A 55,886-nucleotide genomic window follows, 5' to 3' on the forward strand; every position below is an offset into this window, starting at 1 on the left:
GCAGGCCGAGGACCAGCCCGAGGACGGAAGCGACGACGAGGTCATCTCCCCGGACGCGTCGGCCCGTGCGATGAGCGCCATCCACCAGGGGCTCAAGCGGGCCTGGATGTCCGAGGACGACGACACGCCGCACGGTGCGCACGGGCGGCCAAGCGACGCGGCAGGCCCCACTGCCCATGATCTGTGAGGACGTTACGCAATGAATGAGCAGGTACACACCGGACGCCGGCTGGACTGGCTCCTGGACGGCCTGGTGGACCGGATACCGGAGATCCGGTGCGCCATCGTGCTCTCCGGTGACGGTCTTCTGATCGGCAAGTCCAAGGACATGCTCCGCGACGACGCCGAACACCTGTCCGCGGTGGCCTCGGGTGTGCACAGCCTCGCCCGCGGCGCCGCGCTTCACTTCCACAGCGGGCGGGTGCAGCAGACGGTCATTCAGATGGACAAGGCGTTCCTCTTCGTCACGGCCGCCGGCAAGGGGGCCAGGCTGGCATCGCTCGCCTCGGAGGAAGTGGATGTGGGGATGATGGCGTACGAGATGGGCACGCTGGTCAAGCAGGTGGGCCAGTACCTGACGGCCGCACCGCGCGTGCAGTCCTCGTCCGGCGGCACCGTTCAGGATGCCTGAACCGCGCCGGCACGACGTCGAGGAGACCGGACGCTACTTACGGCCGTACGCCATCACGGGCGGACGCACCCAGCACAGCCAGTACGCGTTCACGCTGATCACTCTGGTCGTCGCACGGTCGGCACACGGTGCGGGGCCGGGTCACCTGGAACCGGAGGCGGCCCATATTCTCGACCTCTGCCGGGACCGTGCGCTGGCGATCGCGGAGATCGCCGCACTGCTGGACCTGCCGGTGAGCGTGGTGAAGGTGCTGTGCGGGGATCTGCTCGACGCCTCGCTGATCCTGGTGCAGTCGCCGCCCGGGCAGGAGAGCCGGCCGAGTGTGGAACTCATCGAAAGGGTGATGGATGGTATCCGTCAGCTCTGAACCGGTCATGCCGACCGCGTTGAAGATCCTCATCGCGGGCGGCTTCGGGGTGGGCAAGACCACCATGGTGGCCGCGGTGAGCGAGGTTCCCCCGCTGGAGACGGAGGAACGGATGACCGAGGCGAGCCTCGGCGTCGACGACCTGTCCGGCGTGGAGGGCAAGTCCTCGACGACGGTGGCGATGGACTTCGGCCGCATCACCATCGCTCCGGAGCTGGTGCTGTACCTGTTCGGCACGCCCGGCCAGGACCGGTTCTGGTTCATGTGGGACGACCTGGCCACGGGCGCGCTCGGCGCGGTGGTCCTCGCGGACACTCGTCGGCTGGAGGCCTCGTTCGCCTCGATCGACTTCTTCGAGGAGCGCGGCATCCCCTTCGCCGTGGGCGTCAACTGCTTCCACGGGCAGCGCGACTGCACGACCGAGCAGGTACGGGCGGCGCTGGACCTCGACCCTGCCACCCCGGTGGTGCTGTGCGACGTCCGCGACCGCACCTCCAGCAAGCAGGTTCTGCTCTGCGCACTGGAGGCGGCCCGCGCCCGGGCGGCAGCGGCGCGTAATGTGACCTACTCCATATGATGGCCCGGAAGTTCCGCCCGGCAGGCAGTCCCCCACCGGTTCCCTCGGCAGCCGGCTGATCACGGCGATCCCGCGGGCGGGCGGCCCCGCGGCCAGGACCTCCGAGAGTGCGCCGAGCCCGCGCACGCACCGCCGTCGTTTTCTCCCGGTGCCGATGGGTACGCGGCGGGCATGATCCCCACTCCGGAGGACGGCCCGGAGGCCGCCACCGTCACCGTCCGGCCGTACGGCAATCCGCTGCCGCTGGGGTTCTTCTCGTTCGGCATCGGGATGGTGCTGCTGGCGGGTGTCAGCCTCGGCCTGCTCACCGGCGATCAGGTGCGCCCTGTGGGCATCCTGCTCGCGGTCTTCGTCTTCCCGCTGGAGTTCCTCGCCGCCGTCATGGCCTTCCTGACCCGGGACACCGCCGCGGCCGCGGCGCTCGGACTGTTCGCCACGTCGTGGGCGGCGCTGGGGGTGCTGCACATCGTCGCGCCGGCGCAGCAGACCAGCATCGCCCTCGGTATGTATCTGAGCGCCTTCGCCCTCATGCTGCTGCCCCTGGCCGTGACCGCTTTCATGGGCAAGGCGCTGCTCGGTGCCGTCCTGAGCGTCTCCACGATGCGCGCCGCTCTGGCCGCGGCCTATCAGCTCGGCGCGCCGCACCAACTCGAACTCGCCGACGGGGCGGCCGCGTTGCTGCTGGTGGCGCTGGCGCTGTACGCCGGCACCGCGTTCTTGGCAGAGGACCTGCGCCGGCGTACGGTCCTGCCGATCCTGCGCCGTGGGGACGCCAGGCGGGCCATCGAGGAGGACCCGAAGGGTCGGCACACGGGCCGGGCGCGGGAGCCGGGCGTCCGCAAGCAGCTGTGACGTCTCGCGCACACCGCCGCATCGCGCCCGGCGCGTCAGGACTGCGTGACGGCGAGGGCGAGGAGTACGGCCGCGGCGAGGACGGCCACGGCGGCGATCACGGAGGCCACGCAACGCGCCCGCAGCTGGGAGTACCGTTCCTCGTACTCCTCGCGCAGGGCGCGGCAGCGGTCCGCGACGCGTTGCAGGTCCGCACGCGCCCGGACCAGGCAGTCGCGGACGTAGTGCTGTTCGATCTCCTCGCGCTGCGCGGTGGTCAGCCACTCCAGCGGCTCGGTGAAGGCGCGGGCCCGCTCCTCGGCCTCGGCGACCCGGGCCTGCCACAGCAGATAGCCCTCCACCTGGTTGACGACATGGGCGGACGAGATCGGCTCGTCGCCCGCGCGTCCCCTCGCGTCCGTCATGTCGGCAGGCCCAGGTTCTCCCGCTTGTCCGTGAGCGACACCTCGGGATGGCTCAGGTCGAACGCCGGGGACTCGCTGCGGATCATGGGCAGGGTGACGAAGTTGTGCCGCGGCGGCGGGCAGGAGGTCGCCCACTCCAGTGAGCGTCCGAAACCCCAGGGGTCGTCGATCTCGATCTTCCGGCCGTACTTGGCCGTCTTCCACACGTTGTAGAGGAACGGCACCATGGACAGGCCCAGCAGGAACGAGCCGATGGTGGAGATCATGTTCAGTGCGGTGAAGCCGTCGGCGGCCAGGTAGTCGGCGTACCGGCGCGGCATGCCCTCGGCGCCCAGCCAGTGCTGGATGAGGAAGGTGGTGTGGAAGCCGGCGAACAGCATCCAGAAGCTCATCTTGCCCAGCCGCTCGTCGAGCATCTTGCCGGTGAACTTCGGCCACCAGAAGTGGAAGCCGGCGAACATGGCGAAGACGACGGTGCCGAAGACCACGTAGTGGAAGTGCGCCACCACGAAGTAGCTGTCGGAGACGTGGAAGTCCAGCGGCGGGGAGGCCAGGATGACGCCGGTCAGACCGCCGAACAGGAAGGTCACGAGGAAGCCGGTCGCCCACAGCATCGGTGTCTCGAAGGACAGGCTGCCCTTCCACATGGTGCCGACCCAGTTGAAGAACTTCACCCCGGTCGGTACCGCGATCAGGAAGGTCATGAAGGAGAAGAACGGCAGCAGCACACCACCGGTGACGTACATGTGGTGGGCCCACACGGTCGCCGACAGGCCCGCGATCGAGATGGTCGCGCCCACCAGGCCCATGTAGCCGAAGATCGGCTTGCGGGCGAAGACCGGAATGATCTCCGTGACGATGCCGAAGAACGGCAGCGCGATGATGTACACCTCGGGATGGCCGAAGAACCAGAAGAGGTGCTGCCACAGCAGCGAGCCGCCGTTGGCCGGGTCGAAGACATGGGCGCCGAACTTGCGGTCGGCCTCCAGCGCGAGCAGGGCTCCCGCCAGGACGGGGAAGGCGAGCAGCACCAGGATGCTGGTGAGCAGCACGTTCCACACGAAGATCGGCATGCGGAACATGGTCATGCCTGGCGCGCGCATGCAGACGATCGTGGTGACGAAGTTGACCGAGCCCATGATGGTGCCGAAGCCGGACAGGGCCAGGCCCATGATCCACAGGTCGCCGCCGATGCCCGGTGAGTGCACGGCGTCGGTCAGCGGGGAGTAGGCGAACCATCCGAAGTCGGCCGCGCCGTTGGGGGTGAGGAAGCCGCCCACCGCGATCAGCGAGCCGAGCAGGTACAGCCAGTAGGCCAGCATGTTCAGCCGGGGGAAGGCCACGTCCGGCGCGCCGATCTGGAGCGGCATGATCCAGTTCGTGAAGCCCGCGAACAGCGGTGTCGCGAACATCAGCAGCATGACGGTGCCGTGCATCGTGAAGAACTGGTTGAACTGCTCGGTCGACATGATCTGCAGGCCCGGACGGGCCAGTTCGGCCCGCATCAGCAGCGCCAGGATGCCGCCGAACAGGAAGAACGCGAACGAGGTGGTCAGATACAGGGAACCGATCGTCTTGTGATCGGTCGTCGTCACCCATTTCACCACCACGGAACCGGCCCGCATCCGACGACGGGGACCGGCGGTTTCCGGTGTGATGTGCTGAACGTCTGTCATGCGGCCCGTGACACGCTTTCTCTGAAGACATGGATGCGTGAGTTCCGCGGAAGCGTCCGCAGGGCTCGGCACCATCCTCGTGGCTCGGGCATCCCAAGGGCCGCCTGCCGTCGCCGAGATGGCCCAACAGCGGGCCGATTGCACCCGGACGGCCTACAGGGCGCGTGGGTCAGACGGGTCGAGCCGGCTGATCGGGGCCGACCGCGTACGGCGGCAGTTGCGCCGGGCTCACCCGTTCCCCCAGCACCTCGGCCATGAACTGCACCAGCCACCGCTGGGAGGGGCTGCGGGAGGACTCGTGCCGGGCGTAGAGGGCGACCTCGATCGGCTCGGTCTCGAAGGGCAGCCGGACCAGCCGCACCCGGCGGGACGTGGTGAAGACCTCGCCGACGTACTCGGGGACGATCGCGATCAGGTCGGTCTGCTCCAGCAGGTAGGGGAGCATCGAGAAGCGGGTGGCGTCCACTACCACCCGGTCCAGGAGTTCGTGCGCGGCGAGGAGCGTCCGCGGAGCGACGTGCCCGCTGGGGCCGAAGACGGTGGCGTGGTGCTCGGCCGCGAGCTCCGCCATGGTGACCGCCTCGCCCCGGATCCGGGGGTGGTCCGCGGCCACCATGCCGACGTAGCGCTCGAGGAAGAGCGGGATCCGCACCGTCCGGTGGGAGGTCAGCACCGGGGTGGCCACGAAGGCGTCGAGGTCGCCGCGGCGCAGCTGCTGCTCGGCGTCGTCCACGTCGAGCGGCCGGACGATGAAGGACGCCCGGGGCGCGCGCTCACGGGCCGCCGCGAGGAGGCGGGGCAGCAGGGTGGCCTCGCCGAGGTCGGAGAGGGCCAGTGTGAAACGCCCCGGCATGGTGGCGGGGTCGAAGTCCTCGGCCTGGCGGATGGTGCCGTCGATCTCGGTGAGGGCCCGCCGCAGCGGCTCGTACAGCCGGCGGGCGCCGGCGGTGGGCGTCAGTCCGCGTCCCGTGCGCCGGAACAGCTCGTCGTCGAAGTGCCGGCGCAGCTTGCCCAGGCTGTAGCTGACCGTGGGCTGGGTGACGTGGAGGGTCTCGGCGGTGGCCGTGACACTGCCGGTCTCGTACAGCAGCACGAAGACGCGGGCGAGATTGAGGTCGAAGGTCCTCATATCGAGCAAGTCTATATCGCGGCGGCCAAACATTTATTGGTGCCCATGTCCGGGCGTTGCCTAGCGTGCGTTGCGTCACTTGAAAGGAACCTCTGTGTCATCCGTACGCCGCGTTTCCCACGAGTTCCTCAAGCGCCAGGGACTCACCACCGTCTTCGGCAATCCCGGCTCCAACGAGCTGCCTTTCCTGGCCGACCTGCCGGAGGGTTTCCGCTACGTCCTCGGCCTGCACGAGGGGGCGGTCGTCGGCATGGCCGACGGCTACGCCCAGGCGACCGGGCGGCCCGTGCTGGTCAACCTGCACGCGGCCTCGGGCTCCGGGAACGCGATGGGCGCGCTGACCAATGCCGTGGCATCGCGGACCCCGCTGGTCGTCGTGGCCGGCCAGCAGGTCCGCCCCGCCGTCGGCCCGGAGGCCAACCTGGCCAACGTCGACGCTCCGGCGCTGATGAAGCCGCTGGTCGGCTGGGCCGCGGAGCCGGCGTGCGCCGAGGACGTGCCGCGCGCGCTCGCGCAGGCCGTCTTCGAGGCCGGATTGCAGCGGCGGCCGACGTATCTGTCCGTCCCGTACGACGACTGGGCCGTCGAGGTCGACGACAACTGCCTGGCGGTGCTGGACCGGCGGGTCGAGCGGGCCTCCGTGCCGGACGGGGAGCAGGGCCGCCGGCTCGCCGAGCGGGTCGCCGCCGCCGAGCGGCCCGCGCTGGTGCTGGGCGGCGACATCGACTCGGCCGGGCTCTTCGACTGCGCCGTGCGGCTGGCCGAGCGCCTGGGCGGCCCGGTCTGGGCGGCGCCCTCGCTGTTCCGGCTGCCCTTCCCCAACCGGCATCCGCTGTTCCGCGGGGTGCTGCCCGCCGGGATCGCGCCGATCTGCGCCGCGCTGGAGGGGCACGACCTCGTGCTGGTGCTGGGCGCGCCGGTGTTCCGCTACCACGAGTACCTGCCGGGCCGGTACCTGCCGGAGGGCACCCGGCTGATCCAGGTGACAGAGGACGCCTCCGCGGCCGCGCGGGCGCCGATGGGCGAGGCGCTGGTCGCCGACCCGCGGGCGGTGATCGAACTGCTGCTCGAGCAGCTCGGCACCCTTACCGCGCCCACCGGCCCGTACCGGCCGGTGCCCGAGCCGCCCACCGCCGAGGGGCCGCTCCTGCACCCGGAGGAGGTGTTCGCGGCACTGCGCGATGAGATGCCCGAGGACACCGCGTACGTGGTCGAGTCGACCTCGACGAACTCCTCCTGGTGGCGCCAGATGGACCTGCGCCGGCCCGGCTCCTACTACTTCCCTGCCGCCGGCGGGCTCGGGTTCGGGCTGCCCGGCGCGGTGGGGGTCGCCCTGGCGCAGCCGGACCGGCCGGTCGTGGGCGTGATCGGGGACGGCTCGGCCAACTACGGCATCACCGCCCTGTGGACGGCCGCCCAGCACCGCGTCCCGCTGACGATCGTGCTGCTGCGCAACGGGACGTACGGGGCGCTGCGCTGGTTCGGCGACCTGCTCGGTGTGCCGGACGCCCCGGGCATGGACATCCCGGGCCTGGACTTCACCCGCATCGCGGAGGGCTACGGGGTCAGCGCGCGACAGGTCGGCGACGCCGAGGAGCTGCGGGCCGTCCTCGCCGAGCGCCCCGACAAGCCGCGGCTCGTCCAGGTGGACACGGCCCTCACCACTCCCTCCTGAGCACAACCCGCCCGACCCCGACCGCACCCGGGCAACCCGACGAACCGCATCGACGAAAGGGAAACCGATGGCACTCCTGGACAGCGACGTCTGGGCGAAGAAGTTCTTCAGCGACGGCTGGCGGAATGCCGCCGCCGAACAGCCGGTCGTCGAGCCGGCCACCGGCGACCAGCTCGGCACGGTGGGTCTGGCCACGGCCGAGGACGTCGGCCGCGCCGCCGCACGGGCGGCCGAGGCCCAGCGCGCGTGGGCGGCGACCTCCCCGCAGCAGCGGGCGGCCGTGCTGCGCCGGGCGGGCGAGCTGTTCACCGAGCACGCCGCCGAGGTGGAGCAGTGGCTGGTGCGCGAGGCGGGTTCGGTGCGGACCAAGGCGGGCTTCGAGGTGGGGCTCGCCGTGGGCGAGTGCTTCGAGTGCGCGGGGCTGCCGACGCATCCGCAGGGCGAGGTCCTGACCTCCGAGGAGGCCCGCTGGTCGCTCGCCAGGCGCCGTCCGGCCGGTGTGGTGAGCGTCATCGCGCCCTTCAACTTCCCGCTGATCCTCGGTCTGCGCTCGGTGGCGCCCGCGCTCGCCCTGGGCAACGCGGTCCTGCTCAAGCCGGATCCGCGCACCGCGGTGAGCGGTGGCGTCGTCATCGCGCGGATCTTCGAGGAGGCCGGGCTTCCGGCCGGTGTGCTGCACCTGCTGCCGGGTGACGGCGCGGTCGGCCAGGCGGTCGTCGAGGCCCCCGAAGTGCGGGTGGTCTCCTTCACTGGGTCCACGCCGGTCGGACGGGCGATCGGCGAGCGGGCGGGCCGGCTGCTCAAGCGGGCCCATCTGGAGCTGGGCGGCAACAACGCACTGGTGGTGCTCCCGGGCGCGGACGTGCACAAGGCCGCCTCGGCCGGCGCGTTCGGCTCGTATCTGCACCAGGGGCAGATCTGCATGACGACCGGCCGTCACATCGTCCACGAGTCGCTGCTGGCGGAGTACACCGCCGCGCTGGCCGCGAAGGCCGAGGCGCTGCCGGTGGGCGACCCGGCCCGTGAGGACGTGGCGCTCGGCCCGATCATCGACAGCCGTCAGCTGGAGCGGGTGCACGGCATCGTCACCGAGTCCGTGGCGGCGGGCGCGACCCTGGCCGCGGGGGGCGAGATCGCCGGTGCCTGCTACCGCGCGACCGTGCTGACCGGCCTGACGACCGACATGCCGGCCTGGCGCGAGGAGATCTTCGGCCCCGTCGCTCCGGTCATCGGCTTCTCGACGCTCGAGGAGGCCGCGCGGATCGTCAACGACTGCGAGTACGGGCTGTCGGTCGGGATCCTCGGGGACGTCGGTACGGCGATGAAGCTCGCCGACCGGATCGACTCCGGCAAGGTCCACATCAACGAGCAGACCGTCAGCGACGAGCCCAACGCGCCCTTCGGCGGCGTCAAGGCCTCCGGGACCGGGTCCCGGTTCGGCGGCGCGGCGGCCAACGTCGAGGCCTTCACCGAGACCCAGTGGGTCACGGTCCGGCCGGAGATCGCCGACTACCCCTTCTGACGCCTGTTCCGGCGCCCTCCGCTCCCGGCGCCGAGCCGGCACCCGCTCCACCTCACCGCCCGCATCCGTCCCCTGAGGGGTACCTCCCGATGACATCCACCGCCTCGTCCCTTGCCCCGGCGCAGACCGGCACCACCGGGCGCAGCATGTGGACGGTGGTCCTGTGCTGGATCACCGTCATGCTCGAGGGCTACGACCTCGTCGTCCTCGGCGCCATCATCCCGACGCTGCTCAAGACCCATCACCTGGGCATGACCGCCGGTGACGCGACCACGATCGCGACGCTCTCGCTCGTCGGCGTGGCCATAGGCGCCGTGTGCGTCGGCCCGCTCGCCGACCGGCTGGGGCGTCGGCTGCTGCTCATCGGCTCGGTGCTGCTGTTCTCGGTCTTCACCCTGCTGGTGCCGCTGGCCGGCTCGGTGACGGTGTTCGCCCTGCTGCGCCTGGTCGCCGGGCTCGGCCTCGGCGCCTGCATGCCGGTGTCGCTGACGATGATGGCCGAGCACATGCCGGCGAACCGGCGGGCGCGGGCCAGCACGCTGACGATGACCGGCTACCACACCGGCGCCGTGATCACCTCGCTGCTGGCGCTGCAGGTGACCGACAACTGGAAGATCCTGTTCTACGTCCTCGGCGTCGCCGGGATCGTCATCGCCGCCATCCAGTGGTTCCGGCTGCCGGAGTCGGAGGCCTTCGCCCGCGCCAAGCGCGGCCCCGGCGCGGAGCGGGTGCCGTTCACCGAGCTGCTCAAGCCGGCATACCTGCGCGCGGGCATCGGGGTCTGGGTCGCCTCCTTCATGGGGCTGCTGCTCGTCTACGGCCTCAACACCTGGCTGCCGAAGCTGATGAACGACGCCGGCTACCCCGTCCCGACGGCCGTCACCCAGCTGCTCGTGCTCAACGTCGGCGGTGTCGTCGGGCTGGTCCTCGGCGGCTTCGTCGCCGACCGGCGGGGCATCAAGGGCACCACGCTCGGCTGGTTCGCGGTCTCGGTGCTGATGCTGGCCTGTCTGAGCATCAAGATGGACAGCGACCTGCTGCTCAATGTCGTGGTCTTCTGCACGGGCGTGTTCGTCTTCTCCGCGCAGGTGCTCGTCTACGCCTACGTGACCGCGTTCTACCCGGCCGCCGTCCGCGGCACCGCCCTCGGCTCGGCCTCCGGGATCGGCCGGATCGGCTCGATCGTCGGCCCGTCGATCACCGGCGCCCTGGTCACCGCGGGAATCGGACACCCGTGGGGCTTCTACTTCTTCGCCGCGGTCGCGGTCCTCGGCTTCTTCGCCGTACTGACCCTGCCCCGTGGCCCCGGGACCCCCCAGGCGGCGCCCGCCGAGTGACGCCTCGCGGGGCCGTCGCGGCGCTGCCGGGCGCCGGGACGGCCCCGCAGGGCGTCGCGCTCCCCGAGACCGCTCGCCGAGACCCGGCACCGGCCACCCGCAACCCGCCGTGCCCATACGCAGTTGCTTCCCTGTACCCCCTGCAACGGAGGCTTCCCTTGCGTATGACAGACATCCAGCGCTGCGAGGTCCGGCCCGGGCTGCTCGTCGAATGGAGTCTCGATCCGGCGGCCGTGCAGGCCGCGACCGGTCTGCCGGACGACACCCGGCCACCGGCGTACATCCAGGAGTCGCACATCAGGACGGCCAGGTCCGTGCGGGAGGACGGCCTGTTCGTGCCGACCTGGCTGGGCACGGCGTTCGACATCCCGGGCAGAGTGGATCTTGACGTCCTTCAGGGCGCCCTGCGGGACTGGATGCTGCGGCACGAGACGCTGCGCAGCGGCTTCCGCTGGGTCGGCGACGACATGCGCCGGTTCACGCTGGACGCCGAGGACGTCTCCCTGCACCGCGAGACGATCGGCGAGTTCCGCGACGCGGACGTGCTGGTGCGATACCTGCAGGATCGCTTCGACGTGGCGGCGGACGCGCTGCGCTGGCCGAACTTCCTCTTCTCGGCCGTGGTCAGGGCCGACGGAACGAGCGTGTACATGGCCTTCGACCACAGCAACGTCGACGCCTACTCCGTCCAGCGCATTCCGGCCGAGATCCACGAGCTCTACGCCGCGGGCGTCGAGGGCCTCCGCCCGGAACGCGAACCGGCCGGCAGCTACGTCGACTTCTGCCGGACCGAGCGGACGAACGCGGACGAGATCGACGGCACGGACGCGATCGTCGAGCGCTGGCGGGAGTTCATCGGCCGGTGCGACGGCAGACTGCCGAACTTCCCCCTCGACCTCGGTCTGGAGCCCGGCGGGCGGCTGCCGCGGCAGAAGCTCGTGCGGGAGATGCTCGTCGGCGCCGAGGACGCGGCGGCGTTCGAGGCGTACTGCCGTTCCTTCGGCGGGAGCCTGGTCGGCATCCTGGCGGCCACGAGCCTCATCGTCCACGAGATCGGCGGTCAGCCGGTGTACCGCACGGTCGTGCCGTTCCACACCAGGAGGAACTCCCGGTGGATGGAATCGGTCGGCTGGTACGTCGGCGGCGCCCCGCTGGAGATCCACACCGCCCGGGCGCCCGACTTTTCGAGCCTGCTGCGGACGGTGAGCACCCAGCTGCGCGCCAACAGGTCGCTGGCCCGGATGCCGCTCGCCCGCGTGCTGCGCCTGCTGGGCTCGGACTTCCGTCCGACCTCGCCCGACCTGTACTCGATCGTCTCGTTCGTCGACGCCCGCGGCATCCCGGGCTCGGAGCGCTGGGCGGAGCTCAAGGCCTACGGCCTGATCAGGGTGTCGTACGGCGACCAGGTGTGCGCGTGGGTCACCCGGCTCCACGAGGGGCTGCAGTTCGCGAGCCGCTACCCGGACACCGAGATCGCGCACAAGAACCTGCGGTTGTACGTGGAGCAGCTGCGGGAGGTCGTCGTGTCGGTGGCCCGCTCTCAGGGCTCCTGCGAGTCCTCCGGCAGGGCCAGTTCCGCCCAGATCACCTTGCCCTGAGGGGTGTAGCGCGTGCCCCAGCGCTCGGTCATCTGGGACACCAGGAACAGGCCCCGGCCGCCCTCCTCGGTGGTCGCGGCGTAGCGCAGGTGCGGGGAGGTGCTGCTGCCGTCGGACACCTCGCAGATGAGGGTGCGGTCGTGGATCAGCCGCACATGGATGGGCTCGGAGCCGTAGCGCAGGGCGTTGGTGACGAGTTCGCTCAGGACGAGCTCCATGCTGAAGGCCAGTTCACCGAGGCCCCACTCGTCGAGTTTCGCGCTGGCCGCGTCGCGGATCCGCGCGACGGCGGCCGGGTCGGGCGGCACGTCCCAGTCGGCGATGCGGCCGGACGGCAGCGCCCGGGTACGGGCGATGAGCAGGGCGACGTCGTCCTTGGGCCGCGGCGGCAGCAGAGCCTCCAGCACGGCCTGGCAGCTCTGCTCCGGCGGCCGGTCGGGGTGACCGGCGAGGGCTTCGCGCAGCAGTTCCATCCCCTCGTCGAGGTCGCGGCGGCGGTCCTCGACCAGGCCGTCGGTGTACAGCACGAGCTGGGTGCCCTCCTCCAGTTCCAGCTCGGCCGTGCGGAACGGCATGCCGCCCAGGCCCAGCGGCGGCCCGAAGGGCAGGTCGGGGAAGGTGGCGCTGCCGTCCGGACTGACCAGCACGGGCGCGAGGTGTCCCGCGCGTGCCATGGCGCAACGGCGGGTCACGGGATCGTAGATCGCGTACAGGCAGGTGGCGCCGACGACGCCCGCGGCCACCTCCTCAGAGGCCTCGTCCTGGTCGATCCGGCCGACCAGGTCGTCCAGGTGGCTGAGCAGCTCGTCGGGTGGCAGGTCGAGCGTGGAGAAGTTGTGCACCGCGGTGCGCAGACGGCCCATCGTGGCCGCGGCGTGCAGGCCGTGGCCGACGACGTCTCCGACGACCAGTGCGACCCGGCCGCCGGGCAGGGGGATGACGTCGAACCAGTCGCCGCTGACGCCCGACTGGGCGGGCAGGTAGCGGTAACCGGCCTCGATGGCGCTCTGCTCGGGCAGGGCCCGCGGCAGCAGGCTGCGCTGGAGGGTGACCGCCATGGCGTGCTCGCGGGCGTAGCGGCGGGCGTTGTCGATGCTGACGGCGGCGCGGGCCACCAGCTCCTCCGCCAGGTTCAGCTCCTCCTCGTCGAACGGGCCGTGCTCCTTGGAGCGCCAGAAGTTGACCACGCCGAGCACGGCACCGCGGGCCAGGATCGGGGCCGTGATGAGCGAGTGGATGCCGTAGTCCACCATCCGTGCGGCGCGCTCCGGGTCCTGCATGTACCAGCCGTCGGCGGTCGACAGGTCGGTCACCAGCTCGGAGTGGCCGGTGTCGTAGCCGCGGGCCTGGGGGCTGGAGGGCGCGAAGTCGATCAGCCGGCCCTTCTCGTAGAGCGGATGGTCGTCCCGGACGCCGTGCACGGTGATCCGCCGGACGCCCGGCGCCGTGGTGCCCGGTTCCTCGCCCTCGAGTACGCCGTCGGCGAGGTCGACGGTGACGAAGTCGGCGAAGCGGGGGACGGCGATCTGCGCGAGTTCGTCGGCGGTGCGGGTCATGTCGAGGGAGGTGCCGATGCCCAGTCCGGCGTCGTACAGGAGTTTCAGCCGCTCCCGGGCGACCTCCGCCCGGCCGGAGAGGGCCTGCAGTTCGGTGGAGTCGCGCAGGGTCACGACCGTGCCCTTGGGGCCTCCGTCACGGTCCGTGGGCCGCTGGTTGACGGCCAGCAGCAGGCCACCGGCGAGGTGGACCTCGTCGGTGGCCTCCCGGCCGGAGGCGAGCAGGCCGACGGTGTCGGGGTCCAGGCCCGACAGCTTCGTCACGTGCCGGCCCTCCACGTCCGGGGGCAGGTTCAGCAGCCGTCTCGCCTCGTCGTTCGCCAGCAGCAGCCGTCCGTCGTCACCGACGATGAGCACACCTTCGCGCACGGAGTGCAGCACCGCGTCGTGGTGGTCGTACATGCGGTTCATCTCGTCCGGGGCGAGGCTGTGGGTCTGGCGGCGCAGCCGCCTGCCCACGAGCGCCGTCACGCCGGTGGCCGCGCCGAGCGCGACCGCCCCGGCGGTCAGGATGATCGGGATCTGCCGGTCCACCTGGCTGGTGACGTTCTTGACCTTCAGCCCTGCGGACACCAGCCCCACCACCCGGCCGGCGGGGTTCTCGACCGGGACGGTGGCCTGCATCTCCTCGCCGAGCGGTCCGTGGACGCTCTCGGTGTAGACCTTGCCCGCCAGGGACGGCCCGATCGTGCCCACGAAGCGCTGCCCGATGCGGTCGGGCAGGGGGTGGGTGTACCGGATGCCGTGCGTGTCCATGACCACGATGAAGTCGACGCCGGCGGACTTGCGCCCCGCCTCGGTCAGCGGCTGGAGAATCGCCGACGGGTGGGGGGCCTGCAGTGCGGCCACGACTCCCGGAGAATGCGCGAAGGTCTGGGCGACGGCTATGGAGCGGCGTTTGGCCTCGGCGCTGGTGTCCCGCTGGGACTGCAGGACGAGGGCGAAGACGGCGAAGGCCACAAGCAGCACCACGAGAGCCACCTGGAGCACGAACATCTGTCCGGCGACGCTTCGCGGACTCTTTCCCACCAGCGACCGCCGTGATATCCGTCGAAGACGGGCAAAACGGTCTGCCATCTGGCCTTTCTAGCACCCAGTCGCCCAAGTCGTCACGACTTGGGCCGATAATCCCGTCGTGACGGATGTCACGAAACCGGCTGGAGGAAGGGCGGCCGGACGGAGCGGTCCGCGAACGGACCGCCGCCGCTGAAGGCCGGAGCGGCGCGGCGTTCGCCGATACGGCCGTGGGTGGCGGCGTCGGGGGTGCCAGTCGGGCAGCGGCGGTTCCGCGGCGCCGGACGCGCCGTGGAGGCAGCGGAGAGTGCCGGCCGGTCCGGGCCGGTGCCCGGCCGTCCCGGCGGTCGTTCGGAGCACCGGGCGCGGGCCCGGACCGGCAGCCGGTGCGGCAGGACGCCGTGCGCGGTGCGCTCCGGATCGAAGGCGGCGCACAGGAGGTCCGCGGTGATGGTCGTGGCGATATAGCGGGGCTCGGCGGCGGTGCGGGTGCGGTGGTTCAGGTCGCGGGCCGGCCGCGCAGCAGGGCGTCCAGGCGGTCCAGGATCCACTCCCAGGTCTCCTGCGAGTCGGGGGCGCTGTGACTGAAGCCTCCGGCCAGCTCCAGGCTGACGTAGCCGTGGAACACGGAGCCCAGCAGCCGGACGGCATGGGTCTGTTCCGGTTCCGTCAGGTCGTAGCCGCGCAGGACGGCCCGCATCATCTGCGCGTGCCGCACACCGGCGCTCGCGGCCGCGGTCTCCGGGTCGAGGCGGAGCCGGGCGGCGGCGTAGCGGCCGGGGTGTTCCCGTGCGTAGTCGCGGTAGACGTCGGCGAACGCGGCCAGGGCGTCCCTGCCGGCCCGCCCGGCCAGGGCGTCGGCGGCCCGGTCGGCGAGCTCCTCCAGCGCCAGCAGGGCGATTCGGGTCTTGAGGTCCTGGGAGTTCTCCAGGTGCGAGTACAGGCTGGCGACCTTGACGTCGAACCGTCTGGCCAGCGCCGAGACGGTGACCTGGTCGAAGCCGACCTCGTCGGCCAGTTCGGCTCCCGCCCGGACCAGGCGGTCGGTGGTGAGTCCAGCGCGCGGCACGGCGATCCCTTCGTTTACCTGAAGGGATTGTGCCCTTTCCTAAAAATGTTAGGCAAGCCGCGCCGACGGCCGGGCCCCGGAGGCGGCCGAGCGGAAGGGACCGGACACCAGGCGCGGGAAGAAGGTGTGCCCGGTCAGGGCCGGGCGCTCGTCCGGGGTCGTCAGCGGGCCGCCCTCCGGTCGGCCAGGGCACGGGCGACCCGCGTGGCCGCGTACTCCACGCCGGCGACGAAGCGCATCATCGGGCCGAACATCGGGGCGGCCAGCGATCCGGTGAAGTGCAGGCCGGGCACGGACGACTCGAACCCGGCCGACAGGCGGGGAGCGCTCGAGCCGGGCACGCACTCCAGCGCACGGCGCACCGCCGGTGAGAGGAAGGAGACCGCCTCCAGGTCGAGGCGGTAGCCGGTGGCGGCCAGCACGTGGTCGACGGCGAGGGTCTCCACCGCGCGGCCCGGCCCCGCGACCTCCAGCCGGACGGTGGACCCGGCCGCCTCGGCCCCGGTGACCCGGCACGACGTACGCACCGTCACGACACCCTCGACCCGGTCCCGCAGCCACCATCCGCCCGAGGGCCGCAGCGCGCGGCGGAACAGCAGCAGCCGGGCCGCGGCGGGCAGGTGCCGCACCCCGCCCGGGGCCCGGCAGACCGCGGCCAGGACCCAGCCGGTACCCAGCGGGGAGCCGGGCCGGGCGATCCGCAGCGGCCACGGCCGGGTCAGGGTCGGGGTCGTCCCCCACAGCAGGCTCCGCTCCCGTACCAGCACCTGCGCCCGGGCCCCGGCCTCGTGCAGCAGCGCCGCGCTCTCCAGAGCGGACTGGCCACCGCCGATCACGGCGACCCGCCGGCCCGCGTAGCGGGACAGGTCGGTGTGGTGACTGGTGTGCGACACCAGGGCTTCGGCGCCCGGACCCTCGGGCGCGAGACGCCGCAGCTCCTGCGGTATGTGGGCGAGCCCGTTCAGGCCCGTGGCCACGACGACGGTCCGGGCGGCGAGCTCCTGCCCGTCGTCCAGGCGCACGGCGAACCCGGAGCCGTCCGCCGCCCGGTCGACGGCCACCACCCGCGCCGGTTCCACCTCACCCACGTACCGCTTCTGGAACCACTGGCCGTAGCGGACGAACACGTCGCACGGGATCGGTGTCAGCTCCGTCAGCTCCTGCTCCCCGTGCACCCGCAGGAAGTCCGCCAGCCGCCCGCCGGGCTCCGGCGCGGACAGATCGACGGCGTCCGGGGTCGACTTCAGGAACATCCCGGTCGCCATGGCGTGCCGCCAGCTGCCCATGACCTCACCGAAGACCCGCACCGGCAGACCGCGAGCCCGCAGGTGTGCCGCGACGGACAGTCCGTACGGGCCGGCACCGATCACGGCGACCGGAAGCTCCGGATCCCCGGTGAACACCTCTTCGCGGGCAGGGCGTTGCCCCGGCAGCGACTGCGTCATTCATCCCCCCGGCTGGTCCCCTCGCCGCCTTCCCCAAGGCCGGCGCGACACTTCGGGACGGCACGCCGGCACGGCGCCGCCGCGCACCTCCCCCCTCCGCCGCACAGTGTTACCCATCGGCCGCCGCCGGAATGCCAAATGGGGCCACGTTGCCAAAAGATGGTCAAACCGTTGACCGGCGCTCGCCCCGGAGCGCCCCGCCGGTCACACCCGACTCGCTCCCCTCGCAGCCCTTGCGGCGGCGCGCACGGGACGAAGGCCTGCCCGCCGAGGACATCGCCCCGGCGGGCAGGCCTTCGCGCGCGGACCGTCAGTGATCCGTGCCGGCGGGAGAGCTGACGGCTGGTGGTGCGGTCATCAGCTTCCCGAACAGGGCCATGCAGGTGGAACAGTGACCAGCCCGCTGTGCGCTCGCCCCATCGACGCGTTGACCCAGCCGACGACCGCACAACGTCTTGGCCGCGTTCTTGGCCATGACATGCCACACCAATGCGCCGCCGGGCTTGTCGACTCCTGCACACATCTCATACATGATCGGCTCCCTTGATGGACGCCTCTCTCACTCCAGGAGACACCCGATCAGCCCCACCCACGCTGCCACGGACGGCCATTCGAGTGACACGCCCCATCGGGGGGCCGGGGACCAGGCGTTCGAACCGCGATGGAATCATGGACGCCATGCGAAGCAGTGGTGCGATACGCACGGCGGCCGTGGTGGCCCTGTGCGGTGCGGTGACGATGTCCCTGACGTCCTGCGGCGGTTCCGGTCACAAGGGCGCGGCGGGCAGCGACCGGCGCACGGACGACGCACCGCCGCAGCCGACCGCCTGGAAGCGCGTGCCCGACATCGGCGACCGGATGTGGCAGCGCATACCCGGCGACTCCCGCCAGGTCGTCGCCGTCTACGGCGCCGGACCCGACTCGCCGAACTCGACCGTCGAGCTCTTCGTCAAGCAGGGTTCCACCTGGAAGCGCGACCGGTCCTGGGCGGCGCACAACGGCAGGAAGGGCTGGACCGCGGACCACCACGAGGGCGACAAGCGCAGCCCCATCGGGGTGTTCACACTGAGCGACGCCGGCGGCGTCCTGGACGACCCGGGAGCCAAGCTGCCGTACACCAAGTCCGCCTCGTTCCAGGCACCCCACTACTGGAACAAGGCGTACTGGCACGACTTCGACTACGTCATCGCCATCGACTACAACCGGGTCAAGGGCACCTCGCCCAACGACCCCACACGGCCCGAGGGACAGAGCAAAGGCGGCAGCATCTGGCTGCACATGGACCACGGCAGCGGCACCTCGGCATGCGTGAGCCTGCCCAAGTCGGCGATGCAGTACCTGCTGCGCACCCTCGACCCGCGACAGCACCCGGTCGTGGTGATGGGCGACACACAGGACCTCAAGGCCTGACGGCGGACGCGTCGCCGACCGGGTCGCCGACCAGGGCGACGCGGGCGATGACGCGTTTGCCCACGGGCTCCCGCCGCACCTCGAACCCCTGCACCACGGCCATCACGATCTCCAGGCCGTGCTGCCCGACCCGGCCCGGGTCGGCGGCCCGGGCCACCGGCAGCACCGGATCGCTGTCCCAGACCGCGACCTCCACCGCGTCACCGTCACCGGCGACCAGCAGGTCCATGAGGATGGGCCCGGAAGCGTACTTGCGAGCGTTGGTGACCAGTTCGCTGACCACCAGCTGGGTCAGGTCCATGGCCCGGTCGGAGACCGGCAGGGCGTGCTCGGCCCGTACCCGGGTCAGAAAACCGACCGCGAGACGGCGGGCCTCGGCGATGCAGGTGCCGTCCCCGTGGAGGGCCGCCGCCGCACGTATCACGCCGGCGTCAGAGGCCTTGCCCTCACCTCCGAGGAGTACGGATTCCATGTCCACCGCCTTCACCACGCTGTTCACCGGGCTGCGTATACCCCTTTTCCAGCCAGACACGCCCAGGCAGTTCCTGTCTGCTGTGTCACACCAGCACCGGCGGTGACGGCCGGCCGTCCGACAGTCCGGCCGTCCATCAACCGGACGGTCCGGCGGCGACGCGCCGACCGCGTCTACCGTCTGTACCGCCGTGCGGCGAAGGTCGAGCGAGCCGAGTCGAACGTGTCGAGGGGAGACCGGAGATGACGGAGGAGACGCCACAGCCGGGACCGGCGGCCCCCGGGGCCGTCGTCACGCTCCGGCAGGTGAGCGTACGCCGCTACACCACCGACCAGGTCATCCTCGACGACATCGACTGGACGGTCCGGCCCGGAGAGCACTGGGCGCTCCTGGGCGCCAACGGCGCCGGCAAGACCACACTGCTGCGCCTGCTCGGCGCCCTCATGCACCCCACCACCGGCGCCGTCGAGGTTCTGGGCAGCCGGCTCGGGCGGGTCGACGTGCGGGAACTGCGCGCCCGCATCGGGCATGTGACCTCGGCCCAGCGCGTGCCCCAGGACCTCGACGCCCACACGGTCGTGCTGACCGGCCACACCGGCACCGTCCAGCCGCTGTGGCGGATGTACGACGAGCAGGTACGGCAGCGGGCCCACGAGCTCCTGGGCGAACTGGACATCAAGGAACTGGCGGACCGGCCGTACGGGGTCTGCTCGGGCGGACAGCGGGCGCGGATCCTCATCGCCAGGGCCCTGATGGCCGAGCCGGCCCTGCTGCTCCTGGACGAGCCGTTCAACGCCCTGGACCTGCCCTCCCGCGAGGATCTCGTCGAGGCCATGCACCGGCTGGCCGAGGGCCGTCCGCGGCTCGCCACCGTGACGGTCACCCACCATCTCGAGGAGCTGTCGCCCGCGGTCAGCCATGCGCTGCTGCTGCGCGAGGGGCGGGTCCTGACCCAGGGGCCGGTGGACGAGGCGCTGACCGGCACGTGGCTGACGGCCTGCTTCGGCCGCCCCATCGCGGTGAACCGGCACGAGGGCCGCTGGTGGGCGTACTCCGGGCGGCAGGGCTCGTAACGGTCGGTCACCGCCGGTTTCGTGGCACAGCGTGGCCGGATGCCGCTTTCCACTACCGGCAGTAACGTGATCAACTTTGCCTCCAGGCGCTCTCCACAACCGAGTTGAGGGCTCCTTGTGCCGTACTACACCCCCGTGCGAGGAAACCCCATGCCGTCCCAGGGCGATGCTCTGCAGCAAGCGCATTCTGACTACCAGCAGCACATGCAGACCTGCCGCCAATGTCGTGCCGACACCGTGCCGTGCGCGGTGGCCAAGCACCTGCTGCGCCTGTACAACAACGCCCGGCGAAGCGCCGCCCGCGCGGACTGACCCGGCGGGAGCGGCGGCAGGACCGGAGGTGCCGGTCCTGCCGCCGCCGCGTTGCGGCCCGCGGTGTGGTCACCTGCGGCGCCCGATGCGCCGCAGCAGCAGGAAGCCCGCCATCACGAGCACCGCGCCCTCGACCGCCGGCCTCAGCCGCGTACCGGTCTCGGCCGACTTCCCCCGGCCTGCCGCTGGTCGGGTCCGGTCACCCGCGCAGCCGCGAGGTGCGTCCCACGGACGTGCTCCTGGACGTCGTGGCCGGGTGTTCAAACGTCTGCTTCATTCACAGCAGCCTCATGGGCGCTCCGGTGGGCCGCCGACCGGGTGACGACGCCCTGGCAGTCGGGCCGCGCCGCTGCGCAATTGGGGGTCGACATGCCCGGACGCGCCGCCCCGGTTCTCCCACATACCGGCACAGAACGTGTGTTATTCATTCATGCACTCACCTACGCGGCGCACCTTGCTCAGTGCCTCGATCCTGGCTGCCGGCTCGGGACTCCTCGGCGCCTGTTCCGGGTCCGACTCCAGGTCGGGCCCGCACCCGGGGACCTCGCGGGGTGCGGAGTCGGGCTCCGGCAGGGCCGGGCCTTTCGTGCCCAAGGGACCGAAGGGGTACGTGAACCCGTCCGACCCCGAGGTCCTCGCCGCCGAGCGGAAGCGCGGGGCCGGACCGGTGCGCACGTTCAAGCTCACCGCCGCCGAGACGTCGCACGACCTCGGCGGACACACCGTCAGGACGTGGACGTACGGGGACTCGATGCCCGGCAGGGTGGTCCGGATCACCAAAGGTGACATCGTGAATCTCACGCTCGCCAACCGCCTGCCCGTGTCGACGACGCTGCACTCGCACGGCGTGCGTCTGCGCTGCGACATGGACGGCGTGCCGGATCTCACCCAGGCGGGCATCGAGCCCGGCGCGGAGTTCACCTACCGCTTCGCCGTGTCCCACCCGGGCACGTACTGGCTGCACTCGCACTCCGGCATGCAGCTCGACCGCGGCCTGTACGCGCCGCTGATCGTGGACGACCCCAAGGAGCCGCTCACGTACGACAAGGAGTGGATCGTCGTCCTGGACGACTGGGTGGACGGTGTGGACGGCTCCACCCCGGACGGCGTGCTGACCCAGCTGCACAAGGGAAAGCGCCCGCCGATGGGCATGGACATGGGCGGCTCGGGCCAGCACCACGGATCCGCGGGCCGGCAGGCGCCGTCCGACACGGCCGGCGGCCCGTCGCGTGTGCTGCGGGGCTCCCACAGCGATCTGCTGCACAGCATGGGCGGCAATGTGAACTTCCCCTATTACCTGGTCAACGGCCGCCTGCCGCAGGCTCCCTCGGTCTTCAGGGCCCGCCCCGGGGAACGCATCCGGGTGCGGATCATCAACGCCGCCGCCGACACCGCCTTCAGGGTGGCCCTGGGCGGGCACCAGATGACGATCACGCACACCGACGGCTACCCGGTCCAGCACAAGAACACGGACGCCCTGCTTCTGGGCATGGCCGAGCGCTACGACGTCCTGATCACCGCCCAGGACGGAGTGTTCCCCCTGGTCGCGATGGCCGAGGGCAAGAAGGCCAGGGCGCTGGCGGTGCTGCGTACCGACCAGGGCAGAACACTGCCCACGCCCTCCGTGTACCCCGACGAACTGGACGGCCAGATCGTGCTGGCCCGGCGCCTGGTGCCGGACGAGTCCGTGGCCTACAGCGACCGCAAGCCGGACCGGCAGATCCGGATCAGGCTGACCGGCAACATGAGGCAGTTCAACTGGAGCTTCGACCACAAGCCGTACTCCGTCGAGCAACGCCATCCCGTCCACCAGGACGAACGGGTCCGGCTCACGCTCATCAACGCCACCGACATGTGGCACCCGCTGCATCTGCACGGTCACACGTTCGCCATGACCGGCCTCGATGCCGTCGGCGCACGCAAGGACACGGCGATCGTGCTGCCGCACCGCAAGCTCGTGGTCGACTTCTACGCCGACAACCCCGGTCTGTGGATGGTGCACTGCCACAACCAGTACCACTCCGAGTCCGGCATGATGACCATCCTCGGCTACCGCAGATGACGAGCACGTCCGCGGAGACCGGGCCGGCGCAGCAGGCGCTTCGGACTCCGTGGGCGGCCGGGCTCGCGGGGGTCCTGTTCGCGCTGCTGCTGGCGGCGGCGATGGTGCTGATCCGGCTGGGCATTCCGGAGGGCTCGGGAGCGGTCACCGCCCGGGGGTTCACCGACTCGGCCCAGCGCGACGCGGTACGGACGGCGCTCGCTCTCGTGCCGCTGGCCGGGATCTTCTTCCTCTGGTTCGTCGGGGTGCTGCGCAACCACGTCGGGGCGGCCGAGGACAAGTTCGTGGCCACCGTCTTCCTGGGCAGTGGCCTCGTCTTCGTGGCCACGATGTTCGGGGCCGCCGCGGCCGGCACCGCCGTACTGGCCGTCGGGCACCCGTCCGGTGCGTCGCCGAGCCCGGCCGCCTGGGACTTCGGCCGCCACTTCGCGTTCACGCTGATGACCGAATACGCGATGCGGATGGCGTCCGTCTTCACTTGCTCGCTGTCGGTCATGGGGCACCGGCTGAGGATCCTGCCGCGGTGGCTGACCGTGCTGGGCCTGCTCGTCGCCCTGACACTGCTGTTCCTCTCGTCGAACGTGCCCTGGGCCGAACTGGTCTTCCCGGCCTGGGCGCTGATTCTGAGCTCGCACATCCTCGTGGTGACCGGCCGCCGCCCCGGCCCGGGTGCCGCTCCGGCGGCCTGACGCCCGACGGCGCCGCGCCGACGCCGGCCGGCAACCTGGCCGGCTGCGCCGCCGCCGACGCCCGGGCGAACCTGTGTCCTACCCGAGCCCCGGCGACTGTCGTTCTGCTGTGTTCTGCCCGGCGAACCTGTCTGCCGCCCGAGCCCGGCGACCTGCGAGCGGTGGCCGTCCGCGTCCGGGTCGTCACTCCTTCGGCGGCTCCCCGCACTCCTTCGGCGGGTCCCCGCGCGCGGGCGGCCGGGCGCGCCTTCGATCCTGGCGGGGGGAAGATGACCACCGTCCGAGGCTGCCGGCCGAGCAGGTGGTCGCCGAGGACCTGGCCGCCGGAAGGGCGGGATGCCAATGAGGCTTGTCGTCGATCTCAACAAGTGCCAGGGATACGCACAGTGCGCGTTCCTCGCGCCGGACGTGTTCACCATGCACGGCGAGGAGACGCTCGTCTACAGCCCCTGGGCCGACGAGGAGCAGCGGGAGAAGGTGGCACGGGCCGTGGCGGCCTGCCCGGTGCAGGCGATCACGGCGGACGGACTCGACGGGGCGGGCGACCGGTCCACCGGTGCCGCGCAGGGGGCGTCCGATGCCCGCTGAGGAGTTCCACGAATGGCTCAGGCGCGAGGGGCGCATCGTCGTCGTGGGTGCCTCGCTGGCCGGCCTGCGGGCAGCCGAGACATTGCGCGCCGAGGGTTTCGCCGGCTCGCTGACCATGATCGGCGACGAGCCGTACCAGCCGTACGACCGTCCGCCGCTGTCCAAGGCGGTGCTGCTCGGCAAGGCGTCGCCGGACCACACGGAGCTGCCCCGGCGCCGTGACATCGACGCCACCTGGCGGCTGGGCGTGGCCGCGACCGGCCTCGACCTGGCGGCCAAGCGGGTGCGGCTCGCCGACGGCGACGAGGTGCCCTACGACCGCCTGCTCATCGCGACCGGAGTGCGCGCACGACCGTGGCCGAAGGAGGAGGAGGCCCAGCTCGACGGGGTCTTCGTGCTTCGTACCCGGGACGACGCCGTCCGGCTGCACCGGCGGCTGAAGGCCGCACCGCGTCGCGTGTTCGTCATCGGTGCCGGATTCACCGGGTCCGAGATCGCCTCCGCCTGCCGGGACCAGGGCATCGCCGTCAGCGTGGCGGAGCGCGCCGACGGTCCGCTGGTGGGCGCCCTCGGCGGGGTGATCGGCGCGGTGGCCGCGGAACTGCACCGTGACAACGGGGTGGACCTGCGCACCGGGGTCATGGTCACCGGCCTGGAGGGCGACTCGGTCGGACGGGTGCGCGCCGCCCATCTGTCCGACGGCAGCGTGGTCGAGACGGACGTCGTGGTCGTCTCGCTGGGGGCGACCCGCAACACCGACTGGCTGACCGGTTCCGGGCTGGGCGCCGGACCGCGCGGCATCGCCTGCGACGCGGGCTGCCGGGCCTTCGACTTCCGTGGCATCGTCACCGACGACGTGTTCGTGGCCGGCGACGTCGCCCGTTCCCCGCACCCGCTGTTCGGCTACCAGTTCCTCTCCCTGGAGCACTGGGGCAACGCCGTGGCCCAGGCCGAGGTGGCCGCGCACAACATGATCAGCCCCAGTTCCGACCGGCGCCCGCACATGTGGGTGCCCGCGTTCTGGTCCTCGCAGTTCGGTGTGAACATCAAGTCGATCGGTGTTCCGTCCATGGGCGACGAGATCATGATCACGCAGGGTTCGCTCGCCGAGCGCCGGTTCGTCGGGGTCTACGGCTACCAGGGGCGGATCATCGCCGCGGTGAGCTTCGACAACACGCGGTGGCTGGAGTTCTACGAGCGGCAGATCGAGATGGGCGCGCCGTTCCCGGTGGAGTACCCGACGGTGGACCGCCGGCCCGAGGGCCGCAAGCCGGTTCCGGCCGACTTCCCCGACCCGTCGCTGCCGACCCACGGTCCGACCGTGACGCTCAGCGGTTACTCCCCCTCCGACCGGCGCCTGGTCTTCACCCCGGCCCGCCACTGACCTCCCGACCCGAGGACCTCCCATGACGCACGCCTCGCTCCTGCGCCGGATCACCGACTTCTCCAGCCGCGCCGACCCGTATCCGCTGTACGAGGAGCTCCGCCGGACGCCGGTGCTGCACGAGGAGGAGGGAGGTCCATACGTCATCAGCTCGTACTACGACATCCTGGGCCTGCTCCACGACCCCCGGATCAGCTCCGACGCCACCAATCTCATCGCGCCGGGCGCGGACGAGCTGTCGGATCCGGAGGCCACCGGCCTGCCGCCGAGCTTCATCCGGCTCGATCCGCCCGAGCACGACCGGCTGCGGCGGATCGCCAACGGCTCCTTCGGCCCGCCGCACCGGCCGCGCCGGATCGACTCCATGCGCGGCGAGCTCCGCCGGATCGTCACCGAGCTCATCGACGGCATCGGGGACGCCCGGCGGATCGACCTCGTCGACCAGTTCGCGTACCCCTTCCCGGTGACCGTGATCTGCCGGCTGCTCGGAGTGCCGAGGGAGGACGAGCCGCGCTTTCGCGCCTGGGTCGACCCGATCGTCGCCGCGCTGGATCCGGAGAGCCGGGACAACCCCGAGGCACCGGTCCAGCGGGCCGCGCAGGAGGCACGGGTCCAGCTCGGCATGTACCTGGCCGGGCTGGTCGAGCAGCGCACCAGGGAGCCACGCGAGGACATGCTGTCCGACCTGGTCGTCAGCCATGGCCCCGACGGCTCGATGTCGATGATGGAGGTGCTCAGCACGGCCGTCCTGCTGCTGATCGCCGGGCACGAGACGACGGTCAACCTCATCACCAACGGCATGCTCACCCTGCTGCGTCACCCCGTGCACCTGGAACGGCTGCGTGAGGACCCGGGGGTGGCCGCCAACATCGTCGAGGAACTGCTGCGTTACGAGCCGCCGGTGCAGCTGGTGCCGCAGCGCACCTGCATCACGGACATCGAGCTGCGCGGCGTCACGATCCCCAAGGGCTCGCGGATCTGGCTCGTCCTGGCCGCGGGCAACCGGGACCCGGAGCGGTTCAAGGATCCGGACCGGTTCGACCCGGACCGCGAGGACCTTCAGCACCTCGGTTTCGGCAGCGGCATCCACAGCTGCTTCGGCGCGCCGCTGGCCCGGGTGGAGACGCAGATCGCGCTCGTCGAACTGGCTCGTCGCCTCGACAACCCGCGCCTGGTCGAGGACCCGCCGCCGTACCGGGAGAACGCGGTGCTGCGCGGCCCGCGGCATCTGAACCTCGACATCGACGGGGTGCGTCCCTGACGTCTCGCACGGGCATCCGCCGTCTGGCTTCGGCGGTCGATCGGGCTTCGGCGGCCGGTCGCGCAGCGTACGGGGTCGATTACACCGAAGATTCTTCTGGACAACTTAGAAAAATCAGACAAAATGGTGTGACGTCCACCACGCGACTTCAAGGAGCCGCCTCCGCATGGCGTACGGAGCCCACCACAGCCCCACCCCGCCTCCCCACCCCGATCTGAGCCTTGCCCGTGACTGCGAGCACTGCCTGGGGTGGGGAACCGTCATCACCCGCGACGGCCAGCACGAGTTGTGCGACACCTGCCAGCCAGAACCCGGATACGGCGACCCGCCGTTCGGCCCGCCCACGCACCGGCGGTTCCCCGGCTGAGCCCGACACCGGCGCGTCCGAGTGGTGCGACCTTCGGCACGGTCGTAGCGTCAGTACAGAGATCAGATGTCGTCGGCTGGGAGTGATCATGGGCACACACACAGTGAGGGCAGCAGTCACACTGGGTGCCGCCGCACTGCTCAGTGCGGGTCTGGCCACGGCCTCCGCCGCACCGGCGGCACAGTCGTCAGCGACGCCGGAGCACGCGAAGCCACCGCGGCCCGTACTCGTCGACTGCTTCTGGAAACCGCAGGCGCGCCCCGACGCGTTCATCCTCGCCTGCGGTGACGCCAACAGCCGTCTCGCCTCGCTGCACTGGTCGGCGTGGAACGCCAGGTCCGCGGTGGCCCGGGGCGTCAACTTCGTCAACGACTGCAAGCCGTACTGCGCGGCCGGCACCTTCCACTCGTATCCGGTCATCGTGCGGCTCGATCGCCCGGAGCCTTGGAAGAAGAACCCGCAGATGAAGCACTTCACCCGGATGAGCCTGGTGTTCACGGGCGCGCGGCCGGACGGGGCCCCGCGGGTGGTGACCTACCCTCTGTGGAACTGACATCGCGGTGACTCCCACTTGTGGGACCGACCTCCCTCGTCGGACCGAGGTGATGTGGGGCGGGTGCCCGCGAAAGCGGGCACCCCGTGTCGTCAGCCACCGATGATCTCGGTGAAGCGCCGGGTGTCGATGTTGCCTCCGGAGACGATGACACCGACCCGGCGGGGAAGCCGGTCGATCCGGTGCGCGAGCAGCGCGGCGAGGGCGCTCGCGCCGCTGGGCTCGACGACGATCTTCAGTCGCTCGAAGGCGAACCGCATGGCCTCGCGGATCTCGTCGTCGCTCACCAGGCTGATCGCGTCCACGAGACGCCGGTTGAGCGAGAAGGTGAGTTCCCCGGGGATGTCGGCGGCCTGACCGTCCGCGATGGTCCGGGGCACCGGCACGCCGACGCGGCGGCCGGCCTCGAGCGACCGCTTGGTGTCATCGCCGGCCTCCGGCTCGACGCCGACGACCCGCAGCGCCGGCAGCAGGCCCTTGCCGGCCGTGGCGCTGCCGGCGATCAGCCCTCCGCCGCCGACCGGGACGACCAGGGCGTCCAGTTCACCGGTCTCCTCGATCAGTTCGAGGGCCGCCGTGCCCTGGCCGGCGATGACATGCGGATGCTCGTACGGCGGTATGAGCGCGAGCCCGCGGTCGGCGGCGAGTGCCTCTCCGATGGCCACGCGGTCGCCGGTGTAACGGTCGTAGGTGACGATCTCCGCCCCGTAGCCCGCCGTCGCCTCCCGCTTGGAGCGCGGTGTGTCCTCCGGCATGACGATCACCGCGCCGGTGCCCAGCTCCCGGGCGGCCAGGGCCACGGCCTGGGCGTGGTTGCCGGAGGAGTACGCCGCGATCCCTCTGGCCAGCTGACCGGCGGACAGCCGGGAGGCGGCGTTGTACGCCCCGCGGAACTTGAAGGCGCCGACGCGCTGGAAGTTCTCGCACTTGACGTACACCTCCGCGCCGACGAGGGCGTCCAGGGTGCGCGAGCGCAGGACGGGGGTGCGGTGCGCCACGCCCTTGATCCGCTCGGCGGCGTCGCGGACGTCGTCCAGGGTCACGGACGCGGTCGCGGGCGGGGTGTCGGTCATGCCGGTGCTCCATCCTGGCCGGTGCCGCTGCGCACGCTACCGGCCGCCGTCTGGTCGGGTGCCGAGAACCTGGACGATGCGTCCAGGACATGGGACGAGCAGTCTAGATCGGTGGCCCGGCACGGCGTTCCGGCAGCCTGGGGGCGCTGCGCACATCGCGTCGTCCCGACAGCCGGACCCGTCGGGCTGCCGGCGTGTTTTCTCCTGCTGTTTCGCCGTCTCCACGGATGGAACCCGGAGGAGTCAACGGATGGAACCCTGAGAACCCGTCGGTACCCGAGTCAGGACCGCCCCACCGCACCACCACGACCCAGGGAGCGCCCGGGATGCACTCGATCACCAAAGGCCTGCTGGCAGGCGCCGCGGGCACTCTCGCACTCGACACGGCGAGTTACGGCGACATGCTGCTGCGCGGCCGGGCCGCCAGCGAGGTCCCGGCCCAGGTCGTGGGCCGTGTCGCCGATCGCGCCGGTGTACCACTCGGGGACGGCGAGGAGAAGGACAACCGCGCCGAGGCGGCCGGTGCGCTCTTTGGGTACCTCACCGGCATCGGGGCCGGTGCGGCGTACGGGTTGCTCCGTCACCGCAGGGCTCCCCTGCCGAACTGGGTGGCCGGGCCGCTGCTCGGCGCCGCCGTCATGGTGGGCGCCAACGGCCCGGCCACCGTCCTGCGGCTGACCGACCCCACCTCCTGGGACCTGACGTCATGGGTGTCCGACGTCGTACCGCACCTGGCGTACGGCCTGACGGCAGCCGCGGCCTACCGGGCGCTGGGCTGAACGGACGGACCGGCCGGCCACTCCGGAAGAACCACAAGGACAGGAACGAGCCGTGACGCTGCGCATCGGGGCGGAGGAGGAGTTCCACCTGCTGGACGCTCGCAGCGGCCTGCTGGTGTCGCGCGCCCGCGCGGTGCTCGACCGGCTGCCCGGGCACGGATTCGGGCCCGAATTCCGTCAGTGCGTCGTGGAGAGCAACAGCGGGGTGCACGAAACGCTCGACGGTCTCCGCGCCGACCTGGCCTCCTCCCGGCGCCGCCTGCACGCCGCGGCCGCCCAGCTGGGCCTCGCGCCGGTGGCCGCCGGTACCGTGCCGTTGGCCCGGCTCGGCTCGCGCGACGAGGTCACCGACGCTCCCCGCTACCGGCACATGGCCGACGAGTACCGCCGGGTCGCCGACGAGCAGCTGATCTGCAGCGCGCAGGTGCACGTCGACGTACCCGACCGGGACACGGCGGTACGCGCCATGTGCCGGGTCTCGCCCTGGCTGGCGCCCCTGCTCGCGCTGTCGGCGAGTTCGCCCTTCTGGCTCGGCGGGGACACCGGTTACGCCAGCTGGCGGACGATGGTGTGGCAGCGCTGGCCCACCGCCGGACCGGCCGGGTGCTACTCCGGTGCCGCCGACTACGACGCGGCACTGGAGGAGCTGATCGGCTCGGGCGTCATCACCGACCCGGGAATGGTCTACTACGACGTACGGCCCTCGGCGCACCAGAGCACGCTGGAGCTGCGGATCTGCGACGCCTGCCCTCGGGTGGAGACGGTCGTCCTGGTCGCCGGGCTCTTCCGGGCCCTGGTCCACGACGCGTGCGTGCGGCCGGCCCGCCGGGTCGGCCCCTCGTGCGGCGGCCACCACGAATGGCTGCGGGCCGCCGCCTGGCGAGCCGCCCGCTCCGGCCTCGAAGGCCCGCTGGTCGACCCGGTCACCCGGCGCGCGGTCCCCGCCCGCGTGGCCCTGGCGGGCATGCTGGCCCGGCTGCGCCCGGCGCTGGAGGCGTCCGGCGACTGGGAGACCGTGCACGAACTGCTGGACCGGGCCCTGGCCGACGGCAGCGCCGCGCGCCGGCTGCGGCGGGCCGCCGAGAGCGGGGGCCTGCGCGCCGCGGTCCGTCTGCTGATCACCGAGACCCGCGGCGACACGCTGCCGGTGAGTGCTTCGGCGCCGACGGGCCCGGCTGATCCTCTGTCCTCGACCACGCGGTGTCCGAGGAGTGACGATGTGGAAGCCGAAGAAGCGCGAGGAGCGCGAACAGCGGGAGAAGCGCGCAAGGAGGCGCCGACGACCCGTTGAGTCGCTGCCGTTGGAGTTGTGCGACCTGTGCGCCGTGACCTTCCCGGTGGACGAGGCGGTGCGCGGATACGTGCCCGACTCCTCCTATGTCCATCCCACGCACGACTGGTTCGACGGGCTGCGTCCCGTCATCACGTGCAGTGACGCCCACTTGGAGGTGATCCGGGACCGGTACCGGCTGCGCCCCTTCGTCCAGGAGGAGTTCTGGGCGGCCAAGATCGAGCGCGCCCTGAGCGGTGACACGCCGGTGCTCACCATGGAGCAGCTCGGCTGCCGCACCGGACTGCAGGCCCCGGAGATCCGGCGCGGCATCGCCTGGCACAACGAGCACCGTGGGGAGGAGACACCGCACTGACGCGCCGCGCACCCGCGCTTCACGCGGCGGGCCGCCTCGAGCGCCGTTTCGGACGCGCGCCGTGCGGGCACCCGTGCCAGGCTCGTTGAGGAGCACGGGACGGTGGCGCGCGCGGCGGCAGAAAGGCGGGCAGGGCGTGGCGGAGTCCTACGAACGCCTCTGGTCGCCGCCCTCCCGCGGCGAGCGGGTGGCGGCCGCGCTGGACAAGCGGATGCCGCTGAGCGCTACGGGCAAGCAGTTCCTGCGCAAGGCGTTCCCGGACCACTGGTCGTTCCTGCTCGGCGAGATCGCGCTGTACTGCCTGCTCGTCCTGGTGGTCACCGGCGTCTTTCTGAGCTTCTTCTTCCATCCGGACATGACGGAGCAGCCGTACACCGGTTCCTACGCGCCCTTGCACGGCAGGATGACGTCGCAGGCGTACGCATCGGTGCTGCACATCAGCTTCGACGTCCGCGGCGGCCTGCTGCTGCGGCAGATCCACCACTGGGCGGCGCTGGTGTTCGTCGCGGCGATCGGGGTGCATCTGCTGCGGATCTTCCTCACCGGTGCCTTCCGCCGGCCCAGGGAAGTCAACTGGACGATCGGCGTGACACTGTTCGGGCTGGCCCTGCTGGAGGGCTTCTGCGGCTACTCGCTCCCCGACGACCTGCTGTCCGGTACGGGTCTGCGCACGGCCCAGGGCATCATGCTGTCGATCCCGGTCGTCGGAACGTACCTCCAGTTCTTCGTCTTCGGCGGCCAGTTCCCCGGGCACGAGATCATCCCGCGCATGTACGTGTTCCACATCCTGCTGCTGCCGGGCCTGCTCCTCGCGCTCGTCGGCGTCCACCTGGGGTTCGTCGTGCACCACAAGCACACCCACTGGGCGAAGCCCGGCCACACCAATCGCAACGTGGTCGGCAAGCCCATGGTCCCCCAGTACTCGGCGAAGTCCATCGGCCTGTTCTTCACCCTGACGGGCGTACTGGCCCTGATGAGTGCGCTGATGCAGATCAACCCGGTGTGGTCCTTCGGCCCCTACCGCGCCGACCACGTCTCCCTGGACGCCCAGCCGGACTGGTATGTGGGCTTCCTGGAAGGCGCGCTGCGCCTGATGCCGGCCGCGGAGACGAACGTCGCCGGGCACACCGTCGTGTGGGACGTGTTCCTGCCGGGCGTCGTCCTGCCCACGACGGTCTTCGTCGTCCTGTACGCCTATCCCTTCTTCGAGCGGTGGGTCACGGGCCCCACGCCGGAGCGGCACCTGTGCGACCGGCCGCGCAACCAGCCCACGCGCACGGCCCTGGGGGTCGCGGCCGTCTCGGTGTACGCGGTGCTGCTCATGGCGGGCGGTCAGGACGTCCTGTCGTACGTGTTCCACGCACCCTTCGAAGTGCTGACGTACTCCTTCCGGGCGCTGCTGTTCGTGCTGCCCGTGGTGGCCTACCACCTCACCAAGCGGGCGTGCCTCGGCCTGCAGGCGGCCGACCGGCGCCGCCTGACGGAGGGTCGGGCCACGGCCGAGGTGCGGCGCACCCCGGGCGGCGGTTACCAGGTGGTGCGCACGCCCCTGTCCGGAGCGGAGGCGTACCGCATCCTCGTGCGCGACGAACCGCGGCCCCGCGCGCACGGGACGGAGGTGTGGCGCTGGTTCCGCAAGCACCGGATCCGCAACGCCCTGAGCCGGTGGTACTTCGCCCAGCGGGTGGAACTGCCCACCACCGAGTGGCAGCGCAAGCGCATCGAGGTGGCGCGGGCCGCCCCGGAAGAGGCCCAGAACAGCGGCGAGAGCTGAGCTAAGGAGGTCGGAGCATGACCGAGGGCAAGACCACGGCCGTGAACGCGGCGGGCGGCGATCCGCCCCCGTCCAGGAAGCTGTTCTCCGGGCCGCAGCCGAACGTGGCGCAGGCCGCCGGTTACCCCGACGCGCCGCCGCGCATGGGCTTCTTCACCGACACCTCCGTCTGCATCGGCTGCAAGGCCTGCGAAGTGGCGTGCAAGGAGTGGAACTCCGTGCCGGAGGACGGCCTGGAGCTGACCGGCATGTCCTACGACAACACCCAGGGGCTGGGCGCGGACACCTGGCGGCATGTGGCCTTCATCGAGCAGCGCAAGCCGCTGGGCGGCCAGGAACCCGGCGTCGACCACAGCGGTTTCGACGTGTTCGAGGCAGCCCGCAACCTCGGCAGTTCCCCTGCCTCCCCCGGCCCCGGGGCCACCGCTCCCTCACCCGAGTCGGCGCCCGCGGGGGCGCCGGCCGGGTCGATCTCCCCGGTGTCGCCCGACGGGCGGACCGAGCTGCGCTGGTTGATGTCCTCCGACGTGTGCAAGCACTGCACGCACGCGGCCTGCCTCGACGTCTGCCCCACGGGGGCGCTGTTCCGCACCGAGTTCGGCACGGTGGTGGTGCAGGAGGACGTGTGCAACGGCTGCGGGTACTGCGTGCCCGCCTGCCCGTACGGGGTCATCGACCAGCGCAAGGAGGACGGCCGGGTCTGGAAGTGCACGCTGTGCTACGACCGGCTCGGTGTCGGCATGGAACCGGCCTGCGCCAAGTCCTGCCCCACCGATTCCATCCAGTTCGGCCCGCTGGAGGAGCTGCGCGAGCGGGCCGCTGCCCGGGTGGCGCAGCTGCACGCGGCCGGTGTCACCGATGCCCGGCTGTACGGCGAGAGCCCGGACGACGGGGTGGGTGGTGACGGAGCGTTCTTCCTGCTGCTCGACGAACCCGAGGTCTACGGCCTGCCGCCGGACCCGGTGGTCACCACCCGGGACCTGCCGGCGATGTGGAAGCACGCGGCGATGGCCGCGGCCTCGCTCGCCGCGCTGGGCTTCGCCAGTTTCGTCAGGAGGCCCCGATGAGTGAATCGGATGTCACCCGCAAGGGTGTCGAGGGGGCGCGGCCGGGGCGCGAGGCCCTGACGGGCGCTCGTGCCGGGCGGCGCAGGCGGCGGCGTGGCCGCGGAGAGCAGCCGGTGGTCCCCGACGCCCGGTTCTCGTCGTACTACGGCAAACCGGTCCTGAACAAGCCCACCTGGAAACCCCTCGACATCGCCGGTTACCTCTACCTCGGCGGTCTGGCCGGCGGGGCGTCGCTGCTGGCGGCGGGCGCCCACGCCACCGGGCGCCCGGACCTGGCGCGCGTGACGAAGCTGGGTGCGGCAGGCGCCATCACCGTGTCGCTGGGCGCGCTCGTGCACGACCTGGGCCGGCCCGCTCGTTTCATCAACATGCTCCGCGTCGTCAAGCCCACTTCGCCGATGAACATGGGCTCGTGGCTGCTGGCCGGGTACGCGCCGCTGACGATGGCCGCCGCTGCCGCCGATGTGGCCGGCCGCTACCGCCTCGTCGGCGCGGGCGCCACGGCGGCCGCCGCCGCGCTGGGTCCGGCGGTCGCCACCTACACCGCGGTGCTGCTCTCCGACACGGCGGTGCCGTCCTGGCACGAGGGCTACCGGGAGTTGCCCTTCGTCTTCGCCGGTTCCGGAGCCAGTGCGGCGGCAGGCCTGGCGCTGGCCTTCGTGCCGGCTGCCCAGGCCGGTCCGGCTCGCCGCATGGCGGTGCTCGGTGCCGCGCTGGAGCTGGGCGCGTTCCAGCTGATGAAGCGGCACATCGGTCTGGCGGCCGAGCCGTTCGAGCAGGGCAGGCCGCACAAGCTGCTGCGGGCCGCGGAAATGCTCACGGCGGGTGGCGCCGCGCTGGCGGCGTACGCGGGTGCGGGCGCGGGTCCGCGTGCCGGGTGGCGGGGCAGGGCGCCGGCGGTCGCGGCCGGGCTGGCCCTGCTGACCGGTTCCGCCGCACTGCGGTTCGGGGTGTTCCACGCCGGGGTGCACTCGGCGGAGGACCCGAAGTACACGGTCGTACCTCAGCGGGAGCGGATGCGGGCCCGCGCCGGCTGACGAGGACCGGCCGGCGCCCTGGCGGGCGGAGCCGAGGGCCTCTCCGGCCGGTCCCGTCGGATCGGTGTGCGGCGTCTGCCTGCGTGCGTCGCGACACGGGGGGCGCCCACTGCTGGTTGCCGTACCGGCCGTACGAGGGCGCCCGACGGCGCGGCGTGGAGCCGGGCGTCGCGGGCCCGTCGGAGATCTCCAGGCCTCGTCAGGCCCCTCCCAGACGCCGGGCGAGGTCTCGCAGGCCGGTCGCGGCGACGTCGGCGGGACGGAAGGCGGACGGGTAGGGCTGGGGCGTGCGGCTCAGCCATGCGGTGCGCAGGCCCGCGCGGGCGGCCCCGTCGACGTCCCAGGGGTGCACCGCCACGAGCATCGCCGAACCGGCCGGCACGCCGGCCGCCCGAACGGCGTGGGCGTAGGCGGCCGGGTGCGGCTTCCAGCGGCCACCGGCGCCCTGGATGTCCAGATGGGCTTCGAAGCAGTCCGCCAGGCCGGCCTTGGCCAGGACCGCGCGGGTGGTGTCCGCCGATCCGTTCGTCAGCGTGATCAGCCGGTGCCCGGCCCTGTGCAGGGCGCGTACGCCGTCGGGGACGTCCGGGTGGACCGGCAGTTCCGGCAGCGCGGCCAGGACGCGCCCGGTCAGGGGCTCGGGGTCCTCGCCGGGCCGATCCCGTGCCAGCAGGGTCCGCAGTCCGTCCGCGGCGACGTCCGAGAAGGGGGCGTGGCCACCGGCGAGAGTCAGGGCGATACCGTCGCGCAGCACACCGGCGAACCACAGTGGCAGTACGTCGGCCGAGAGCCCCGCCGCGCCCAGGCAGGCGCCGAGCGGGCTCATGTCGGTGAGGGTTTCGTTGACGTCGAAGACGAGGACGTCCGGGCGGGTGTCAAGGGGCATGGGGGCCACCTTCCGGGGAGGGGACGAGGGTGCGGGCGGCCAGCCGCTCCTCCCGGTTCGCCCAGGACCAGGTGATCGCCGCCGCGGCGACACCGATCGGCAGCATGCCCGCGATCATCGCGATCCCCTGCGCCGGCTGACCGGCCGCGACGACGCCGACGGCGGGCAGGTCCAGCAGCGGCGCGGCGAGGAACAGGTACAGGCACCGGCCGGCGTCACCGAGGCGGTGCCGGGTGCGGGCGAGCACGGGAATCCAGAAGAGCACCGCTGCGGCCAGCAGCACCGGCTCGCTCACCCACGCGCCGCCCGGGAGACCGTCGTGCGGCAGGCCGCCGAGCACCACCCCGGCGTGCAGCAGTACCAGCAGCGGCAGGGCGACGCCCGCGGGCACGCTCACCCGCTGCCACAGCGGCGAGCGCCGGGCGAGCATCAGCACAGCCGGGACCACGGCGGCCGGCACGAAGCCGGAGAGCCCCATCGCGACGACGGACGACAGGGAGGCCGGGTCCGTCGAGTGGTGCATGCGGATCACCCCTCCGAGGCCGTGGTGCCGTGCAGGGCCAGCGCGATCGCCACGCCGAACAGCGGGACGGCGAGCGCCAGCAGCCACAGGCCGTAGACGAAGGCCAGCGCGACGAGCGCGCAGCCGAGGGCCACGACCGGTACCGCCCCTGCCCCGCGATCCGGCACCCGGTAACGGACGTGCTGGTCGGGGCCGGTACGCGAGGAGGCAAGCACGGCCAGCGCGGCCACTTCCAGCAGCGCGACGACACCTCCGTACAGCCAGAAGACCAGGGAACTCTCGCCGTAGATGCCGAGCACGGCCAGCAGGAGTCCGTTGAGCGCGCCCCAGCCGGCGACGACCACGTACGGCAGATGGCGTTTCACGATCCGCTCGCCCCCTCCTGCTCCGCTCCCACCGCCGCCCCGCTCGCCCGTCGCTCCCGCAGGTCGAGGAGCGGGGCGAAGCTGGTGATGGGCGGCAGCGACCGGTCCGCGGCGAAGTTGAACCGGGGCGGCGGCGAGGACGTGGCCCATTCCAGGGTGTGCGCCTGCCACGGGTCGTCGCCGGCGTTCCCCGACCGGCCCAGGGCCACCTTGCGCAGCGTCCACAGCACGTTCACGACGAAGACGCCGATGCCCACGGCGAGGAAGCCCGCCCCGATGCTGGCGAGCAGGTTCAGCCAGGCGAAGCCGTCGAAGGAGGCGTAGGTCGCCACCCGGCGCGGCATGCCCTGGTAGCCGAGGGCGAACATGGGCAGGAACGTCAGGTTCGTGCCGACCACCAGCAGCCAGAAGTGCAGCCGGCCGAGCCGCTCGCTCAGCATCGCCCCGGTGACCTTCGGGGTCCAGTAGTAGACGGCCGCGAACAGACCGAAGGCACTGCCGGCGAAGAGCACGTAGTGCAGGTGGGCCACGACGAAGTAGCTGTCGGTGACGTGGTAGTCGATCACCGGGGTGCCGACCATGATGCCGGTGAGCCCCCCGATCAGGAACTGCGGGATGAAGGCGAGGGCGAACAGCATCGGCGTACGCAGGCGGATCCGGCCGCCGAGGATCGTGCCGATCATGCCGAAGTACTCCACGCCCGCGGGGACGAGGAGGGCGATGGACGTCAGGGAGTAGTAGTCGTTGGTGGCCTGTCCGGTGGCGAACATGTGGTGGCCCCACACGCTCATGGACAGGGCGGCGAAGACCAGCAGCGACAGGGCTGTGCCCTTGTAGCCGAAGAACCGGCGGCCGGAGAAGACGGCCAGCACCTCCGCGACGGCGGCGAGGTAGGGGAAGAACATCACGTACACGACCGGGTGACCGTAGAACCAGAACAGGTGCTGGTAGCCGATGTTCCAGGTGTTCGAGGTGAAGACGGAGGCGTCGGCGCGGCCCACGGCCAGCAGGGCGAGCGCCGCGAGCAGGGCGGGGAAGGCACCGATCACCATCAGACAGCTGGCGATCATCGACCAGCAGAACACGGGCAGGCGCAGCATCGTCATGCCCCGCGCGCGGCGTCGCAGCACCGTCCACAGCACGGTCCAGCCCATGATGATGACGCCGGTGGTGGCCAGGAGGACCCCTGCGATCCACAGGTCCGACCCGAGGCCGGGCGAGTGCACCTTGTCCGCGAGCGGCGGGTAGGAGAACCAGCCGCCCGCGTGGGCTCCCTGGGGCGTGGCGAAGCCGGAGAGCATCAGCACGGCGCCGAGCACGTAGAGCCAGTAGCCCAGCAGTGTCAGGCGCGGTGCGGCGATGCCTGGTGCCCCGATCTGCAGCGGCACCAGGTAGGTCCCCATCCCGACGGCGAACGGGGTGAGCACCATGTAGATCATGCCGGAACCGTGGATGGTGAAGAGCTGGCTGAAGGTGGCCGGGTCGACCACGTGCAGGTCGGGCTGGGCGAGCTGGCTGCGCATCAGCAGGGCGAGAACGCCCATGAGCAGGAAGATGACCAGCGAGGTGCCGATGGTCAGCAGCCCGATGCGCTTGTGGTCCGTCGAGGTCACCCAGCCCAGCCAGCCGCCCGGGACGACCGGCCGGCCCCCGGTGTCCTCGGTGCCGGCGGCGGGGGACGCGACTGTCACGTCGCGGTCCCTGTCCCGGTGCCGATCGGCTGCCCGTGCAGGTACCGGTCGTACTCCTCGGGCGAGACGGCCTTGATCCAGAAGTCCATGGCGTAGTGCCTCTCACCGCAGAACTCCGCGCACCGGCCCCGCCAGCGGCCCTCATGGTCGAGGGTGAGGGTGAAGGTGTTCACGTGGTCGGGGAAGGCGTCCATCTTGTAGCGCAAGTCCGGGACCCACAGCGAGTGGATGACGTCGTTGGAGGTCAGTCGCAGCTCCACGGGGCGACCGGTGGGCACGACCAGCGTGGGCAGGTCCTTGCCGCGGCAGGTGCCGGTGACGCTGACCTTGGCGGGGGACTGCGGGTAGCCGAACTTCCAGCACCATTGGAAGCCCATCACGTCGACGCGGACGGGTGTGCGGTTCGGTGGGCGGTGCTCCTCGTGGTTCTGCCAGGCGGTCCAGGCGACGAGGAACGCCGCGAAGGCGGCGAGGACACCGACGTAGTACTTCTCCAGCACGGGACGTTGGGGCCTGTCCGAAGGGGTCGGCTGCCGGCCGGCACGCCGCCTGACGACCGCGTGGCACACCAGGGCGAGGACGACCAGGAACACGAATGCGGCGACGGCCGACTCCAGGGTGAAGACGGTGCCGAAGACACGGCGCTGGATCACCGTGCCACCCTTTCGGCCGACCGGTCCGCGCCCGATGTGCCGTCCGGGCGAGGGGACGGGGCACCCGCCACGGCTCCCCGGTGGACCCGCTCGACCATACGATCACTCCCCTCGCATCCCGCCGGACCGCGGCCACCCGGACATTACGGGCATGCCGGATGCTCTGCGAGAAGACACACCGCCACGCCGCTGCCGGCAGTCCCCCCGGCGACCGCGGCTCACACCTTCCGTGCCGTGCTTCGCCCGTTTCACCCGATCAACCACGGGTACTTCGCAGCACCGGAGGGAAGTCGGCCGGACGGAAGGAGGCGATCCATTGCCCAGCCGCAGCCAGGTGCGGCGTCTGCTCGCGGACGGCCTCGACTACGAGGAGGCCGGACGGCGGCTCGGTGTGCCCCCGGGTCAGGCCTTCCTGATCGCCACCGGTCTGCCGGCCGACGGCGGCGGCACGCTGCCCACGGCGGAGCAGCACCGTCCCGGCATGCCACAGGAGTCCACCCAGCACTTGGCGAACCCGCCCACGGAGAACCCCACCGGCAAGGACGAGACCAGGCAGTGGCTGAAGCACCGGGCCGCCGCCGACCGGCAGATGCGGCAGGCCGCCGAGCAGCGCGACGCCTGCCCGGAAGGCGAGCGCGCGCCCGGTGACGTGCACGAGCTCACCGACGTGCTGACCCGCGACCACGACCGGGTCACCGCGCTGCTGAAGCAGCTGCAGGCCCTCCCGGGCAGGAAGCAGGGCGGCACGGAGGCCCAGCGGCTGCGCCGGCAGTCCGTCGTGGACCTGATCGCCGAGGCGCTGGCGAGTCACGAGCCGGCCGAACAGCGCCATCTGTGGCCGACCGTGCGTCAGGTACTGGACGACGGGGACCGGCTGGCCGACCAGGCGCTGGAGCAGGAGAGCCAGAGCACCCGCACCCTGTCGGACCTGCGGCGCGCCTCGCCGCACGGCGAGGAGTTCGACGAGCTGGCCGGGCAGCTCGGGACCCAGCTGCGCCGGCACGTCGCCTTCGAGGATGCCGTGTTCGCCCGGCTGCGCGAGAATCTCGCGCAGGACGACCGTGAGCTGCTGGGCTCAAGGATCGTCCAGACCTGGCGAACCGGACCGACCCGGCCCCAGCCGCACGCCCCGGCACGTCCGCCGGCCGCGGTGGCCGACGCCGGCGCGGCGGCCGGGCTGATGGACCGGATCAGCGACACGGTGGGCGAGCGCCACGCGGACCGCAAGGGAACCGAGCGCGCGGACCACGAGAACCCGGAGCAGCACGAGGAGAGCGAACCGAGACCTCGTCCAGAAGGGTCCTGACGACACTCAGGACTCATCCGGCGGACGCCAGTGGAAGACGGCGGCCGGACCGCCCCCGAGGCACGAAGAGGCACGAAGAGCAGGACCCGGGCAGCACCGCACGGGCTCACGCGAAAGGGCTCACGTCATGGGCGTACGCACCTGGATCGACTCCTGGCCGGTCTACCGCCAGCTCAAGGGCACCGACCCCCTGGGCCGCGGGGCCGCCGCCAAGAGCGGACCCAGCGCACGGCTCACGCCCCGGGTCGCCTCCGCGGACCGGGTGGTGAAATCGGTCTGTCCGTACTGCGCCGTGGGCTGCGGCCAGAACGTCTACGTGGAGGACGAACGGGTCACGCAGATCGAGGGCGACCCGGACTCCCCCATTTCCCGTGGCCGGCTGTGCCCCAAAGGCGCAGCCAGTCTCCAGCTGACCACCGGGGAGGCCCGGGAGCACTACGTCCTCCACCGGCGCCCGTACGGCACCGAGTGGGAGCGCCTCGACCTGGACACGGCGATGGACATGATCGCCGACCGGGTGATCGAGGCCCGCCGCGCGGGCTGGCAGTGGGAGGTCGACGACGTCCGCACCCGGCGCACGCTGGGCATCGCCAGCCTCGGTGGAGCCACCCTGGACAACGAGGAGAACTACCTGATCAAGAAGCTCTTCACCGCCCTGGGAGCGATTCAGATCGAGAACCAGGCGCGTGTTTGACACTCCTCCACCGTTCCCAGTCTGGGAACCTCGTTCGGCCGCGGCGGCGCGACCACCTTCCAGCAGGACCTGCAGAACTCCGACTGCATCGTCATCCAGGGCTCGAACATGGCCGAGTGCCATCCGGTCGGGTTCCAGTGGGTGATGGAGGCCAAGGCCCGGGGCGCGAAGGTGATCCACGTCGACCCGCGGTTCACCCGGACCAGCGCGCTGGCCGACCTGCACGTGCCGCTGCGCGCGGGCTCCGACATCGCCTTCCTCGGCGGGATCGTCAACTACGTCCTCAGCAACGACAGGTACTTCCGTGACTACGTCGTCGCCTACACCAACGGACCCGTGGTGCTGAGCGAGGACTTCTGCGACACCGAGGACCTCGACGGCGTGTTCTCCGGGCTCGACCGGGACAGCCGCAGCTACGACAACAGCAGCTGGCAGTACGAGGGCATGGAGATCCAGGCGGCCTCCGGGCAGCGCGACGCGGAGTACGACAAGCGCACCGGTGCCGGCGCCTCGGTGAGCGCGGCGGGCCGCGGAGAGGCCCACGGGTCGGGCGGCGCCGACATCGGCGAGGGCGAGCCGCAGCGGGACGAGACGCTGACCCACCCGCGGTGCGTCTTCCAGGTGCTCAAGCGGCACTACGCCCGGTACACCCCCGAGATGGTGGAGCGGATCTGCGGGGTGCCGCAGGACCTGTTCCGGCAGGTGTGCGAGCTCGTCACGGAGAACTCCGGGCGCGAGCGGACCACCGCGTTCGCCTACGCGGTCGGCTGGACCCAGCACACCGTGGGGGTGCAGTACATCCGGGCGGCCGCCGTGCTGCAGAGCCTGCTGGGCAACATCGGCCGACCGGGCGGCGGCATCCTCGCGCTGCGCGGGCACGCCTCCATCCAGGGCTCCACGGACATCCCCACCCTGTTCAACCTGCTGCCCGGGTACATCCCGATGCCGCACGCGCACAAGCGGGAGGATCTCGACGCCTTCGTCAAGGCCGAAGCGGCGAGCAAGGGCTACTGGGGCAACATGCGTGCCTACATGGTGAGCCTGCTCAAGGCGTACTGGGGCGACGCGGCCACGCCCGACAACGACTTCTGCTTCGACCATCTGCCGCGCCTGACCGGCTCGCACTCCACCTACGAGACGGTCATGGCCCAGCTGGAGGGGACCTGCAAGGGCTACTTCCTGATGGGCGAGAACCCCGCGGTGGGCTCGGCCAACGCCAAGATGCAGCGGCTGGGCATGGCCAACCTGGACTGGCTGGTCGTGCGCGACTTCTCGCTCATCGAGTCGGCCACCTGGTGGAAGGACGGCCCGGAGATCGAGACCGGGGAGCTGCGCACGGAGGACATCCGCACCGAGGTGTTCTTCCTGCCGGCCGCCGCGCACACCGAGAAGGACGGCAGCTTCACCAACACCCAGCGGCTGCTGCAGTGGCACCACCAGGCCGTCGAACCGCCCGGCGAGGCCCGCAGCGACCTGTGGTTCACCTTCCACCTCGGCCGGCTGATCCGGCAGAAGCTCGCCGGGTCGACCGATCCGATGGACCGGCCGGTGCTCGACCTGACGTGGGACTATCCGACGAAGGGCGCCACCGCCGAGCCCGAGGCGGAGGCGGTGCTCGCCGAGATCAACGGCTACGACGCCGAGGGCAACCCGCTGTCCTCCTACGAGCAGCTCAACGCCGACGGCTCGACCGCGTGCGGCTGCTGGATCTACTGCGGTGTCTACAGCGACGGCGCCAACCAGGCCGCCCGGCGCAAGCCGGGCAAGGAGCAGAACTGGGTGGCCAACGAGTGGGGCTGGGCCTGGCCCGCCAACCGCCGCATCCTGTACAACCGGGCCTCGGCGGACCCGGACGGCAGGCCGTGGAGCGAGCGCAAGGCACTGGTGTGGTGGGACGAGGCGAAGGCGGAGTGGACCGGCCACGACATCGCCGACTTCGCCAAGGACAAGTCCCCCTACCACCGGCCGCCCCCGGACGCGACCGGCGCCGAGGCGCTGTCGGGCACCGACGCGTTCATCATGCAGGCCGACGGCAAGGCCTGGCTGTACGTGCCGTCCGGGCTCACCGACGGCCCGCTGCCCACTCACTACGAGCCGCAGGACTCGCCCTTCCCCAACCTGCTCCACGAGCAGCAGCGCAATCCCGTACGGCAGTTGATGCCTTCGCACCCCGACAACCGCTACCAGCCCAGCGGCGACGAGCCGGGCTCGGAGGTGTTCCCGTACGTGGCGACCACCTACCGGCTCACCGAGCATCACACCGCGGGTGGCATGTCGCGCTGGCTGCCGTATCTGGCGGAGCTCCAGCCGGAGTTCTTCTGCGAGGTGTCACCGGAACTCGCCGCCGAGCGCGGTCTGGAGCACACCGGCTGGGCGACGATCGTCAGCGCCCGGGGCGTGGTCGAGGCGCGGGTGCTGGTCACCGACCGGGTGCCGCCGCTGACCGTGCACGACCGCACCCTGCACCAGGTGGGGCTGCCCTACCACTGGGGGCCGAACGGCTACAGCACGGGCGACGCCGCCAACGAGCTGGTGCACCTGTCGCTCGACCCCAACACCCACATCCAGGAGACCAAGGCGTTCGCCGTCGACATCCGTCCGGGGCGCCGCCCCCGGGGTCCGGCCGCCGTGGAACTGGTGCGCGCCTACCAGGCACGGGCAGGCATCGACGACCGTACGGGCACCGAGCCCTGACCGAGCGGAGGCCGCGGGCGCGCGGCAGGGCGGGCGGAGGCGGCCCGCGCGGGTCTCACCTGAGGACCACCGAGTGGGGCCCGCGCGGGAGGAGTTCGCCGATCACCGGGGCGCCGGGGATCTCGCCGGCGACGAGCAGACCCCCGGAGGTCTGGGCGTCGGCCAGCAGGAGCCGGGTGTCCGGGTCCGTGTCGCCGAAGTCGGTGAACGGCGCCACCCACTCGAGGTTCCGCCGGGTGCCGCCGCTGACGTAGCCGTCCCGCACGGCCTGACGGGCCCCGTCCAGCCAGGGCACGGCGGCGGTGTCGACGACCGCGGTCACGCCCGAGGCCCGGGCCAGTTTGTGCAGATGGCCGAGGAGGCCGAAACCCGTCACGTCCGTCGCGCAGGAGGCGCCACTGGCGAGCGCCGCCTCGGACGCGTCCCGGTTGAGGGCCACCATCGTGGCCACGGCCTGCTCGAACCGTTCGCCGGTGGCCTTGTGACGGTTGTTCAGCACGCCCAGGCCGAGCGGTTTGGTCAGCGACAGGGGCAGGCCGGGCCGGCCGGCGTCGTTGCGCAGCAGCCGTGCCGGGTCGGCGAGGCCGGTGACAGCCATGCCGTACTTGGGCTCGGGGTCGTCCACGCTGTGTCCGCCGCCGACGTGGCAGCCGGCCTCGGCGGCGATCTCCAGGCCGCCGCGCAGCACCTCTCGGGCCAGGTCGAACGGCAGCAGGTCACGTGGCCATGCCAGGAGGTTCACGGCGAGGAGCGGACGGCCGCCCATGGCGTACACGTCGGACAGGGCGTTGGCCGCCGCGATGCGCCCCCAGTCGTACGGGTCGTCGACGACCGGCGTGAAGAAGTCCGCGGTCGACACCATGGCCTGGGCGGCGGCACCCTCGGGTGCGGGCAGGGTGACGACGGCCGCGTCGTCACCGGTGGCCAGTCCCACCAGCAGGGGGGCGTTGCCCGGAGACGGGAGCGCGGTCGCCAGGCCGCCCAGCATGTCCTCCAGTTCGCCGGGCGGGATCTTGCAGGCGCAGCCGCCGCCGTGGGCGAACTGCGTCAGCCGTACGGGTGTTTCGGGGGTGGCGGTCATGCCGGGTCCTTCCGGTAGCCTTGCGGGCGGTGGAGGCGTGTGGGTGCCTGGTGGCCCTCCCGGTCTTCAAAACCGAGGTGCCCGAGGATCTCGGGCAGGCGGGTTCGATTCCCGTCCGCCTCCGTCGTCTACCTGTACCGATGTGAATCCCGGCCAAACGTGGGCCTGACCCACCTGCCGCGCCTCCCCTGACCTGCTGACTCCAAGACCGCCGCGACGGCGACCGGGAGAGCGAGAGGTCGGCAAGCGCAGCGCCAACGCCGGCCTGTTCACGCCGGCCGCCGCGCTCGAACCCGTCCGCCTCTTCCGCGCCGAAGCACGCCGCATCGCCGCACCGGCAGGCCGCGGAGCAAAAGACTTCGTCTCCTACGACGGCCACACGATCGGCCTGTCCAGCGTGTGACGACCACGTCGACCGCCACCGAGTCGCGCCCAACTGCGCCATGCCCGGTACCGGCTGGACGACCGGCATCCCCTCAGCGTCTGCGTGATCGTCTCCCAGGACGGCATCACCACCGGCCACCGGGCCGAAGCATGACCGGACCGTCCAGCACCCCACGCGGCGAACGCGTCGGCACCCGCGGCCGGACCCGGGAGCGAGAGATCGTCTCCAACGGCGAGGTCATCGTCGACCTGAACGCCGACGAGAGCCCATTCGGTTGGCGCGACGTGCCCGATCCGGCGCGCGCGCAGCACGAAGGAAGACGTGACCGGCCGGCTCACCGTTGACACGATCACCGGCGACCGACTCGGCCGGCTGTCATTCCGAGCCGGGCGGCGTCGCCTCGCCGCAATCGCCATCCGGCCCCTCACCCACCGGGCGAATCGATTCTTTGGTCACTCTCCGACGCCGGGGCTTCCCCCCAGCCACCGAGACAGCAGCACGCGCCAGCTCCGCCCTCAGCTGGTCGAACGCCGGCGACCCTGACAGATCCCGAAACCTGGGACTTCGGCTCATACACAGCCAACGACCCACCGTCCGGACGGTAACCGCAGTTCCGTCGAATGGAGCAGCAGCGCAGGCTCGGCGGCTGTGGCGGCGTCAGCCCAGCCCGGCCGTCCTCGCAGGAAAAACCCAGGCCGGCCCGACGGCGGGAGTCAAGCAGCCCCCATCGCGGGCAATCACGCCCGCCGGGCACCAGGATCGTATACAGGCGTCACACGGCCCCGCTGCCTGACTCGGTCGAGCAGGGTCAGGCGGTGGTCCGCCGGCGGCCGGCGAACGCGCCGTACGCCAGGCCCGCAGCGCCGACGACGACACCGACGACACCGAGGACGCGAGCCGCGGTGTCACTGCTGCTCATGTGGCTCATGGCGGTGGCCGTGGTCTCCTGGACGACGGGCTTGGAGTCGTCGGTGGCTTGCTGGGCCGCAGCTGCGGGGGCGTCGCTGTCGGCGGCGGCAGCCAACTGGAGTACGGGCGCCGGGTTGTCGGGCTCGGCCTGTCCGTTCTGCGGCACCTCGATCCAGCGGACGACCTCCTTGTCGGAGTACGTCTGCAGTGCCTTGAAGACGAGCTGGTCGGCGTCCTCGGGCAGCTGGCCGACGGAGACCGGGAACTTCTGGAAGTAGCCCGGCTCGACGCCCTTGCCGTCGGCGGTCCAGGTGACCTTGGTGACGGCCTCGGAGATCTCCTTGCCGTGCACCTGCAGCGGCTTGGCCAGCTTGGACTTGGTGATCTGGATCTTCCAGCCGTCCATCGGCTGCGGGGCGACCGAGGACAGCGGGTGGTCGGTGGGGAAGTTGACCTCCAGCTTGGTGGTGGAGGCGTTGTCGCGCTCGTTGGGGACCTTGAAGTCGACGACGGTGTAGCCGCCCTTGGCCGCGGTACCCTCCGGCTGCACGGAGACGTGCGCGAACGCGGGGACGGACACGGCGAGGACGGCCGCGCCCGCGAGGACGCCGACGGTGGCGAGCCGAGAGGTCTTGCGGCTGACGGCCTTCATGGCAGAGGGCACTCCACATCGGGTCAGTTCCAGTGGTCACCGGTGCATACCCGAGCGTGGCAGTGGTGAAGAGCAACGCGCGAGCGCATGTGGGTGACCCTGTCCGGAGGTGGACACGCGCGCGTGCCGCACGAGGACGGTCGCTGCGTCAGGCAACGCTGGCCCCGTCGTGGCGGTAGCGTTGTCGGCCGGATGGGATCTCGTACCGAGGCATGGGGGCGATTCATGAACCAGCAGTTGAACCTGGTCACATTGGGTGTCGAGAACTTGAAGGTCAGCCGCCAGTTCTACAGCCATGGCCTGGGCTGGACACCGCTGCTCGATCTGGATGAGATCGTCTTCTACCAGATCGGCAAGGGCCTGGTCCTGGCGCTCTTCCCTCTGGCTGACCTCGGTGCCGACACCGGACATCCGGCGACAGCGGGCACGCCCTTCACCCTCGCCCAGAACCTCGACTCACCCGCCGAAGTCGACGAGGCCGTGCAGCGGGCCCGTGCGGCAGGGGCGACTGTCCTCAAAGAACCGCAACGCGCGGCGTTCGGCGGCTACCACGGCTACTTCGCGGACCCCGATGGCCACCGCTGGGAGGTGTGCCACAACCCTGGCTGGTCGGTCGCGGACGACGGCACCGTGACACTGACGGCTGTCGAGGCGGCGGACGCGCAGGATTGATGCCGTTTCGACCCTCTTGGCCGTCGAGCTGTGCGGCGCTGAACACCGCCGCGGGCCGATCCGCTGCTCCCGCCGCAGCCGCACGACCCTGCTTCCGCGGTTCAGCGAAGAAGGCCTCCAGACAATAGCTGTACGCAGAGTGATCGAGCCCTCCGTACAGGCCGACCGGCCGCCCTCCGCTCCGCAGGCCTGGGCGGTACGGTCACGGCCCTCCGGCAGCAACTTGCCGGAAGGCTCGGTCGTTCAGGGCGATCTGCACTCACCGCTGTTGGGCCAGGAGACTCGCCCGCCGCCCGCTCGGCCCGGACCGGACCGAGCCGCATTCACCGGCATTCAGAGCCATCGAGCGTCATCGAGACGACGCCATTTGTCCCAGTTCACTGCCTTGTCGCAGGCCACGTCAGAGAGTCGGGGCCGATTCCCGTCCGCCTTCGTCCCTCTCCCCCGTACGGCAGCGTCTGCGCTGGGCGTCGACGCGTTCCGTCAGTCCCCGGGCGTCGAGGAACTCCAGCAGCGGGACGGCGACCCTGCGGGTGGTGTCGAGCGCCTTGCGGGCCTCGCTGAGGGTGAAGGGCTGCGGCAGTCCGCGGAGCACCTCGGCGGCCCGGGCGTCCGACCCCGGGAGCAGGACGACGGCGTCGGTGATCCGCAGCAGCGCGCCCGCGCGGACGGCGGCGGCCACGGTCCGGCGGGTGAGCCCGAGTTCCGTGAGCCGGTCGGCCTCCGGCGCGCGGAACGGCGCCTTCTCCAGCTCCTGCCGTACCGCGTCGACGGCGGCCTGGACGGGCGGGGGCAGGCAGGGGCTGCTGCTGTCGGGGCGGTACAACCGGCCCTGACGGCACAGCAGTCGGCTGTCGCCCGGGGTGTCGGCCAGGGCGTCCACCAGGGCCCGGTCGGGAAGCCCCAGCAGCCGCCGGGCCGCCTCGGTCGGCAGGCCCGGTTCCATGGGGTGCTGCCGTGCGTGCCGCTCGACCTCGGCGGCCAGGCGCTCGCGCAGCCGGGCCCAGTGCGCCGGGTCGGCGAGCCAGTCGCCGGTGACCGGCTCGCCGGGCGCGGGCACACCCATCGCCAGCAGGTCCGTACGGCGGACGAGCCGGCGGCGCCGCAGTTCCGCCGCGCCGTCGGGACGCCCCGTCATCTCCGCCAGCTGCGCCGCCCTGGCCCGGCCCGCGCCCCGCCGGGCCAGGCGCGGTGGGCGCACGTCCAGCACGACCACGGCGAAGGGCGGGCGTCCGCCGCCCGGTTCGCGCAGCACCGCCCGGTCCCCGACGCGCAGCGGCAGCGGCCGGCTCAGCGTCAGCCTGGCGGTGTCGTCGCCCAGGGGTCGGACGGTCACGGGCACCGCGGCGGTGCCGATGTGCAGGCCCACCGTCCGGGGCAGCCGGTCCACGGTCTCGCCGGTGACGCGGACGTCGACCAGGCCGGTGAGCAGCCACCGGTCCGGGGCCAGCAGCACCTGACCGCGCCGCAGCTCACCGTCCCGGTCCCCGTGCACGTTGACCGCCACCCGCGCCACCCCGCTGACGACGGTCCGCTCCTGCTGGAGGCACTGCAGTCCGCGCACCCGCAGCACCGCCGAGCCGTCGCCGGTCGCCAGCCGGTCCCCGATGCGCAGGGTGCCGGCGCCCAGCGTGCCCGTCACGACGGTGCCGTGTCCGCGCACCGTGAAGGCCCGGTCCAGCCACAGCCGTACGTCGGCGTCGGCGGACGGTACGGGCAGCGTGCGGGCGAGCCGGGACAGCTCGGTGCGCAGGCCGTCCAGTCCGGCGCCGGTCACCGCGCTCACCGCGACGGAGGGGACGGGACCCAGCGAGGTCTCGGCCAGCCGCCGCAGCGCGTCGGCGCGCACCGGTTCGGGGTCGGCGAGATCGCTGCGGGTCACGGCGAGCACGGCGTGCCGTACGCCGAGGGCGTCCAGGATCGCCAGGTGCTCCTGCGACTGGGGCTGCCACCCCTGGTCGGCGGCGACCACGAACAGCACGGCGGGCACGGGACCGACCCCGGCCAGCATGGTGGCCACGAACCTCTCATGCCCCGGCACGTCCACGAAGGCCAGGTGCTCGCCGTCCGCGTCCGGCCCCGTCCATACGAAGCCGAGGTCGAGGGTGAGTCCGCGGCGCTGTTCCTCCGCGTAGCGGTCGGGCTCCATCCCGGTCAGCGCCCGCACCAGGGCGGACTTGCCGTGGTCGACGTGGCCCGCGGTGGCCAGAACCCGCATGGCGCCCACCTACCTTTCCGCCCTCGGGGTGGCCGACCGTACGGCCTCGGCCAGCCGGTCGTCGTCCTCCTGTGCCACCGCCCGCAGGTCCAGCAGGCATCGCCCGGCCTCCAGGCGGCCCACCACGGGGACGGTGCCGGTGCGCAGCACGGCCGCGTACGGCTCCGGCAGCGACAGGGCGGCGCTGGGCAGGGTCACGCCCGGTGCGCCCCCGCCGCCGACCGTGGCGGTGCTGGCGACGGCCCGTACGTCGGCACCGGCGGCGCTCAGCGCGGCGGCGAGCCGTTCGGCGCGGCGCATGAGTTCCCGCGGGTCGGCGGTCAGGGACGCGGCGGTCGGGGTGCCGGGGCCCGTGAGGGTCGCCTCCAGCGCGGCCAGGGTGAGCTTGTCCACGCGCAGCGCACGGGCCAGGGGGTGCCGGGACACGGCGCGGACGATGTCCTCGTCGCCGAGGAGCAGTCCGCACTGGGGTCCGCCGAGCAGCTTGTCCCCGCTGGCGGTGACCAGCGACGCGCCGGCCCTCAGCTGCGTCTCGGCATCGGGCTCGTCGGGCAGCAGCGGGTGCGGGGCGAGCAGCCCGGAGCCGATGTCGACGACCACCGGCACGCCGAGTGCCGCCAGTTCGCGGGTCCCGGCGGCGCGGGTGAAGCCGGTGATGCGGAAGTTGGAGGGGTGGACCTTCAGGACGAAGGCGGTCTGAGGGCCGATGGCGTCGGCGTAGTCCTCGACGCCCGTGCGGTTGGTGGTCCCGACCTCGCGGAGCCGGGCACCGGTGGAGACCAGCAGGTCCGGCAGCCGGAAGCCGTCCCCGATCTCCACCATCTCCCCGCGGCTGATGACGATCTCCCGGCCGGTGGCGAGCGCGGTGGCGGCGAGGACGAGGGCGGCGGCGCCGTTGTTGACGACGTGTGCCGCGGCGGCGGACGGCACCCGGCCGCGCAGCGCGTCCAGGGCGGAGCGGCCCCGGCGGGCCCGGACACCGGTCCGCAGGTCCAGCTCGACGTCGGTGGGTCCGGCGGCGTCCAGCACCGCCTGCCGGGCCGCCGCCGACAGCGACGCCCGGCCGAGGTTGGTGTGCAGCAGCACGCCGGTGGCGTTGATCACCGGTCGCAGCCCGCAGGCCGCGCGCGGCAGCAGCGTCACCGCCCTGTCCGCCACCTCCTCGGGCGGGAGCCCGCCGTGGCGAGCCTGCCGCTGTGCCTGCCGGACGGCGGCTTTCACGGGTCCCGGCCCCAGCCGCGCCGCCGCCTCCAACAGGCGCGGGTCGCGCAGGACGGCATCGGTGCGCGGAATCCGCCGTCGCGGGTCGGTGTCGGTGCCCGCCCGCGTGGGCCCGGAACGGTGGCCGGGGCCGTCGCCTCCGGCCGGTCCCGCGCCGTGCCGATCCGTCTCGCTCTCCTCCGCGACCCGCTGGTCCACGCGGCCCCTCCGTTCCTGGCCCGGCCTCACGGCTGTGCAGGCGCCACGCCCATCGTCTCCCGGTCCCCGCGGCCGCCCGTACGACACGCCGGTACCCCGGCAGCGGCGGGCGATGCGTCCGCACGCTCGGGGCCGACCGCGTGCCGGCCGCCCCCGCTGTCACGGAGGCGGCCGGTTGCCGAAGGTGCTGTCGTCAGGGGTCGAGGGACCGGTCGTCCCTCGCGGGTCGTCGACGAAGTGGCTCTGCACGGCGCGCCAGCGGTCCCGGAAGCCCTGTTCCTCGTCCGCAGTCGGCAGCCGGGGTGTCTCCTCGTCGGGAGCCGTCGGCTGCGCCGGGGCCGTGTCCGTGCCCGTTGCCGGAGTGGTGCCGGTGTCCCTGTCCGTACCTGCGGTGGTGGACTGCTCCCCGGTGGGTCGCCGAGTCGCGCCTCGCCCGTGCTCTCGCCGGGACAGACCGGGGCCGTGGAGGCAGCTCCCTCCGGCTGTCCGGTGCCCGGTGGGCGTGGTGTGCCGTGGGCCGCCGGGCCACCGGAGGTCTCCTGGGCGAGACCCTCGGGGGACGGACCGCCACCGAAGCGGCTCGGTTTCTCGTTGCTGCGCACGGTGTTCCGTTCCTCCCTGCCGGGCGGGCGCCGCGCACCGGCCGCATCATGCGCATTCGTGACTCTTTCCCGGCGTTTCATTCCTTTGCCGCGCACCCGTTTGCCCGCCCTCCATGCCTTCGCGGCACACCTGTTTGCCCATCCTCCATGCCTTCGCGGCGCATTTGTCTGCCCGCTTTGTACGTCTCAGTCGCGCACCCGTGCTGCGCGCCTGAGTGCACTGCCACCTGCGCATGCCGTTCTCCTGCGCCTTTTCCGGCCGGAGCCAAGGGTGTTGCCGAGGCGCCGCTCGAGATGCCGACCGACCGCGATGCGGTTAGCGTCTTTAGATGAGAGCCGCAACGGGGGCACGCCCCGTCCGGCGTGGTCTCCACAGAGGGGGCCCGTTGCCACAACGCTCGCCCGTGGCATCCGACGCGGGCGGGAAGTGGCGTCGGAGACAGAGACGTGCTTCTCACATACAGCGGCGACACCTCAGACCGCGCCGCACATTCCCATCCACTCGGTGCGCGCGGCCATCATCCTCGTGCGGTTGACTCGCGCGAGACGATGGAAGGAAAGGTATTTCCCATGCGAGCACAGCGCGTTAGGCGTCTCTTCGCCGTGTCCGCGGCCGGCATCGTCCTGGCCGGTGGGGCTGCGATCGGCGCAGCGGGGACCGCTTCGGCTCACGACTCGACCTACGACAGCCACTCCAGCTACAGCAGGGGCTGCGGCGGTGGCGACGACTGGTGGGGCGGCGGCGGAGACCACGGCGGCCGCGGCGGCCACCACGGGTACTACGGCGACCGCGGGGACTTCCGCGGCGGCGGAGACCACGGCGGCGACCATGGCGGCCGCGGTGACCACGGCGGCGACCACGGTGGCGACCACGGTGGACGCGGCGGCGACCACGGTGGGCGCGGCGGCTACTGAGGCCGCTGGTCCGGGAACTGAGTCTCCGACGCACCACTGATCCAACAACAGCCGCGGTGTGCGATCCGGTACTGGACCGCACACCGCGGTGTGTCCGCACCCGCGCGGGACTCAGCCGCTCGCGTTCTCGACGCGCAGCCGTACCTGGTCCTCCAGCCGCCGCAGGCTGTCGTCGAGGGCCTGAAGAGCCGCCCGCTCGCCCGGGTCGTGGCTGTCCTCGAAGAACGACAGGTGCACGGTCACCTCGCTGGCGCCGCCGCCGATGCCGGCGACCTGGAGCCAGCCCGCGTAACTGCCCTGCTCGCGGGTCCCCCACTCGATGCGCATCTGCTCGCGCTCGGCACGCAGCAAGGCCGATGTGTCCTGGTCGGTCTGGTCCTCGTGCACCGTGACGGCGGGCGGTTCCTCGGCGTGCACGTGCAGGGCGTCCGGCAGCCAGGCGTCGAGCTGGCCGACGTTGGCGGCCTGGTCGAAGACCTGCTCCGGCTGAGCGGGCATCGTGCGTGAACGTTCGTACTCGGACATCGCGGCACCGTTCCTCTGCTGATCGGAGGCTGTACCTGGAACGCGTGCCCCTTCTGCCGCGGCCGAAAAGCTCCGGGAGCCGCCACGCTAGGGCGGTGCCGACCGCAGCGCGGACAGGACCGCCCAGACGACCGAGACGAACGGGACGGCGACGATGGCACCGATCACACCGGCGACGATGCTCCCGGCGATGACGGAGACGGCGACGACGAGCGGATGCAGGCGGACCGCCCAGCTCATCACCAGGGGATGCAGGACGTGCCCCTCGATCTCGCCGATGACGACGATGAGCACCAGCACGGCCAGCGCCGTGATCGGGCCGCGCCCGGCCAGGGCGACAATCGTGGCCACGCCGAGCGCGACCGGCGAGCCCACCAGCGGCACGAACGTCGCGAAGAACTCCAGCAGCATCAGCGGCAGCGCGAGCGGCACCCGCAGCAGGAACAGGGCGACACCGACGAGTACGGCGTTGGAGGCGGCCACGAGGATGATGCCGCGGGTGTACCCGGCGAAGGCACGCCAGGCCGCGTGTCCGGCCCGGTCCCACCTCGGGCGGGCCCCGCCGGGCAGCAGCACGTCGCGCACCCAGCGCCAGAGGCGGTCGCCGGAGTGGATGAAGAAGACCGAGATGAACAGCGCGAGCGCCCCCGCGGTCACCAGCTCCACGATGCGGCCCAGGCCGCTGAGGGCGCTGTTGAGCAGGCTCGCCCGGTGCGCGGACAGATAGGCCAGGAGCTGGTCCTGCAGCGCGGAGAGCTTGCCGTGACTGATCCGGAAGGGCGGGCGCTGAAGCCACTGCTCGATCCGGTGGATGCCGCCCCGCAGCTCGTTCGCCAGCTTCCCCCACTCCCCCGCCACCGCCTCGCCCACGAGGGCGAGCAGGCCGAACACGAACAGCATGCTGCCCACCAGGACGACGGCGACGCACAGCGGCCGCGGCAGCAGCCGGTTCAGCAGGTCGGCGAGGGGACGCAGGACCGCGGTGACGACGAGCGCGATGAAGAAGGCCACCGCGATGAGGTGGAAGCGGCCCAGGACCGTGAAGACGCCGTAGACGACGACGCCGACGAGGATGAGCCGCCAGGCGTAGGCCGCGGCGACGCGCAGCCAGGGCACCGTCCGCTCGGCCAGGGGGTGCTCGGCGGCGGGGACCGTCGTAGCGGAGCGCGAACGCGGCGGCAGCTTCACGGAGTGCGCCGGCCGGCTGCCCAGCACCACCGGGCCCGACCGGCGCCCGCGGCGCCGCCCGGACGCCGGAGTGCCCGCATCCGCCACCGCGCCTCCCGTTGCCGACCGACGGTCACGTCCACAGCACGGTACGGGCCGCCCGGTCGGGTGTCCGGGCGCAACGCGCCAGGGCGCCGGTCATCGGGCGAACACGGATGCCCGTCCGGCGCAGGTGGCGCCGATCACGGCGTGGTCGCCTCGAGCAGGTCGGGGCCGTTGTTGCGGACGTCGTTGACGGCCGTCGAGACGGGCCGGGCGTCCAGGTGGCCGCCCGCCGGAGGGCTCAGCAACTCCCGCAGCCCGCCGGGGTCCTGATGGCGGGGGTCGAGCCAGGCGTCGTAGTGGTCCGGGGTGAGGGCGAGCGGCATGCGGGGGTGCACGCGGCCGGCCGCGTCGGTGGCCTCGGTGGTGAGGACGGTGCACGTCGTCACCCAGGCGGAGGGGTCGTCGTCCCGCGCCACCTCCGGGTCGCGCCAGTACTCGTACAGACCGGCGAGCGCCATCACCCGGCCGTCCTCGGGGTGGATGAAGTACGGCTGCTTGCGCGTTCTGCCGGTGTCCTCGGGCCCGGCCTTCTGCCACTCGTAGAAGCCGTCGGCGGGCAGCAGGCAGCGGCGTTTGACGAAGGCACGGCGGAAGGCCGGTTTCTCGTGCACGGTCTCCACCCGGGCGTTGATCAGCCGCGCGCCGATCCGCAGATCCTTCGCCCAGGACGGCACCAGCCCCCAGCGAAGCACCCTCAGTTCCCGGCGCGCCGAAGCCTCGTCACGGTCCTCTCGCGGGGTGCGCTCCAGAACGGCCCACACCTGGTCGGTCGGGGCGACGTTCCAGCTCGGCTCCAGTGCCTCCTCGGGGCGCCACTCGGTCACCCTGAAGTGCCGGACCAGGTCCTCGGGGCTGCGTGTGGAGACATAGCGACCGCACATGCCGCCAGGGTGCCACGCGCGGGCCCCGGCGGCCCGTTCCGCCTCGTCCCCGTCCGCGGAGAGGTGGTCTTACGGAGTGATGACGTGGTGGGCGCGGTCGTACGGTCCGGCGCGGTCGCCCGCCTAGCGTGGGCCGCATGCGCGTACTGGTCACCGGCGGTGCCGGGTTCATCGGGTCCCACGTCGTAAAGGCGCTGGCGGAGCGCGGGCACGAGCCCGTGGTGTTCGACCTGCGCGCCGCCGGTGATGACGTGCGGGACCGGGATGCGGTCGGCCGCGCGCTGTCCGGCGTGGACGCCGTGTGCCACCAGGCGGCGATGGTCGGCCTCGGCAACGGCGTCCTGGACGCGGCCGAGTACGTCTCCCGCAACGACCTCGGCACCGCCGTCCTGCTCGCCTCGATGGCCGAGACGGGGGTGCGGCGCCTGGTGCTGGCCGGGTCGATGGTGGTCTACGGGGAAGGGCGGTACGAGTGCCGGGACCACGGGGTCGTGCGGCCGGGTCCGCGGGCCGTGCGCGACCTGGACGCGGGCCGGTTCGATCCGTTGTGCCCGCGGTGCGGCCGGGTGCTCTGCCCGGGACTGGTCGGTGAGGACGCCCCGGCCGATCCCCGGAACGTCTACGCGGCGACCAAGCTGGCCCAGGAGCACCTGGCGGCGGCCTGGGCGCGGTCGACGGCGGGGGCGGCGGTGTCGCTGCGCTACCACAACGTCTACGGGCCCCGGATGCCCCGCGACACCCCGTACGCGGGTGTCGCCTCCTTCTTCCGTTCCGCGCTGGCCCGCGGCGAGGCGCCGCGCGTCTTCGAGGACGGCCGGCAGCGGCGCGACTTCGTGCATGTGCGGGACGTGGCCGCGGCCAACGTCGCGGCGCTGGAGGCGGACGCCCCGCCCGGCGTGCTCACCGTCTACAACACCGGCAGCGGCGTTCCGCACACGGTCGGCGCGATGGCGCGGGAACTGGCCGCCGCGTACGGCGGGCCCGAGCCCGTCGTCACCGGGGAGTACCGCCTGGGCGACGTACGGCACATCACCGCGGACTCCTCACGGCTGCGGGCCGAGCTGGGCTGGAAGGCCGAGGTCGGCTTCGAGGAGGGGATGCGGGAATTCGCCCGGTCAGCCCTGCGTGACGAGAACCCCGAGGG

Annotated in this window: 52 protein-coding genes and 1 tRNA gene (1 of these 53 running past the window's edge); 32 read left to right on the top strand and 21 right to left on the bottom strand. The window is 72.0% G+C overall.

The genetic code is table 11. The features are described 5' to 3' along the window. From BZY54_RS50725 to BZY54_RS03145, 5 genes are all read left to right on the top strand, one after another. The coding region (locus BZY54_RS50725) for a hypothetical protein (RefSeq protein ID WP_158103804.1) at positions 1-187 on the top strand (187 nt) is incomplete at its 5' end. A 12-nt stretch (positions 188-199) separates the two neighbouring features. Further along, positions 200-631 (top strand): roadblock/LC7 domain-containing protein, encoded by a 432-nt coding sequence (locus BZY54_RS03130; protein WP_086722909.1) that lies wholly within the window; start codon positions 200-202, stop codon positions 629-631. Further along, the gene (locus BZY54_RS03135) at positions 624-998 is read left to right on the top strand and encodes a DUF742 domain-containing protein (RefSeq protein WP_086722911.1); all 375 of its coding nucleotides are present in this window, start codon (positions 624-626) and stop codon (positions 996-998) included. Before BZY54_RS03130 ends, BZY54_RS03135 begins: the two co-directional genes overlap by 8 nt. Then, entirely contained in the window at positions 979-1,575 is a 597-nt protein-coding gene (locus BZY54_RS03140; protein WP_086722912.1) for a GTP-binding protein, read from the top strand. The genes BZY54_RS03135 and BZY54_RS03140 overlap by 20 nt, the downstream gene beginning before the upstream one ends. A 171-nt stretch (positions 1,576-1,746) precedes the next feature. After that, positions 1,747-2,427, top strand: a complete 681-nt coding sequence (locus BZY54_RS03145; protein WP_086722914.1) for a GPR1/FUN34/YaaH family transporter — start codon at positions 1,747-1,749, stop codon at positions 2,425-2,427. Positions 2,428-2,462: 35 nt separating this feature from the next. On the opposite strand, the gene BZY54_RS03150 is transcribed toward BZY54_RS03145, so the two are convergent. From BZY54_RS03150 to BZY54_RS03160, 3 genes are all read right to left on the bottom strand, one after another. After that, positions 2,463-2,831 carry a cytochrome C oxidase subunit I gene (locus BZY54_RS03150; protein ID WP_086722916.1) on the bottom strand — a complete coding sequence of 123 codons (369 nt, stop codon included), beginning with the start codon at positions 2,829-2,831 and terminating at the stop codon, positions 2,463-2,465. Next, a complete protein-coding gene (ctaD, locus tag BZY54_RS03155) occupies positions 2,828-4,507 on the bottom strand; it encodes an aa3-type cytochrome oxidase subunit I (protein WP_086722918.1) in 1,680 nt (559 codons plus the stop codon). Before ctaD ends, BZY54_RS03150 begins: the two co-directional genes overlap by 4 nt. 169 nt (positions 4,508-4,676) lie before the next feature. Next, entirely contained in the window at positions 4,677-5,636 is a 960-nt protein-coding gene (locus BZY54_RS03160) for a LysR family transcriptional regulator (protein WP_086722920.1), read from the bottom strand. Between the two features lie 94 nt (positions 5,637-5,730). Between BZY54_RS03160 and mdlC the strand changes: the two genes are divergently transcribed. The 4 genes from mdlC (at position 5,731) to BZY54_RS03180 (ending at position 11,768) form a co-directional block, all read left to right on the top strand. Continuing rightward, positions 5,731-7,311 carry a benzoylformate decarboxylase gene (gene mdlC, locus BZY54_RS03165; protein ID WP_086722922.1) on the top strand — a complete coding sequence of 527 codons (1,581 nt, stop codon included), beginning with the start codon at positions 5,731-5,733 and terminating at the stop codon, positions 7,309-7,311. A 67-nt stretch (positions 7,312-7,378) separates the two neighbouring features. Then, positions 7,379-8,833: a benzaldehyde dehydrogenase gene (locus BZY54_RS03170; protein ID WP_086722924.1), complete on the top strand. Its 1,455-nt coding sequence runs from the start codon at positions 7,379-7,381 to the stop codon at positions 8,831-8,833. 89 nt (positions 8,834-8,922) lie between these two features. Beyond that, positions 8,923-10,170 (top strand): MFS transporter, encoded by a 1,248-nt coding sequence (locus BZY54_RS03175; protein WP_086722926.1) that lies wholly within the window; start codon positions 8,923-8,925, stop codon positions 10,168-10,170. A gap of 164 nt (positions 10,171-10,334) precedes the next feature. Further along, entirely contained in the window at positions 10,335-11,768 is a 1,434-nt protein-coding gene (locus BZY54_RS03180) for a condensation domain-containing protein (RefSeq protein WP_086722928.1), read from the top strand. Here BZY54_RS03180 and BZY54_RS03185 read toward each other — a convergent pair. From BZY54_RS03185 to BZY54_RS03200, 4 genes are all read right to left on the bottom strand, one after another. Further along, the gene (locus BZY54_RS03185; protein ID WP_167413934.1) at positions 11,711-14,401 is read right to left on the bottom strand and encodes a SpoIIE family protein phosphatase; all 2,691 of its coding nucleotides are present in this window, start codon (positions 14,399-14,401) and stop codon (positions 11,711-11,713) included. The two genes, BZY54_RS03180 and BZY54_RS03185, sit on opposite strands and share 58 nt — an antisense overlap. 68 nt (positions 14,402-14,469) lie before the next feature. Beyond that, positions 14,470-14,889: a hypothetical protein gene (locus BZY54_RS03190; RefSeq protein WP_086722930.1), complete on the bottom strand. Its 420-nt coding sequence runs from the start codon at positions 14,887-14,889 to the stop codon at positions 14,470-14,472. After that, positions 14,838-15,407, bottom strand: coding sequence for a TetR/AcrR family transcriptional regulator (locus tag BZY54_RS03195; protein ID WP_086722931.1), 570 nt, complete (start codon positions 15,405-15,407; stop codon positions 14,838-14,840). The genes BZY54_RS03190 and BZY54_RS03195 overlap by 52 nt, the downstream gene beginning before the upstream one ends. Positions 15,408-15,568: 161 nt before the next feature. Continuing rightward, positions 15,569-16,852: an FAD-dependent oxidoreductase gene (locus BZY54_RS03200; RefSeq protein ID WP_086722932.1), complete on the bottom strand. Its 1,284-nt coding sequence runs from the start codon at positions 16,850-16,852 to the stop codon at positions 15,569-15,571. 678 nt (positions 16,853-17,530) lie between these two features. Between BZY54_RS03200 and BZY54_RS03210 the strand changes: the two genes are divergently transcribed. Next, positions 17,531-18,262 (top strand): hypothetical protein, encoded by a 732-nt coding sequence (locus tag BZY54_RS03210; RefSeq protein ID WP_208640534.1) that lies wholly within the window; start codon positions 17,531-17,533, stop codon positions 18,260-18,262. Here the strand turns inward: BZY54_RS03210 and BZY54_RS03215 are convergent. Further along, positions 18,252-18,734 (bottom strand): ATP-binding protein, encoded by a 483-nt coding sequence (locus BZY54_RS03215; RefSeq protein ID WP_425276258.1) that lies wholly within the window; start codon positions 18,732-18,734, stop codon positions 18,252-18,254. The genes BZY54_RS03210 and BZY54_RS03215 overlap by 11 nt on opposite strands. A gap of 242 nt (positions 18,735-18,976) precedes the next feature. On the opposite strand from BZY54_RS03215, the gene BZY54_RS03220 reads away from it, so the two are divergent. The 9 genes from BZY54_RS03220 to BZY54_RS03255 all read left to right on the top strand — a co-directional run bounded on the left by BZY54_RS03220 (position 18,977) and on the right by BZY54_RS03255 (position 27,023). Beyond that, a complete protein-coding gene (locus BZY54_RS03220; protein WP_086722937.1) occupies positions 18,977-19,807 on the top strand; it encodes an ABC transporter ATP-binding protein in 831 nt (276 codons plus the stop codon). A 150-nt stretch (positions 19,808-19,957) separates the two neighbouring features. Beyond that, a complete protein-coding gene (locus BZY54_RS51535) occupies positions 19,958-20,119 on the top strand; it encodes a hypothetical protein (protein ID WP_167413935.1) in 162 nt (53 codons plus the stop codon). 430 nt (positions 20,120-20,549) lie between these two features. Beyond that, complete coding sequence (locus BZY54_RS03225) at positions 20,550-22,181, top strand: multicopper oxidase family protein (RefSeq protein WP_086722939.1); 1,632 nt, start codon at positions 20,550-20,552, stop codon at positions 22,179-22,181. Further along, positions 22,178-22,870, top strand: coding sequence for a hypothetical protein (locus tag BZY54_RS03230; RefSeq protein WP_086722941.1), 693 nt, complete (start codon positions 22,178-22,180; stop codon positions 22,868-22,870). The genes BZY54_RS03225 and BZY54_RS03230 overlap by 4 nt, the downstream gene beginning before the upstream one ends. 342 nt (positions 22,871-23,212) lie before the next feature. Then, positions 23,213-23,458, top strand: coding sequence for a ferredoxin (locus BZY54_RS03235; protein WP_086722943.1), 246 nt, complete (start codon positions 23,213-23,215; stop codon positions 23,456-23,458). Then, on the top strand, positions 23,448-24,842 hold the full coding sequence (locus BZY54_RS03240; RefSeq protein WP_086722945.1) for an NAD(P)/FAD-dependent oxidoreductase: 1,395 nt from the start codon (positions 23,448-23,450) through the stop codon (positions 24,840-24,842). Before BZY54_RS03235 ends, BZY54_RS03240 begins: the two co-directional genes overlap by 11 nt. Before the next feature lie 22 nt (positions 24,843-24,864). Beyond that, complete coding sequence (locus BZY54_RS03245; RefSeq protein ID WP_086722947.1) at positions 24,865-26,103, top strand: cytochrome P450; 1,239 nt, start codon at positions 24,865-24,867, stop codon at positions 26,101-26,103. A gap of 166 nt (positions 26,104-26,269) precedes the next feature. Beyond that, a complete protein-coding gene (locus tag BZY54_RS03250; RefSeq protein ID WP_086722949.1) occupies positions 26,270-26,470 on the top strand; it encodes a hypothetical protein in 201 nt (66 codons plus the stop codon). A gap of 88 nt (positions 26,471-26,558) precedes the next feature. Next, on the top strand, positions 26,559-27,023 hold the full coding sequence (locus BZY54_RS03255; protein WP_086722951.1) for a hypothetical protein: 465 nt from the start codon (positions 26,559-26,561) through the stop codon (positions 27,021-27,023). A 92-nt stretch (positions 27,024-27,115) separates the two neighbouring features. On the opposite strand, the gene BZY54_RS03260 is transcribed toward BZY54_RS03255, so the two are convergent. Beyond that, positions 27,116-28,096, bottom strand: coding sequence for a pyridoxal-phosphate dependent enzyme (locus BZY54_RS03260; RefSeq protein ID WP_086722953.1), 981 nt, complete (start codon positions 28,094-28,096; stop codon positions 27,116-27,118). Between the two features lie 326 nt (positions 28,097-28,422). Here BZY54_RS03260 and BZY54_RS03265 point away from each other — a divergent pair, with 326 nt between their 5' ends. The 6 genes from BZY54_RS03265 to nrfD all read left to right on the top strand — a co-directional run bounded on the left by BZY54_RS03265 (position 28,423) and on the right by nrfD (position 34,399). Beyond that, a complete protein-coding gene (locus BZY54_RS03265) occupies positions 28,423-28,875 on the top strand; it encodes a hypothetical protein (RefSeq protein ID WP_086722955.1) in 453 nt (150 codons plus the stop codon). A gap of 52 nt (positions 28,876-28,927) precedes the next feature. Beyond that, positions 28,928-30,166: a carboxylate-amine ligase gene (locus BZY54_RS03270; RefSeq protein WP_086722957.1), complete on the top strand. Its 1,239-nt coding sequence runs from the start codon at positions 28,928-28,930 to the stop codon at positions 30,164-30,166. Next, the gene (locus BZY54_RS03275; RefSeq protein WP_086722959.1) at positions 30,093-30,521 is read left to right on the top strand and encodes a hypothetical protein; all 429 of its coding nucleotides are present in this window, start codon (positions 30,093-30,095) and stop codon (positions 30,519-30,521) included. Before BZY54_RS03270 ends, BZY54_RS03275 begins: the two co-directional genes overlap by 74 nt. 211 nt (positions 30,522-30,732) lie before the next feature. After that, the gene (gene qcrB, locus BZY54_RS03280) at positions 30,733-32,295 is read left to right on the top strand and encodes a cytochrome bc1 complex cytochrome b subunit (RefSeq protein WP_086723041.1); all 1,563 of its coding nucleotides are present in this window, start codon (positions 30,733-30,735) and stop codon (positions 32,293-32,295) included. A 17-nt stretch (positions 32,296-32,312) separates the two neighbouring features. Beyond that, complete coding sequence (locus tag BZY54_RS03285; RefSeq protein ID WP_244216933.1) at positions 32,313-33,362, top strand: 4Fe-4S dicluster domain-containing protein; 1,050 nt, start codon at positions 32,313-32,315, stop codon at positions 33,360-33,362. After that, the gene (gene nrfD, locus BZY54_RS03290) at positions 33,359-34,399 is read left to right on the top strand and encodes an NrfD/PsrC family molybdoenzyme membrane anchor subunit (RefSeq protein WP_208640530.1); all 1,041 of its coding nucleotides are present in this window, start codon (positions 33,359-33,361) and stop codon (positions 34,397-34,399) included. Before BZY54_RS03285 ends, nrfD begins: the two co-directional genes overlap by 4 nt. Before the next feature lie 199 nt (positions 34,400-34,598). Here the strand turns inward: nrfD and BZY54_RS03295 are convergent, their stop codons facing one another. From BZY54_RS03295 to coxB, 5 genes are read right to left on the bottom strand one after another with little or no spacing between them, the layout of a single operon-like run. Beyond that, positions 34,599-35,285 (bottom strand): haloacid dehalogenase type II, encoded by a 687-nt coding sequence (locus tag BZY54_RS03295; RefSeq protein WP_086722963.1) that lies wholly within the window; start codon positions 35,283-35,285, stop codon positions 34,599-34,601. Beyond that, a complete protein-coding gene (locus BZY54_RS52745; protein ID WP_244216934.1) occupies positions 35,275-35,808 on the bottom strand; it encodes a hypothetical protein in 534 nt (177 codons plus the stop codon). The genes BZY54_RS03295 and BZY54_RS52745 overlap by 11 nt, the downstream gene beginning before the upstream one ends. 5 nt (positions 35,809-35,813) lie before the next feature. Continuing rightward, positions 35,814-36,173 carry a hypothetical protein gene (locus BZY54_RS03305; RefSeq protein ID WP_086722965.1) on the bottom strand — a complete coding sequence of 120 codons (360 nt, stop codon included), beginning with the start codon at positions 36,171-36,173 and terminating at the stop codon, positions 35,814-35,816. Beyond that, entirely contained in the window at positions 36,170-37,864 is a 1,695-nt protein-coding gene (locus BZY54_RS03310) for a cytochrome c oxidase subunit I (RefSeq protein WP_086722967.1), read from the bottom strand. The genes BZY54_RS03305 and BZY54_RS03310 overlap by 4 nt, the downstream gene beginning before the upstream one ends. After that, positions 37,861-38,517 carry a cytochrome c oxidase subunit II gene (coxB, locus tag BZY54_RS03315; protein WP_086722969.1) on the bottom strand — a complete coding sequence of 219 codons (657 nt, stop codon included), beginning with the start codon at positions 38,515-38,517 and terminating at the stop codon, positions 37,861-37,863. Before coxB ends, BZY54_RS03310 begins: the two co-directional genes overlap by 4 nt. Before the next feature lie 316 nt (positions 38,518-38,833). On the opposite strand from coxB, the gene BZY54_RS50730 reads away from it, so the two are divergent. Together BZY54_RS50730 and fdh are read left to right on the top strand one after the other, a co-directional pair. Further along, positions 38,834-39,823: a hemerythrin domain-containing protein gene (locus tag BZY54_RS50730; protein ID WP_158103805.1), complete on the top strand. Its 990-nt coding sequence runs from the start codon at positions 38,834-38,836 to the stop codon at positions 39,821-39,823. 127 nt (positions 39,824-39,950) lie between these two features. Next, positions 39,951-43,211, top strand: a complete 3,261-nt coding sequence (gene fdh / locus BZY54_RS03330) for a formate dehydrogenase (RefSeq protein WP_244216935.1) — start codon at positions 39,951-39,953, stop codon at positions 43,209-43,211. Positions 43,212-43,266: 55 nt separating this feature from the next. Here the strand turns inward: fdh and selD are convergent, their stop codons facing one another. Next, positions 43,267-44,292 carry a selenide, water dikinase SelD gene (selD, locus tag BZY54_RS03335; protein WP_086722975.1) on the bottom strand — a complete coding sequence of 342 codons (1,026 nt, stop codon included), beginning with the start codon at positions 44,290-44,292 and terminating at the stop codon, positions 43,267-43,269. A gap of 31 nt (positions 44,293-44,323) precedes the next feature. On the opposite strand from selD, the gene BZY54_RS50735 reads away from it, so the two are divergent. Next, a tRNA-Sec gene (locus BZY54_RS50735) sits at positions 44,324-44,416 on the top strand. Positions 44,417-44,826: 410 nt separating this feature from the next. After that, the gene (locus BZY54_RS03340) at positions 44,827-45,021 is read left to right on the top strand and encodes a hypothetical protein (RefSeq protein WP_086722976.1); all 195 of its coding nucleotides are present in this window, start codon (positions 44,827-44,829) and stop codon (positions 45,019-45,021) included. A 464-nt stretch (positions 45,022-45,485) separates the two neighbouring features. Here the strand turns inward: BZY54_RS03340 and BZY54_RS03345 are convergent, their stop codons facing one another. Then, positions 45,486-46,238 carry a YcnI family copper-binding membrane protein gene (locus BZY54_RS03345; RefSeq protein ID WP_086722978.1) on the bottom strand — a complete coding sequence of 251 codons (753 nt, stop codon included), beginning with the start codon at positions 46,236-46,238 and terminating at the stop codon, positions 45,486-45,488. Positions 46,239-46,463: 225 nt separating this feature from the next. Between BZY54_RS03345 and BZY54_RS03350 the strand changes: the two genes are divergently transcribed. Continuing rightward, positions 46,464-46,910 carry a VOC family protein gene (locus tag BZY54_RS03350; protein ID WP_086722979.1) on the top strand — a complete coding sequence of 149 codons (447 nt, stop codon included), beginning with the start codon at positions 46,464-46,466 and terminating at the stop codon, positions 46,908-46,910. 400 nt (positions 46,911-47,310) lie between these two features. Here the strand turns inward: BZY54_RS03350 and BZY54_RS03355 are convergent, their stop codons facing one another. Beyond that, the gene (locus BZY54_RS03355; RefSeq protein ID WP_086723046.1) at positions 47,311-49,128 is read right to left on the bottom strand and encodes a SelB domain-containing protein; all 1,818 of its coding nucleotides are present in this window, start codon (positions 49,126-49,128) and stop codon (positions 47,311-47,313) included. 9 nt (positions 49,129-49,137) lie between these two features. Continuing rightward, positions 49,138-50,421: an L-seryl-tRNA(Sec) selenium transferase gene (gene selA / locus BZY54_RS03360; RefSeq protein WP_244216938.1), complete on the bottom strand. Its 1,284-nt coding sequence runs from the start codon at positions 50,419-50,421 to the stop codon at positions 49,138-49,140. A 1,298-nt stretch (positions 50,422-51,719) separates the two neighbouring features. On the opposite strand from selA, the gene BZY54_RS52085 reads away from it, so the two are divergent. After that, positions 51,720-52,064, top strand: coding sequence for a hypothetical protein (locus BZY54_RS52085; RefSeq protein ID WP_208640531.1), 345 nt, complete (start codon positions 51,720-51,722; stop codon positions 52,062-52,064). A 111-nt stretch (positions 52,065-52,175) separates the two neighbouring features. Here the strand turns inward: BZY54_RS52085 and BZY54_RS03370 are convergent, their stop codons facing one another. From BZY54_RS03370 to BZY54_RS03380, 3 genes are all read right to left on the bottom strand, one after another. Further along, positions 52,176-52,589, bottom strand: a complete 414-nt coding sequence (locus BZY54_RS03370; RefSeq protein WP_086722982.1) for an SRPBCC family protein — start codon at positions 52,587-52,589, stop codon at positions 52,176-52,178. An 87-nt stretch (positions 52,590-52,676) separates the two neighbouring features. Next, complete coding sequence (locus BZY54_RS03375) at positions 52,677-53,864, bottom strand: AI-2E family transporter (protein ID WP_086722984.1); 1,188 nt, start codon at positions 53,862-53,864, stop codon at positions 52,677-52,679. 134 nt (positions 53,865-53,998) lie between these two features. Continuing rightward, positions 53,999-54,742, bottom strand: a complete 744-nt coding sequence (locus BZY54_RS03380; protein WP_086722985.1) for an SOS response-associated peptidase — start codon at positions 54,740-54,742, stop codon at positions 53,999-54,001. Between the two features lie 137 nt (positions 54,743-54,879). Between BZY54_RS03380 and BZY54_RS03385 the strand changes: the two genes are divergently transcribed. Beyond that, positions 54,880-55,886: the 5' portion of an NAD-dependent epimerase/dehydratase family protein gene (locus BZY54_RS03385; RefSeq protein WP_086722986.1), read on the top strand. It continues 16 nt past the right edge of the window; only the first 1,007 of its 1,023 coding nucleotides appear in the window; its start codon is at positions 54,880-54,882; its stop codon lies beyond the right edge, outside the window.

Origin of the sequence: Streptomyces carpinensis, from assembly GCF_002154505.1 — a bacterium.
GTDB classification, from domain to species: Bacteria; Actinomycetota; Actinomycetes; order Streptomycetales; family Streptomycetaceae; genus Streptomyces; species Streptomyces carpinensis.

Excerpts from the sequence above, each read along its gene's own strand:
- BZY54_RS03130 (WP_086722909.1), top strand. The coding sequence starts at position 200 with ATGAATGAGCAGGTACACACCGGACGCCGGCTGGACTGGCTCCTGGAC.
- BZY54_RS03135 (WP_086722911.1), top strand. The coding sequence starts at position 624 with ATGCCTGAACCGCGCCGGCACGACGTCGAGGAGACCGGACGCTACTTA.
- BZY54_RS03140 (WP_086722912.1), top strand. The coding sequence starts at position 979 with ATGGTATCCGTCAGCTCTGAACCGGTCATGCCGACCGCGTTGAAGATC.
- BZY54_RS03145 (WP_086722914.1), top strand. The coding sequence starts at position 1,747 with ATGATCCCCACTCCGGAGGACGGCCCGGAGGCCGCCACCGTCACCGTC.
- BZY54_RS03150 (WP_086722916.1), bottom strand. The coding sequence starts at position 2,831 with ATGACGGACGCGAGGGGACGCGCGGGCGACGAGCCGATCTCGTCCGCC.
- ctaD (WP_086722918.1), bottom strand. The coding sequence starts at position 4,507 with ATGACAGACGTTCAGCACATCACACCGGAAACCGCCGGTCCCCGTCGT.
- BZY54_RS03160 (WP_086722920.1), bottom strand. The coding sequence starts at position 5,636 with ATGAGGACCTTCGACCTCAATCTCGCCCGCGTCTTCGTGCTGCTGTAC.
- BZY54_RS03170 (WP_086722924.1), top strand. The coding sequence starts at position 7,379 with ATGGCACTCCTGGACAGCGACGTCTGGGCGAAGAAGTTCTTCAGCGAC.
- BZY54_RS03175 (WP_086722926.1), top strand. The coding sequence starts at position 8,923 with ATGACATCCACCGCCTCGTCCCTTGCCCCGGCGCAGACCGGCACCACC.
- BZY54_RS03180 (WP_086722928.1), top strand. The coding sequence starts at position 10,335 with ATGACAGACATCCAGCGCTGCGAGGTCCGGCCCGGGCTGCTCGTCGAA.
- BZY54_RS03185 (WP_167413934.1), bottom strand. The coding sequence starts at position 14,401 with ATGGCAGACCGTTTTGCCCGTCTTCGACGGATATCACGGCGGTCGCTG.
- BZY54_RS03200 (WP_086722932.1), bottom strand. The coding sequence starts at position 16,852 with ATGACGCAGTCGCTGCCGGGGCAACGCCCTGCCCGCGAAGAGGTGTTC.
- BZY54_RS03210 (WP_208640534.1), top strand. The coding sequence starts at position 17,531 with ATGCGAAGCAGTGGTGCGATACGCACGGCGGCCGTGGTGGCCCTGTGC.
- BZY54_RS03215 (WP_425276258.1), bottom strand. The coding sequence starts at position 18,734 with ATGGAATCCGTACTCCTCGGAGGTGAGGGCAAGGCCTCTGACGCCGGC.
- BZY54_RS03220 (WP_086722937.1), top strand. The coding sequence starts at position 18,977 with ATGACGGAGGAGACGCCACAGCCGGGACCGGCGGCCCCCGGGGCCGTC.
- BZY54_RS51535 (WP_167413935.1), top strand. The coding sequence starts at position 19,958 with ATGCCGTCCCAGGGCGATGCTCTGCAGCAAGCGCATTCTGACTACCAG.
- BZY54_RS03225 (WP_086722939.1), top strand. The coding sequence starts at position 20,550 with ATGCACTCACCTACGCGGCGCACCTTGCTCAGTGCCTCGATCCTGGCT.
- BZY54_RS03230 (WP_086722941.1), top strand. The coding sequence starts at position 22,178 with ATGACGAGCACGTCCGCGGAGACCGGGCCGGCGCAGCAGGCGCTTCGG.
- BZY54_RS03235 (WP_086722943.1), top strand. The coding sequence starts at position 23,213 with ATGAGGCTTGTCGTCGATCTCAACAAGTGCCAGGGATACGCACAGTGC.
- BZY54_RS03240 (WP_086722945.1), top strand. The coding sequence starts at position 23,448 with ATGCCCGCTGAGGAGTTCCACGAATGGCTCAGGCGCGAGGGGCGCATC.
- BZY54_RS03245 (WP_086722947.1), top strand. The coding sequence starts at position 24,865 with ATGACGCACGCCTCGCTCCTGCGCCGGATCACCGACTTCTCCAGCCGC.
- BZY54_RS03250 (WP_086722949.1), top strand. The coding sequence starts at position 26,270 with ATGGCGTACGGAGCCCACCACAGCCCCACCCCGCCTCCCCACCCCGAT.
- BZY54_RS03255 (WP_086722951.1), top strand. The coding sequence starts at position 26,559 with ATGGGCACACACACAGTGAGGGCAGCAGTCACACTGGGTGCCGCCGCA.
- BZY54_RS03260 (WP_086722953.1), bottom strand. The coding sequence starts at position 28,096 with ATGACCGACACCCCGCCCGCGACCGCGTCCGTGACCCTGGACGACGTC.
- BZY54_RS03265 (WP_086722955.1), top strand. The coding sequence starts at position 28,423 with ATGCACTCGATCACCAAAGGCCTGCTGGCAGGCGCCGCGGGCACTCTC.
- BZY54_RS03275 (WP_086722959.1), top strand. The coding sequence starts at position 30,093 with ATGTGGAAGCCGAAGAAGCGCGAGGAGCGCGAACAGCGGGAGAAGCGC.
- qcrB (WP_086723041.1), top strand. The coding sequence starts at position 30,733 with ATGCCGCTGAGCGCTACGGGCAAGCAGTTCCTGCGCAAGGCGTTCCCG.
- BZY54_RS03285 (WP_244216933.1), top strand. The coding sequence starts at position 32,313 with ATGACCGAGGGCAAGACCACGGCCGTGAACGCGGCGGGCGGCGATCCG.
- nrfD (WP_208640530.1), top strand. The coding sequence starts at position 33,359 with ATGAGTGAATCGGATGTCACCCGCAAGGGTGTCGAGGGGGCGCGGCCG.
- BZY54_RS03295 (WP_086722963.1), bottom strand. The coding sequence starts at position 35,285 with ATGCCCCTTGACACCCGCCCGGACGTCCTCGTCTTCGACGTCAACGAA.
- BZY54_RS52745 (WP_244216934.1), bottom strand. The coding sequence starts at position 35,808 with ATGCACCACTCGACGGACCCGGCCTCCCTGTCGTCCGTCGTCGCGATG.
- selD (WP_086722975.1), bottom strand. The coding sequence starts at position 44,292 with ATGACCGCCACCCCCGAAACACCCGTACGGCTGACGCAGTTCGCCCAC.
- BZY54_RS03340 (WP_086722976.1), top strand. The coding sequence starts at position 44,827 with ATGACCGGACCGTCCAGCACCCCACGCGGCGAACGCGTCGGCACCCGC.
- BZY54_RS03345 (WP_086722978.1), bottom strand. The coding sequence starts at position 46,238 with ATGAAGGCCGTCAGCCGCAAGACCTCTCGGCTCGCCACCGTCGGCGTC.
- BZY54_RS03350 (WP_086722979.1), top strand. The coding sequence starts at position 46,464 with ATGAACCAGCAGTTGAACCTGGTCACATTGGGTGTCGAGAACTTGAAG.
- BZY54_RS03355 (WP_086723046.1), bottom strand. The coding sequence starts at position 49,128 with ATGCGGGTTCTGGCCACCGCGGGCCACGTCGACCACGGCAAGTCCGCC.
- BZY54_RS52085 (WP_208640531.1), top strand. The coding sequence starts at position 51,720 with ATGCGAGCACAGCGCGTTAGGCGTCTCTTCGCCGTGTCCGCGGCCGGC.
- BZY54_RS03370 (WP_086722982.1), bottom strand. The coding sequence starts at position 52,589 with ATGTCCGAGTACGAACGTTCACGCACGATGCCCGCTCAGCCGGAGCAG.
- BZY54_RS03380 (WP_086722985.1), bottom strand. The coding sequence starts at position 54,742 with ATGTGCGGTCGCTATGTCTCCACACGCAGCCCCGAGGACCTGGTCCGG.